The following is a 56694-nucleotide window of genomic DNA, read 5'->3' as shown; positions in this document are numbered from 1 at the left end:
GACGCCGCGCGCACGTCGGGCGCGCAGGTCTGCCTCCTCGACATCGAGATGCCCGGGCAGGACGGCATCGCGGCCGCGGCGGCCGTGCGCGACTCGCTCCCCGGCGTCCGGACGCTCGTCGTCACGACGTTCGGCCGTCCCGGCTACCTGCGCCGCGCCCTCGAGGCGGGGGCCTCCGGCTTCGTCGTCAAGGACACCCCGGCGCGCCAGCTCGCCGAGGCGGTCCGACGCGTCCACGCCGGGCTGCGCGTCGTCGACCCGTCGCTGGCCACCGAGTCGCTCGTCGACGGCGCGAACCCGCTGACCGAGCGCGAGCGCGAGGTGCTCACCGTGGCCCTGCGCGGGGGCACCGTCGCCGCCATCGCCGGCCTCGTCCACCTGTCGCCGGGCACCGTGCGCAACCACCTCTCCTCGGCCATCGGCAAGACCGGCACGTCGACGCGCGCCGAGGCCGCCCGCGTCGCCCAGGAGCGCGGCTGGCTCTAGCCGAGGCTGGACGCTCCCTCGGCGTCCCTTGGGCCCCGGCTGGGAGTACGGCAAAGGGCGGACGCGCACCCGGGAAACACTTCGCAAACTCCGCGGACGTCGGCTCCCGGAGGGGCGTCCAGGGCCCGACGCGTGGCTAGCGTGCCTGACGCGGCCGGGCTCGCCGACCGGGTCGCCTTCGGCACCACCCCTGTCGTCCAAGGAGATCCACCATGTCCCGACCCTCCCGCCTGGCCCTGGCCGGCGGCGCGGTGAGCGCCCTCGCGGTGTCCGCCCTCGCCCTCGGCAGCGTCTCGGCCGCCGGCGCCGCCACGGCGTCCGTGCCCGCCCCGGCCTCGCACGGCTCCAGCACGTCGACGCCGATCAAGCACGTCGTCGTCATCTTCGGCGAGAACATCTCGTTCGACCACTACTTCGCCACCTACCCGCACGCCGCCAACCGGTCCGGCGAGACGCTGCAGGGCACCACGACCCCGGCGCCCGCCTTCCACGCGGCCCCGAACACCCCGCGGCGCATCGCGACGCTGGCCCACGACGGCCTGCTCGCGCCTGGAAACCCGAACGCCGCCCAGCCGACGCGCCTCAGCCCGGGCCAGGCCGTGACCTGCGACCAGGACCACACGTACACCAACGAGCAGAAGGCCTTCGACGCCGGCGCGATGGACAGGTTCGTCGAGTACGTCAGCAAGGACACGTGCAAGCCGGGCCGCTACGCCACGCCCGGGCTGACGATGGACTACTACGACGGCAACACCGTCACCGCGATGTGGAACTACGCGCAGCACTACGCGATGAGCGACAACTCCTACAGCACGACGTTCGGCCCCAGCTCGCCCGGCGCCATCAACCTCGTGTCCGGCCAGACCCACGGCGTGCGCGAGTACACGGCCGCGAGCGACCCGGCCCACCCGACGCCGGTCGTGCCCACCGCGAGCGACTACACGGTCCGCGTCCCCGACGCCAACGGTGTCGGCACCATGACGAACGACCCCGACCCGGTCTACGACGACTGCTCCAACAGCAGCCACACGAGCACCAACACGCTGGCCGGCATGCAGGACTCGAACAAGAACGTCGGCGACCTGCTCAACGCCAAGGGCGTCTCGTGGGGCTGGTTCCAGGGCGGCTTCCGACCGACGACGGCGGCCGACCCCGCCACCGGCGCCCCGGCGGCCTGCCTGGCCACGCACACCAACGTCGCCGGCATCAGCTCGACCGACTACAACCCGCACCACGAGCCGTTCCAGTACTACGCCTCGACGGCCAACCCGCACCACCTCGCGCCGGCCTCGACCGCCGAGATCGGCCACGCGGGCTCGGCCAACCACCAGTACGACCTCACCGACTTTGACCGGGTCGTCGGCACCGACCGGATGCCGGCCGTCTCCTTCCTCAAGGCCGCGAACTACCAGGACGGCCACGCCGACTACTCCGACCCGGTCGACGAGCAGCGGTTCGTCGTCAAGGAGATCAACGCGATCCAGCAGTCGCCGAGCTGGAAGGACACCGCGATCGTCCTGGCCTACGACGACTCCGACGGCTGGTACGACCACCGCGCCGCCACGCTCACCAACGCCTCGAACAGCCCCGACGACGCGGCACTCTGCACCGCGGCCGCCGCGTCGGGCGTGCCCGTCGAGGGCGGCTACCAGGACCGCTGCGGCCCCGGCCCGCGCCAGCCGCTGCTCGTCGTCTCGCCCTACGCGCGGACGAACTTCGTCGACCACACGCAGACCGACCAGGCCTCGATCCTGAGGTTCATCGAGGACAACTGGGGCACCGGCCCGGTCGGCGACCACTCCGCCGACGCGCGCGCGGGCTCGCTCGAGCACCTCTTCCGGTTCGAGTCGGCCCGGGCGCCGAAGGTCCTGCTCGACGCCTCGGACGGCACGGTGGCGTCCGTCGAGCCGGCACGCGGCCCGTCGCACGACTGACCGTCCTGACCGCACCCGCCGACCGGGCCCGAGTTCGTGATGGATTCGTGTCCGGTCGGTGCGGCGCGCATCGCCCCACGCAGGGGTCCGGGACCGCTACAGTCCGCTCGCGCGAATCCGCGTCCACTGAAACACAGGGAGCCTCACATGGACTGGTACACCAAGGTGCTCAAGAACTACGTCGGGTTCTCCGGCCGGGCACGCCGCACGGAGTACTGGATGTTCACGCTCGTCAACGTCATCATCGGCGGCGTCCTCAACGTCCTGTACAACGTCACGCACTCGTCGATCTTCTACGTGCTCTACGTGCTCTACTTCCTCGCGGTCCTGCTGCCCAGCATCGCCGTCGGCATCCGCCGCCTGCACGACACGAACCGCACGGGCTGGTGGCTGCTCATCGGTCTCGTCCCGTTCGTCGGCGCGATCGTCCTCATCGTCTTCTTCGCGACCGAGGGCAACCGCGGCGCCAACCAGTACGGCGAGGACCCCAAGGCCCTCGAGGCCGGCGCCTCCCCGGCGACCGCCTGACGCGTCACCGCAGCACCGTCACGACGCCGTCCACCTCGGGTGGGCGGCGTCGCGGCGTCTGCACGGTCCTTCGGCCATCGAACGGCCGGCTCGGTCGACACCGGGTGTCGAGGTCGGTCCGTGCCGTTCGACGTCGTGGTGGAGGCTGGGACCGACCGATCCCGACCAGACCCGACCTGACCGACCCGACCTGAGGAGAACCCATGCGCTACCTGCTCATCCACCGCCTCGACGAGACCCGCCCCGAGGCGTGGAACCCGAGCCCCGAGTTCATCGACAGGATGGGCGCGTTCATGACCGAGTGCGCCGAGTCCGGCATCCTGCTCGCCGCCGAGGGCGTCCACCGCAGCGACGAGGGCGCCATGATCAGCAAGCGGTCCGGGGGCACCCCGTCGGTCACCGACGGACCGTTCACCGAGGCGCGCGAGGTCGTCGGCGGGTTCGCCGTCATCGACGTGGCCTCCCGGCAGGAGGCCGTCGAGCTCGGCACCCGCTTCGCCGACCTGTTCCCCGAGGTGTCCGTCGAGGTGAGGCGCGTCATGGAGTTCGAGGACCTGCCCGCCGACATCCAGGAGCAGCAGGGCTCGCACGTCATCGACGCGGCGCAGGGGCACCGCGACTGACGCGCGTCAGGCAGGCGCCGCGGGTGGCGCCGGCGGCGCGGCGGTGGGCGTCGAGGGTCCCGCCGCGCCGGCTGCCCGCCGCGACAGGAACACGGTGACGAGGTCGGCGACCCCGACGACGACGAGCAGGATGCCGGCGAGGCGGGTCAGCAGCACGAGCGAGGACCCGGGGAAGATCGCGACGGCGAGCCCGGCGAGCACTCCGATGACGCCGCAGACGACGAGGAAGACCTTGGCGCCCGTCGAGCGGTCCGACCCGAAGCCGTGGGCGATGGCCGCGATGCCCTCGGCCACCCAGCCGACGGCGATGAAGATCGCGATGACGAGCAGCGACGTGCCGGGCCGGAAGAGGCAGATGACGCCGGCCACGACGGAGAGGACGCCGAGGGCCATCGACAGCGGCCGGAGCCAGCCGGGCTCGCGCGGCAGGTCGCGGCTCAGGGCGAGCCGGACCGCGCCGGCGATGATGAGCTGCAGGCCGAAGGTGATGGCGACGACGAGCAAGGTCGCCGAGGGCCAGGCCAGCACGAGGATGCCGAGGACGACGGACAGGATGCCGACGGCGACGAGTGCCGTGCGCCAGCTGCCCTGGTCCGGCTCGGCCCAGCCTGCGGCGAGGGCGGCCTCGCGGCGCGTGCGCGGTGGCGTCGGCGCGTCGTCGGGGGCCGGCGTCATGGGATCGCCGGTGGGCGCGGCGTCCGGGTCCGGTGACGTGGCGTCGGGAACGGTGCTCGACATGCTTCCTCCTGAGGGCGAGGTGCGCTCCGAGTACGACAGCACCAGTGTCGTCCCGGGCCGCCGCCGTGCGTGCCGTTTTCGCCCATGACCCGCCGGCCCCCGCCTCGAGCCGTGGCGCCCCTCCGCCCGGCCCGATAGCGTCGGGCTCGTGAACATCATCTTCGTGGAGCCGTCGTTCCCGGCCAACCAGCGTCGCTTCGTGCAGGCGCTGGCCGCCGTCGGGGCGAACGTCTACGGCATCGGCGAGTCGGAGGAGGGGCACCTGGGCGACGACGTCCTCGGTGCCCTGCGCGGGTACTACCGCGTCGGCTCGGTCACCGACGTCGGGCAGATGGTCGACGCCGTGCGCTTCTTCCAGGACCGGGTCTGGATCGACGCGCTCGAGGCCGTCGTCGAGGCGCACACGATGCCCGCCGCGCAGGTGCGCGAGGCCTGCGGCATCCCGGGCACGAGCGTCCGCACGACGTGGCTGTGCCGCGACAAGCCGTCGATGAAGGACGCGCTCCGCGAGGCCGGCGTGCCCACTGCGGCCAGCGCAGCGGTCGACTCCGCCGCGGAGGCAAGGGAGTTCGCCGAACGGGTCGGCTACCCGCTCATCCTCAAGCCGCGCGCCGGTGCAGGCGCGCAGGGCACGACGCGCGTCGACGACGACCGCGAGCTCGAGGCCGCGCTCGGCGCGTTCGGGGCCGAGGGGTCCGCGTCGATCGCGATCGAGGAGTTCGTCGAGGGGCACGAGGGCTTCTACGACACCATCACCGTCGGCGGCGAGGTCGTGCACGACTGGGCCACCCACTACTACCCCAACGTCCTCGAGGCGATGCGGCACCGCTGGATCTCCCCGGAGTTCGTCACGACCAACCGCATCGACGAGCCGGGCAACACCTTCTACGCCGAGGTCCGCGAGCTCGGCCGGCGCGTCATCAAGGCCCTCGGCATCGAGACCTCCGCCACCCACATGGAGTGGTTCTACGGGCCGAAGGGCTTGCGCTTCAGCGAGATCGGCTGCCGCCCGCCCGGTGTCGGTGCCTGGGACCTCTACTCGGCGGCCAACGAGGTCGACGTCTACCGCGAGTGGGCGCACGTCATCACGCACGGCCGGCCCGAGCAGCCCATGCGGCGCACGTACTCGGCCGGCATCGTGGCGCTGCGCCCCGACCACGACGGCACCATCCAGGGCTACTCCGGCATCGACGAGATCCAGGCGCGCTACGGCGAGTGGGTCATCGACGGCCACTTCCCGCCGCAGGGCACCGGCACCCAGCCCGTCGAGGCCGGGTACATGGCCAACGCGTGGGTGCGGGTGCGCCACCCCGACTACGACACGACCCGCGCCGTGCTCGACGACGTCGGGCGCACCATCCGCGTCCACGCGGGCTGAGCGCTCGTGCCGGAGACCATCCTGCTCGGACCCCAGCGCTTCACCACGACGGTGCAGCCGGTCGTCCGGTCCCTCGACGTGCCCGGGCGCGTCGCCTTCACCAACGCCGGCTGGGAGGAGCGCGAGGCCGACGACGGCGAGCTGAACGGCCTGCTCGACGAGCGCGGGGTCAACCTGCGCCTGCACCACCGGATGATCGACGTGCTGACCAAGGACGACCGCGTCGCGGCCGCGGCCCTCGCCTTCCGCGACCGGCAGGACGAGCTGCGCACCTTCTACGGCATCCGGCTGCAGAGCGCCGTCGACGCCGTGCACGCGGTGGCCCACCGCACGTCGCTGCACGGCGTGGGGCCGGTCGCCGTCGACGCCGCGATCGAGGCGGTCCGCGAGGTCGACCGCTGGTACGAGGCCGAGCTGGCCGAGCTCTACGCGTCGACGTTCGCACGCAGCCCGCGCGAGGAGAGCGGGCTCATCGGCTGGCACCGCGGCGAGATCAACGCCGTGCTCGACGAGTGCGCGGCCCTCGTCGTCGCCGGCGGCAACGTGCGGACGCTGCTGCGCACCCTGCGCCTCTTCGACGTGGCGCCCCGGCCCGGGCAGCACGTCGTCGCCTGGTCGGCCGGCGCCATGGTCCTCACCGACCGCGTCGTGCTCTTCCACGACCACACCCCGCACGGCGTCACGGCCGCCGAGGTCCACGACGCCGGGCTCGGACGTGTCCCGGGCGTGCTCGTGCTGCCGCACGCCCGGCGTCGGTTGCGGCTCGAGGACCACGAGCGGATGACGGTCCTGGCCCGGCGCTTCCCCGAGCACCGGCTCGTGCTCCTCGACGACGGCGCCGTCGTGCGCCTGGGGTCCGAGGGCGACGGCGGCGGCTCGGCGGCGCTGCCGAAGGGCACCCGCTACCTCGACGCCACCGGCCGCGTCGCCGTCGAGGGGGCCGCATGAGCCCCCCGACCCGCCTCGCCATCAACGGCCTGCGCGACCGGCTGCCCCTCGACGGCCCGGCCATCGACCGGTTCATCGCGCGCTGGGGCTGCCCCATCGTCGAGGGCGAGCGCGCCACCTTCCTCTACCGCGGCGACGTCGACGAGGCGTGGATCCGCCACCGCGTCGTCGGGCTGCCGGACCCGTTGCCGCTCAAGCGGATCGGCGAGTCCGACCTCTGGGCCGTCACGACCGTGCTGCCCGAGGGTTCGCGCGTCGAGTACCAGGTGGAGATCCGCAAGGGCGAGCACCACGAGCGCTTCAACGACCCCCTCAACCCGCGGCTGGCGCACAGCCCGATGGGCTCGTCGTCGGTGTGCGCGGCCGTCGGCTACCGGGTTCCCGACTGGGTGGCGTTCGACCCCGAGGCTCGCCCGGGCACGCTCGTCGAGGAGGTCGTGCGCAGCCGGGCCCTGCGTCGCGACCAGCCTGTCCAGATCTACCTGCCGGCCCGGTTCAACCGGGCCCAGCGCTACCCGCTGCTCGTCGTCCACGACGGCAGCGACTACCTCCAGTACGCGGCGATGAAGACGGTCCTCGACAACCTCGTCCACCGCCTCGACGTCGACCCGCTCGTCGTGGCCTTCGTACCGCCGCGCGACCGGCTCAAGGAGTACCCGAACCACGCGCCGCACGCCCGGTTCGTCGCCCGCGAGCTCGTGCCGCTGCTCACCGAGCGCCTCCCGCTGCTCGACGCCCCCGAGGCCCGCTGCCTCATGGGCTCCTCGTTCGGCGGCATCGCCTCGCTGTCGACGGCGGTGCGCTACCCGGGGCTCTTCGGCTCGCTCGTGCTGCAGTCCGCCTCGCTCGTCTTCACCGACATCGGGTTCGACCACGGCGGCGGCCCGGCGTTCGACCCGGTCGTGAAGTTCGTCAACCGCTACCGCGCCAAGCCGACCGCGGTCGTCGACCGCATCCACATGTCGTGCGGCGTCTACGAGCCCCTCATCACACCCAACCGGTCGATGGTCCCGGTGTTCCGGCACGCCGGCATGCAGGTGCGCTACACCGAGGCCCGCGACGGCCACAACTGGGAGAACTGGCGCGACCGGCTCGGCGACGCGCTCGCGTGGGTCTTCCCGGGGCCGCAGAAGTACGTCTACGAGTGACCGACCCGAGTGACCGACCCGAGTGACCGACCCGAGCTGAGGAGCTGACCCGATGAAGGTGACCGACCGCTGGTACTCCGACCGGCTGGAGCAGGACATCACCGTGGCCCGCTGGGGCACGTGGGGCACGCCGGTCCTGCTCTTCCCGACGGCCGGCGGTGACGCCGAGGAGGTCGAGCGCCACAAGCTCGTAGCCCACCTCATGCCGCTCGTCGACGCCGGCCGCGCCAAGGTCTACTCGTGCGACAGCGTCGCCGGCAAGGCGATGGCCGAGCGCCAGGGCTCCACCGAGTACCGGATGGCCCTCTTCAACGCCTTCCACGACGCCGTCGCCTCAGAGGTCATCCCGGCGATCCACTCCGACAGCGGCGGCCCGATGCGCGTCGTCGTCGCGGGCGCGTCGATCGGGGCCTTCAACGCCCTCGCCCTCGTGTGCCGCTACCCGCACCTCGTCGACGCCGCGGTCTGCATGAGCGGCACGTACTCCATCGAGAAGTTCATCGGCGGGCGCTTCACCGAGGACCTCTACTACAGCTCGCCGCTGCACTTCCTGCCCGGCCTCGAGGGCCCCGCCCTCGACCTGCTGCGCCGCCGGATGATCGTGCTGGCCTCGGGCAGCGGGAGGTGGGAGGACGTCGGCGAGGCGTGGGCGGTCGCGGACGTCCTCGGCGCCAAGGGGATCCCGAACCGCGTCGACGACTGGGGCCCGGCCTACGACCACGACTGGCCGACGTGGTGGGCGATGCTGCCGACCTACCTCGACGACCTGCTGCCCTGACGCCGTGGCGCCCGAGACCACGACCCCGACCACGACGCCGACCCCGCCCGACACGTCCGGCCTGCCCTTCCTGCTTCTCACGTCGCGCGTCGCCGACGCGCTCGCCGCCCAGGAGCGCGAGGCCTTCGGCCGCCTCACCGGGCTGCCCGACCGACGCGTCGTGCACGTCCGCATGGAGCAGGGCCCCTTCACCCCGCTCGACGCGTCGGCGTACGCGGGCGTCGTCCTCGGTGGCAGCCCGTACACCGTCACCGACCCGGAGGCGCAGAAGTCGCCCGAGCAGCGACGCGTCGAGGCCGAGCTGACGGTGTTCCTGCGCGGTCTCGTCGACGACGGGGTGCCCTACCTCGGCCTCTGCTACGGCATCGGCGCCACGGGCCTGGCCCTCGGTGGTGTCGTCGACCGCACGTACGGCGAACCGGTCGGAACGACGACCGTCCGGGTCACCGACGCCGGCCGCGACGACCCGCTCTTCGCCGGCCTGCCCGAGGTGTTCACGGCCTTCGTCGGCCACAAGGAGGCGTGCAGCGAGCTGCCGACCGGTGCGGTCCTGCTCGCGACGAGCGACCCGTGCCCGGTGCAGGCCTACCGAGTCGGCGAGCGGGCGTGGGTCACCCAGTTCCACCCCGAGCTCGAGCTCGACACGCTCGTCGAGCGCATCCACGCCTACGCCCACCACGGCTACTTCCGGCCCGAGGAGAAGGACGACCTCATCGCGTCGGTCCAGGCCGCCGACGTCGAGGCCGCCCACGACGTGCTCCGCGCCTTCGTCCGCACCTTCGGCTGACCGCCGCCGTTGCATGAACCTGCACCCGGAAACGCGTGCCCTCGGTCACCCGGTGTCCTACGTTCGGTCCATGTCGGCGCCGACGTCCCAGCCCACCCGTGCCTCCCACGGCGGGCTCGTCGACGGCCTCGGCCGGGCGGCGCTCGTCGTCCTCGCCGTGGCGGTGGCCGTGGCCCTCGGGCTCCTCGGCACGCACCACGCCCCGCTCTCGGAGCTGCGCACGGCGATCGAGACCGGCCAGGTGCACGAGGTCCGCGTCGCCGGCACCCTGCCCCCGGGGGCGTCGGGCTACAGCACCGCCTACGTGCGCTGGTCCGAGGGCGGGTTCGAACGGCTCACCACCGTGCGGCAGGTCAGCAGCCCGGAGGTCGACACGGCGGATGCGTCGGCGGTGCCGGACCAGGTCGTCGGCAGCATCGAGGCCCACTTGCGCGAGGTCCAGGGCGGTGGCGTGCTCCGCATCACCCGCGACGGCTCGGCCCAGCCGACCGGCGGCTCGCTCCTCGGCATCGAGGTGCCGTCGTGGGTCGTGGGCGGGGCGATGCTCGTGTGGGTGCTCTCGCTCCTCCTGCTCGTCGCGGGACCGGAGCCCTCGCGGGCCACCCGGTGGGGCTGGTTCTGGCTCCTCGTCAGCACCCTCGCCCCGCTGACCATCGTGCTGTTCCTCCTGCTCGGCGAGCCGACGCATCGTGGGTTGGGCGGCGGCGGGCGCAGCCGGTTCGGCGGTGTCAGGGCCTTCGTCCTCATGCTGCTCGTCGGCGGCTTCGTCTGGTCCGCGCGGTAGCGGCCCGCCCGACGGGGGTGCTGGCTACCCTCGAGGGATGAGCCGGATCTTCACCACGAGCGTCGCGTCGGTGTACCCCCTCTACGTCGCCAAGGCCGAGCGCAAGGGGCGCACGCAGGACGAGGTCGACGAGGTCATCGAGTGGCTCACCGGCTTCGACGACGCCCGGCTGCGTGAGCACCTCGACGCCGGCACGACCTTCGAGGACTTCTTCGCCGACGCCCACCTCAACCCCAACGCGTCGCTCATCACCGGCAGCGTCTGCGGCGTCCGCGTGCAGGACGTCGAGGACCCGCTCATGCAGAAGATCCGCTACCTCGACAAGCTCGTCGACGAGCTGGCCAAGGGCAAGGCCATGGAGAAGGTCCTGCGCGCCTGAGGTGCCTGAAATGATCGACGGCGCTCAGTCGTCGAAGGTGTTCCAGCAGATCGGGCTGCGCAGGCGCTGGTCGTCCAGCACGAGCGCGCGGATCGCGTCGGGCAGCTGCTCGCGCTGCCAGTCGCGCTCGCGCAGCCGCGCCTCCTCCGCGTCGTGGGCCGGGACCGCCGCCGAGGCCGCCCGGATCGCGTAGGCGGCCGCACCCAGCTCGTGCGCGGCGACGTGCGCCACGGCCACCGCCTGTCCGGCCGCCAGCGCCGTGAAGCGGGCCGGGTCGGGCAGCCCCTTGCCGGCCGCGTTGGCCGGGAAGGCCGCGTTGTGCGCCACGGTCATCGGCACCTCGCCGCGGATCCAGCGGCGGGCGATCTCGAGGGCCTCGTGCACCCGGGCGTCGCCCGTGCCGGCGGCCTCGAACAGCGGGAGCACGTGCTCGGCGCACCTGAGTGCCCACTCGGCGAGCAGCCGGTGGTCGTCGTCGGTCAGGGTGCCGCCGCGACGGATCGTGACGAAGCGGGGGTCGCGCGGCATCGGCAGGATCGGCACCCGCCCATTCTCGCCCGGGAGTCGTCCGGATGGTGGACGGACGTCTCGCGAGACGGACTCACCGCGCGGATTCCGTTGCATCGCAGCCGAACCCGCATCCTCGCGCGGGCGACCGACCGGCCCCGGGGCAGCCCGCAGGAACCCGTGGCGCCGGCCGGGCCGGCGGCGCCGGGCTCACCCTCGAGCCGGGCTCCACGGATTGACACGTGATCGAATGTGCTCGATTGTAGTCCCGCCCACGCACAATCGAGCGAAACGACGTGGGTTGCCCGACGAAGTGCACCCCGTCCGAGGAGACGCCCATGCGCATCCCGCGCCGAACGTCCACGCTGGCCGCCACGGCCCTGCTCCCCCTGGCCGCGCTGGCCCTGACCGCCTGCGGCAGCACCGGCGGCTCCGGCTCGGCCGGCCCCGAGAACGGGCCGGTCACCCTCTCGTACGGCATCTGGGACAGGAACCAGGTGCCGGCGATGCAGAAGATCGCCGACGAGTTCCACGCCGCCAACCCGAACGTCACCGTGAAGCTGCAGGTGACGCCGTTCAAGCAGTACTTCACGACGCTGCAGACCGCGGCCGCCGGCGGCGGGGCCCCCGACGTCTTCTGGATGAACGGCCCGAACGTCAAGCTCTACGCCTCCAACCAGCAGCTGCTGCCCCTCGACCAGACGATCAGCACCGGCAAGCTCGACCTCGCCAAGTACCCCAAGGCGCTCGTCGACCTCTACTCCTACGGCGGCAAGACCTACGGCATCCCGAAGGACTTCGACACCGTCGGCGTCTGGTACAACAAGGCGCTCTTCGACGCCAAGAAGCTGCCCTACCCCAAGGACGACTGGACCTGGGCCGACTTCCAGTCCGCCGCCCGAGCCCTCACCGACAAGTCCAAGGGCGTCTGGGGCGCCGCGGCGCCCGTCGAGGACCAGTCCGGCTTCTACGACACCATCCCCTCGGCCGGCGGCCAGGTCATCGACGCCGCCGGCACCACGAGCGGGTTCGGCTCGCCCGAGGCGCTGCAGGGCATCGAGTTCTGGACCTCCCTCGTGAAGGACGGCGCCTCCCCGACCGTCCAGCAGATGACCGACACGAGCCCCGGCGACCTGTTCAAGGCCGGCAAGGTCGCGATGTACTGGAACGGCTCGTGGGCCGCGGTCGAGTACAACGACGTGCCCGAGCTCAAGCAGACCGTCAACGTCGCCCCCGTGCCGAAGGGCCCCAAGGGCCAGATCTCGGTCATCCACGGCCTCGGCAACGTCATCTACGCCAAGACCAAGCACCAGGACGCGGCGCAGAAGTTCGTCGCCTTCCTCGGCGGCGAGCGTGCCGCGCAGATCCAGGCCGAGGCCGGCGCCGTCATCCCCGCCTACGAGGGCACCCAGCAGGCGTGGGTCAAGGCGATGCCGCAGTTCAACCTCAAGGCCTACCTCGACGAGGTGCCGAACGCCGTGCCGTACCCGGCCTCGAAGAACACGAAGGTCTGGACGACGCTGCAGACCGACATCCTCACCAAGGTGTGGAACGGGCAGGTCGACGCCGCCACCGGCCTGAAGGACCTCGCCACGCAGATGGACGCGGCGCTCGCCAAGGAGCAGTGACCGTGGCCTCCGGTACGGCCACCGCCACGAGCGGGGCCACCGCCGTCCGGACCGAGCCGGGGAGCCGGGCCACGAGCCCGGCCCCCGGCCGCCCGGCCCCGAGCCGCCGGCGGGCGTCGGCGAAGCGGCGCAACGACCTCTTCTGGGCGGCCGTCTTCATCACCCCGACGCTGCTCGGCCTGCTCGTCTTCTACCTGTGGCCGGTCGTGCGCACCCTGCTCATCTCCTTCACCGAGACCGGCCCGTTCGGCGGTTCGCAGTGGGTCGGGCTCGACAACTACGCGCAGCTCTTCGGTGACGCGCGCCTGTGGGAGACCCTCCTCAACACGCTGAAGTTCACCGTCGTCGCCCTGCTCGGCATCCCGATCGCCCTCGTCGTCGCGGCGCTCCTGTCGACCGAGGGCCTGCGGGGCGTCAAGGTCTACCGCGTCCTCTACTTCCTGCCCGTCGTCACGATGCCGGCCGCCGTCGGCCTCATCTGGCGCACCCTCTACAACGGCGACGTCGGCGTCATCAACGCCATGCTGCACGTCGTCGGGATCCAGGGCACCAACTGGCTCTCGAACCCCGACACCGCGCTCTACGCCATCGCCGCCGTCGGCATCTGGCTCGGCCTCGGTACGCAGGTCGTCATCTTCCTCGCCGCCATCCAGGGCGTGCCGAAGGAGCTGTACGAGGCGGCCGCGCTCGACGGCGCCGGACGCGTCCGGCAGTTCTGGTCGATCACGCTGCCGACGATCAGCCCGAGCGTCTTCTTCATCTCGGTGCTGTCCGTCATCGGTGCCCTGCAGACCTTCGACCTCATCTTCGTCATGAGCGGGCCGACCAACCCCGCGTACCCGCAGACCGAGACGATCGTCGCGCAGTTCTACCAGCGCGGCTTCGTCGAGAACCAGCAGGGCTACGCCGCGGCGATCGCCCTCGTCATCCTCGTGATCATCGTCGCCGTGACCGCGTTGCAGTTCCGCCTCCAGAAGAAGTGGGTGCACTATGTCTGACGTCGCCACCCGTGTCCCCGCGCCCAAGGCGTCGGGAAAGCCTTTGCGGCGCAAGCACGTCGGCGTCCACGTCGTGCTGATCCTCGGCGCCGTCGTCATGGTCGGGCCGTTCTTCTGGGAGGTCATGACCTCGCTGAAGACCCTCGGCGAGACGATGACCGTGCCGCCGACGGTCTTCCCGAAGCACGCGCAGTGGTCGAACTACGGCAAGGTCTTCGACACGCTCCCGTTCGGGCAGATGTTCTGGAACAGCACCCTGCAGACCGTCGGACGCGTCCTCGGCCAGCTCGTGCTGTGCTCGATGGCCGGCTACGCCTTCGCGCGCTTCGAGTTCCGCGGTCGCGGCCTGCTCTTCGGGCTGTTCCTGTCGGTCCTCATGGTGCCGAGCCAGCTGTTCCTGCTGCCGCAGTACGAGATCATCTCCGGCCTCGGCTGGCTCAACTCGATCCAGGCGCTCGTCGTGCCCGGCCTCTTCAGCGCCTTCGGCACCTTCCTGCTGCGCCAGTTCTTCCTCACCCTCCCGCGCGAGCTCGAGGAGGCCGCCCGCCTCGACGGCGCCAACCACTGGCAGATCTTCACCCGCGTCATGCTGCCGCTGGCCCGCCCCGGGCTCGTGGCGCTCGCCGTCCTCGACGTGCTGTGGAGCTGGAACGACCTCATGTGGCCCCTCGTCGTCAACAACGACCCGACGAAGATGCCGCTGTCGGTCGGGCTCGCCTCCCTCATCGGCCAGTTCACCGTCGACACGACGACGCTCATGGCCGGTTCGGTCCTCGCGACGCTGCCCGTCCTCGTCCTCTTCATCGCCCTGCAGCGCCAGTTCATCCAGGGCATCGCGTTCAGCGGCTCCAAGGGCTGAGACCCTCGTACCAGACCCGTGAAAGGTGACCCCTCATGACCACGACGACGCCGGCCCCGACGCCCTCCCCGGGCGCCTCGACGCCCGACCCGACCGGCACGGCCGACCTGCGCCTCGCCATCATCGGCTTCGGCCTGCGCGCGAGCCTCGCGAAGTACGCGCACCGCCCCGGCGAGGGCAGCCGCGTCACCGTCGTGTGCGACGCCGCCGAGCGCGGGCGCCGCGACGCCGCCGAGCGCGTCGAGGGCGTCCGCCTCGTCGGGAGCGTCGACGAGCTGCTGAGCCCCGAGGTGCGGGCCGAGGTCGACGCCGTCCTCGTCCTGACGCCCGACCACCTCCACGCCGAACACGCGGTGCGCACCCTCGAGGCCGGGCTGCCGACGTTCGTCGAGAAGCCGCTCGCCACGACGGTCGAGGACGCCGACCGCATCCTCGCCGCCGCCGCGCGCACCCGCACCAGGCTCTACGTCGGGCACAACATGCGCCACATGCCGGTGGTCCGCGCCATGCGCGCCGTCATCGAGGCGGGCACGATCGGCGAGGTCAAGGCGGTCTGGTGCCGCCACTTCGTCTCGGCCGGCGGCGACTACTACTTCAAGGACTGGCACGCCGACCGCTCCAACACCACGGGCCTGCTCCTGCAGAAGGGCGCCCACGACATCGACGTCATCCACTGGCTCGCCGGCGCCTACACGCGTCGCGTCGCGGCCGTCGGCGACCTCGCCGTCTACGGCGACATCGCCGACCGTCGCGACAACTCCGACCGCCGGATGGCCGACTGGTACTCGCTCGAGAACTGGCCGCCCACCGAGCAGCGCGAACTGCACCCCGTCGTCGACATCGAGGACATCTCGATGGCCAACCTCGTGCTCGACGGCGGCGTCCTCGCCAGCTACCAGCAGTGCCACTTCACGCCGGACTACTGGCGCAACTACACCGTCATCGGCACGAAGGGCCGGCTCGAGAACTTCGGCGACGGCCCCGGCGCGGTCGTCAAGGTGTGGACGCGTCGCACCGACAGCTACCGCGAGGACGCCGACGAGGTGCTCGAGATCCCGCCGGCCGACACCACCGGCCACGGCGGCGCCGACCCGCTCCTCGTGGCCGAGTTCGTGCGGTTCGCCCGCGACGGCGGCCCGACGATGACCTCGCCGGTGGCGGCCCGCGAGGCCGTGGCGGCCGCGGTGTGCGCGACGTCGTCGCTGCGCTCGGGCGGTGGAGCGGTCGACGTGCCGCCGGTCGCGGACGACGTCGCCGCGTGGTTCGCCGCGGGCCAGTCCTGACGCGCCGGCGCCGGACCGTCGGCCGTATCAGGAGCGCTGCCGCGGGGCTCTGACCCGGGAGGCCCGTTCGAGGGGCGGGCCCGGCTCCCCAAGGAACGTGCCCCATGAGCGTCACCGACGTCTTCCCGCTCATCAAGGTCCCCGACGCGTGGCCCGTGTCGGTCGTCGCGACGCTCGCGATGGTGTGCCTCGCCGGCCTCGACCTCGCCGGGGCCGTCTTCGCCAAGGAGTGGGCGAGCCACGGCAGCGTGCGGGCCCTCGTCCTCGGCGTCGGTGCGTTCCTCGTGCTCTTCTGGGTGTACGCGTCGTCGCTGCGCTACGCCGAGCTGGCGCTCGTGACGATGGGCTGGGTCGTCATGCTCCAGGTCGGGCTCGTGCTCGTGGACCGGTGGCGGTACGGGGTCGAGCTGCCCGCGGGCAAGTGGGTGGCCATCGCCGTCGTGCTCGTCGCGCAGGCCTACCTCGTGCTCGCCCCGAGCGCGGAATCGGGAGGCGTCGCGGCGGGTGGGGCCGGATAGACTCGCCGGACGGCCCCGGGCGTCGTCAGGCAGGCGCGACCCCGGCAGGCACCGTCCACCGACCCGTCCGTGCCGGCACCTGCGCGCAGGTACCCGCACGCGTCGGCCCCTCGAGCAGCGAAGGAACCCCCGTGCGTCGACGTGTCGCCCGTCAGGTGGCGATCGCTGCCGTCGGGGCGGCGACGCTCCTCGCGTCCGCCTGCACCGACGCCTCGCCCGGCGGCGCCGGCGCGACGACCGGCGGCACGCCCGTCGCGCGGGCCACGACGCCCGCCCCGGCACCGACGCCGCGCGCCCCTCTCGTCGTCGACACCGTCTTCGACCACGCGACGCTCGACCCGACCCGCCAGTTCGACCGCAGCGGCCTGCTCGTGTCCAAGGCGGTCTACCAGACGCTCACCGACCTCGACGCCACCGACCCGACCAAGGTCGTGCCCGGCATCGCCGAGTACACGCTCTCGCCCGAGGGCAAGTGGCTGACGATGCGCCTGCGCAAGGGCCTCGTCTTCTCCGACGGCACCCCGGTCACGACCGACGACGTCGTCTTCACGCTCCAGCGGGCACAGGGCCTGGGCGGCACGGCGGCGGCCGTCCTCGGCACCGTCAACATCGTCAAGGTCGACGACCGCACCTTCACCCTCAGCTCGCCGCGCTCGAACTTCGCGCTGCCGGCGGTCCTCGCCAACCCGGCCTTCGGCATCCTCAACTCGGCGGCCGTCAAGGCCAACGGCGGCACCGTCGGCCCCGGCGACACCGCGGCCCGGTACCTGTCGACGCACTCGGCGGGCTCGGGGCCCTACGTGCTGACCGGCGCCACGACGAACCGGGTCACCCTGGCGGCCAACCCGGCCTGGACCGGTGCCTCGCCCGCGTTCGGCGAGGTCGTGCTGCGCGACGTCGCGCCCAAGGACCAGGTCGGCGACGTCCGCGCCGGCCGCGCCGACGTCGCCCTCGACCTCTCGCCCGCGCAGGCCGCCGCCCTGACCGCGAGCGCGATGGCGACCAGCACGCCGACGTCGGCCGGCACCGGTGGCCCCGCCGCGTCGTCGTCGGGCACGGCGACCCCGACCGGAACGGCAACCGCGTCCGGCGCCGCCTCTGCCGGCGGCCCGGGCTCGGTCGCCGTCACGGCGTCCGACTCCTCGACGCTCGCGTTCCTGTCGCTGTCGCGCAACCCGCGGGTCAACCGCTGGACCGCGAACACCGCCTTCGTCGAGGCGGTCCGCAAGGGCCTCGACGTCGAGGCCCTGGCCCGCGTCGCGGGCGATGCCCACCCGGCCGCGGGTCTCGTGCCCTCGGGCATCGTCGGCTCGCTCGAGGACGGCGCCGTCCCGACGGTCCCGCCCACGCCGACGCGTACCGGCACGCCGTCGTCGACCGGCACCCCCTCGCCGGCGACCAGCGCGCCGACGACCGGCTCCCCGGGCACCGGTACGCCGCTGCCCGGGTCCACCAGCGCCACCGGCACCTTCCCGCCGCCGACGGCCGTGCCCACCGCGCCACCGCGCGACCTCGCCGGCGCGCGCGCCGCCCTCAGGCGCTCCGGCTACCGGGGCGAGCCGGTCCGCCTCACCTACGCGGTCGACGTGCCGATCGCCGGCATCCAGCGCAGCACCATCGCGAACGCGGTGCGGGGCCAGCTGGCCTCGGTAGGCATCCGCGTCGTCCTCGACCCGCAGCCCTCGTCCACGGCGCTCGCGTCCTACCGCTCCGGGCGCAGCGCCTTCAGCCTGTGGAGCTGGAGCCCCGACTACCCGGACCCCGAGAACTACCTCGCCTTCGCGCCCGGCGAGCTCGTGGGCCAGCGCGCCGGCTGGCAGCGCGGCGAGGACGCCCTCGTCGACGAGCTCACCGAGGCCGCCCGCGCGTCGGTCGGCGACGACCGCTCCGGCGCGTACGCCGCGTGGCAGGTGGCGATGAACGAGCGGGGGCCGTTCGTGCCGCTCCTGCAGCCGATGAACCACATCGCCACCGGGCCGCGGGTGCACCAGGTCCCCGCCAACCCGGTGTGGACCGTCGACCTCGCTGCCGTGTCCTGACGCGTCGGCACCCGCGAGGCCGACGCGTCCCGTAGCGTCGGCGTCATGAGCACCGTCCCGCACGTGCGCGGGCTGCTCCTCGCGGCCGGAGCCGGCCGCCGGATGGGCGGCCCCAAGGCGCTCGTGCGCCGCTCGCCCGACGAGCCGACGTTCGTCGAGCGCGGCGTCGAGGTGCTGCACGCCGGCGGCTGCCGCGGGGTCACGGTCGTCGTCGGGGCCGCGGCCGAGGAGGTCGCCGCGATCGTCGACCGCCTCGGTCACGACGTCGACGTCGTGCACTGCCCGGACTGGCACGAGGGCATGGGCGCCTCGCTCCGCGCCGGGCTGGGCGCCCTGACCCGCACCGCCCACGAGGGCGACGCCGGCGTCGACGCCGTGCTCGTCAGCCTCGTCGACCTGCCCGACCTGACCCCCGAGGTGGTCGCCCGCGTCCTCGCCGGGGGCGCCGAGACCGAGGCTGGCTCCACGGTCGAGGCGGGCCCCCCGGCCGGGGCCGGGGACCCCGAGGAGCAGCGCCGGTCGGTCCTGCGCCGGGCCTGCTACCACGGCACGCCGGGCCACCCGGCCCTCATCGGCCGGGCGCACTGGGCCGGAGTCGTGGCGACGGCCACCGGCGACAACGGCGCCCGCGACCACTTCCGCACCCACCCGCACGAGCTCGTCGAGTGCGGCGACCTCGCCACGGGCCGCGACGTCGACACCCCCGCCGAGCTCGACGGCTCGCACTGAGGGCTCGCGCTTCCGTGGCGGGCCGTCATGCGTGATGCTCGGGGCATGGAGACCGCCTTCACCACCCCCGCCGACGTCACCTCGGCCCTCGCGCGCACCGGCTACCTCGCCGACGAGGCCCTCTCCACCATCACCTTCCTCGCCAGTCGGCTCTCGCGACCGGTCCTGCTCGAGGGCGAGCCGGGCACCGGCAAGACGGCGCTGGCCGAGGCGCTCGCCGAGGCCCTGGGCCTGCGCCTCATCCGGCTGCAGTGCTACGAGGGGATCGACGCGACGCAGGCCCTCTACGACTGGGACTTCCCGCGCCAGATCCTGCACCTGCGCGCCGTCGAGGCCGTGGCGCGCGAGGCCGGCGACCGTGACGCCCGCGCCCTCGAGGAGGAGCTCTTCGACGAGCGGTTCCTCCTCGCCCGGCCGGTGCTCGAGGCCCTCCGGGCCGCACCGTGCGTGCTGCTCGTCGACGAGATCGACCGCGCCGACGACGAGTTCGAGGCGTTCCTGCTCGAGGTGCTCTCCACGTGGCAGGTCACGATCCCCGAGCTCGGCACGGTCAGCGCCGCCACCCCGCCGCTCGTCGTGCTGACCTCGAACCGCACGCGCGAGCTGCACGACGCCCTCAAGCGTCGCTGCCTCTACCACTGGATCGACCACCCCGGCCTGGCCCGCGAGCTCGAGATCGTCCGCTCGCGGCTGCCCGAGGTGCCCGAGGCGCTGGCCGAACAGGTTGTCACGGCGGTCCAGCGGCTGCGCGCCTCCGGCGAGCTCATCAAGCCGCCGGGCGTCGCCGAGACCCTCGACTGGGCCCGAGCCCTCGAGGCCGTCGGTGCGACGCGCCTCGACACCGAGGTCGCCGCCGCCACCCTCGGGGCGGCCCTGAAGTACCGCGAGGACTCCGAGCGGGTCCGCGCCGCCCTGGACAAGCTGCTCACGGCATGACCCTCGCCCCCCACCCGCCGACGGAGGTCCCGACGGGCGCGCCGCCCGAGGCGTGGCTGCTCGGCTTCGCCCGCGCCCTGCGAGCGGCGGGGCTGTCGGTCACGGCCGACCGCGAGCGCACCTTCCTCGTCGCGGCGGCCACGGTCGGCATCGGGGAGCGCTCCGGCGTCTACTGGGCCGGCCGGGCCACGCTCACCTCGGTCCCGGCCGACTTCCCGGTCTACGACGAGGTGTTCGAGCGGTGGTTCGGCGGGGAGGAGGTGCGCCGCGGCTCGCGCGTCGACGTCGTCCGGCCGCCGGTGCGTCAGGCGCCGCTCGGCGGCGAGGCCGAAGGGCAGGACGCACCCGCCGGCGACACGATCCAGGCCCGCGCCAGCGACACCGAGGTGCTCCGGCACCGCGACCTCGCCGCTCTGAGCGCCGCCGAGCGTGCCGCCGCGGCCCGTCTCTTCGACGCCCTCGACCCGCGGTCGCCGCGCCGGCGGGCCCGTCGGCACGTGCGGTCCCGCTCGGGCGCGGTCGACGGCCCCGCCACCCTCCGTGAGCAGCTGCGCCGGATGGGTGAGCCGGGGCGGATCCGTCACCGGCGCAGGGGAGTCCGCGCCCGACGCGTCGTGCTGCTCGTCGACGTGTCGGGGTCGATGAGCCCGTACGCCGACAGCCTGCTGCGCCTCGCGCACGCCTACGTCCTGCACTGCGACCACGTCGAGGTGTTCACCATGGGCACCCGCCTGACCCACGTGACGCGGGCGCTGCGCGAGCGCGACCCCGACCGGGCGCTCGCCGCCGCGGGGCACGTCGTGCCCGACTGGTCCGGCGGCACGCGTCTCGGCGACTCCGTCGGCGCCTTCCTCGACCGGTGGGGCCGGCGCGGCATGGCGCGCGGCGCCGTCGTCGTCGTCTTCAGCGACGGCTGGGAGCGCGACGGGCCCGAGGTGCTCGGCGAGCAGATGCGTCGCCTCGCCGGCCTCGCCCACCGGGTCGTGTGGGCCAACCCGCACCGCGGCAAGGTCGGCTACGAGCCGGTGCAGCAGGGAATCGTGGCCGCGCTGCCGTACGTTGACGACTTCGTGGCGGGTCACTCGCTCGCCGCGTTCGAGGAGCTGATCGAGGTGGTGGCCCGTGCGTGAGGTGCTCTCGGACCTGATGCGGTGGTGGTCGGCCGGCGAGACCGTCGGGGTCGGCACCGTCGTCGGCACGTGGCGCTCGGCCCCGCGCCAGGCCGGCGCGTCGATGCTCGTGGGGCCGGGCGGCGAGGCCGTCGGCTCGGTGTCGGGCGGCTGCGTCGAGGGCGCGGTGTACGAGCTCGGCCAGGAGGTCGTCGCCACCGGCACACCCGTGCTGCAGCGCTACGGCGTCAGCGACGACGACGCGTTCGCCGTCGGCCTGACGTGCGGCGGCATCCTCGACGTCTTCGTCGAGAAGGTCTCCCGCGACACCTTCCCCGAGCTTGGCGAGGTCGCGGCCGACATCGAGGCCGGCCGGCCGGTCGCCGTGGCCACCGTCATCGACCACCCCGACCCGGCGTGGGTCGGTCGGCGCCTCGTCGTGCGCCCCGAGGAGGGTGACGACGCCGAGCCCGCCACCCCCGGACACGCCGCCGCCCACGCGTCGACGCTCGGCAGCGAGCGCGCCGACGACGCCGTCCGCGACGACGCGCGCGGCATGCTCGCCCAGGGCACGACGGGCACGTTGACCTACGGCCCCGACGGGGAGCGTCGGGGCGAGGGCCTGCGGGTCTTCGTCGCCTCGCACGCGCCGAAGCCGCGGATGCTCGTCTTCGGCGCGATCGACTTCGCCGCCGCGGTGGCCCGCGTCGGCGGGTTCCTCGGCTACCGCGTCACCGTGTGCGACGCGCGTCCCGTCTTCGCGACCGCCTCGCGCTTCCCGGGCGCCGACGAGGTCGTCGTCACGTGGCCGCACGACTACCTCGCCGCCGAGGTCGAGGCCGGACGCGTCGACTCCCGCACCGTCATCGCGGTGCTGACCCACGACCCGAAGTTCGACGTGCCGCTGCTCGAGGTGGCGCTGCGCCTGCCCGAGGTCGCCTACATCGGGGCGATGGGATCGCGGCGCACCCACGAGGACCGGCTGGCGCGGCTGCGCGAGGCCGGGCTCACCGAGGCCGAGCTGGCCCGGATGAGCTCACCGATCGGGCTCGACCTCGGCGCCCGCACGCCCGAGGAGACGGCCGTGTCGATCGCCGCCGAGATCATCGCGCTGCGGTGGGGCGGGGGTGGCGAGCGCCTCGGCGGGCTCGACGGCCCGATCCACCACCACCATCCCGCCCACGACACCGAGCCCGACGCGTTGGCGACGTCGGGCTGACCGGTCAGGTGCGCGGGCGCCACCGCTTCCACAACGCCGTGGCCTGCGCGCGCACCTTGCCGTCGAAGCGCAGCTGCACCTCGACGGTCATCTGCGGCTCGGACGCCTCGACGACCGTCGCGAACAGCTCGACGGTGTCGTGCAGCGGGGCCGGGCGCAGGTAGCGCACGTCGAGGCCGGCCGTGACGTAGGAGAGGTCGGCCCCGGGCAGGGGCGGCCAGCCGCCGCGCTCGGCCTCGAGCATGACGGCGGCGGCGCTGTGGCAGTCGAGGACGGTGCCGATGATGCCGCCGTTGAGGTAGCCGAGGCCGTTGTCGTGCTCGGGCCAGGGCGTGAACGTCGCGGTGACGCCGTCGGCGGCGGTGTCGCCGAGGGGGTGGCTGCGCAGCTTGAGGCCACGGTCGTTGGCCTGCCCGCAGCCGAAGCACGGCAGGTCGGGGTAGAGGCGCTCCTGGATGCTGAGGGCGCTGCTCAGGGGGGTGGACGGGCTGACGTCGCTGTCGGGCACGGCCGCCAACCTACCGGGCGACGCACGTCACGAATTTGGTCCAACCTCTTGATGAGTGGGCCAATTGTCGGGCAGGCTGGCGCGCATGAGTCAGCGTGGATTCACCCCCGTGGCGCGTCGCTCGGTGTCCGACGAGGTCTTCGCCGAGCTGCGTGACGCCGTCCTGACGGGTCGCTTCGCTCCCGGCGACTCGCTCCCGCCCGAGCGCGAGCTCGCCGCGTCGTTCGCCGTCAACCGGCACGCCGTGCGCGAGGCGCTCCAGCGCCTCCAGGCGGCCGGCTTCGTGCGCGTCGTCCACGGCGGGGGTACCCGCGTCCTCGACGTGCGCAGCAGCGCCGGCCTCGACCTGCTCGCCCACCTCGCCCGCTCGGCCGACGCCCTCGACCCCGCCGTGCTGCGCGACGGCCTCGAGATGCGTCGGTGCATCGGCGTCGACGCCGCCCGGCTCGCTGCCGAGCGGGCCACCCCCGAGGCGCGCGAGCGCGTCGTCGCTGCAGCCGGCGCCTACGACGACACGACCCACCCCGACGCCGACCGCGCCTTCTGGCTCGAGGTCGTCGAGGCGTCCGGCAACCTCGCGTTCCGCCTCGCGCTCAACTCTCTGCTCCACGCCATCGACGCCCGTCCCGAGGCGATGGAGGCGCTGCTCGCGGCCGACCGGGCCGACCTGCTCCCGCACGGGCCGCTGGCCGCGGCCGTCGCAACGGGCGAGGCCGAGGAGGCCGCCCGGCTCGCCGACGCCATCCTGTGCCAGGCCCTCGACGTGTGGGCCTCGCTCGAGGCCGGCGCGGGCCTCACCGGCACCGGCGCCAAGGGGGCGTGATGGTCGACCTCATCCTCGCCGCGGTCCCGTTCTTCGTGCTCTTCATCGTCGTCGAGGTGGCCTCGCTGTGGTTCGCGCCGGACGACGACGAGGTCGGCTACGAGGTGCGCGACACGTTCACGAGCCTGGCGATGGGCCTCGGCAGCGTCGGGGTCGGCGTGCTCTACAAGGCCATCCAGCTCGTCGTGTACGCCGCCCTCTACGAGCTGAGCCCGCTGCGCCTCGACACCGCGATCTGGTGGACGTGGATCGTCATCTTCCTGGCCGAGGACCTCGCCTACTACTGGTACCACCGCGCCCACCACGAGGTGCGGATCCTCTGGGCCAGCCACGTCGTGCACCACTCGAGCCAGCGCTACAACCTCTCGACCGCGCTGCGCCAGACGTGGACGCCGTTCGGCGGAGTGCCGTTCTGGGCGCCGCTCGCGCTGCTCGGCGTGCCGCCGTGGGCGATCTTCCTGCAGCAGTCGATCTCGCTGCTCTACCAGTTCTTCCTGCACACCGAGCGCGTCGGAACCCTCTGGCGTCCGGTCGAGCTGGTCATGAACACGCCCTCGCACCACCGGGTGCACCACGGCACGAACAACGCCTACCTCGACCGCAACTACGGCGGCATCCTCATCGTCTGGGACCGACTGTTCCGCTCGTTCGAGCCCGAGGGCGACCGCGTCGTCTACGGCCTGACGACCCAGCTGCGCACGTACAACCCGCTCGTCGTCGCGACGCACGAGTACGCGTCGATCTGGGGCGACGTGCGGGCCGCGAGGTCGTGGCGCGACCGCGTCGGGTACCTGATGCGCGGCCCGGGCTGGCGGCCCGGCGGCCGGGCCACCGCCTGAGCCGAACCGGCCGCGCCCTCAGCCTGCCGTTTGCAACAGCGGCCGCGCTTCGGGGCCTGAGCTACCGGTCTCCCGGCGGCTCGTGACGCGAAGCGCAGCCGCTGCCGCGAAGCGCCGCCTCGTCAGTGGGCGCTGGAGGTCTTCCAGAGGTTGATACCGCCCTCGACGGCGTGCTGGTCGATCGTGGCCAGCTCCTCGTCGCTGAAGGCGAGGTTGTCGAGGCAGCCGAGGCTGTTCTCCAGCTGCCGCACCGACGACGCGCCGATGAGCACCGAGGTGACGCGCTCGTCGCGCAGGATCCAGGCCAGGGCCATCTGGGCCAGCGACTGCCCGCGGTCCTTGGCCATCGCGTCGAGGGCGCGGATGTGCGTGAGGTTCTGGTCGGTGAGCAGGTCGGTCGACAGGGACTTGCCCTGCGACGCACGCGAGCCCTCGGGGACGCCGTTGAGGTACTTGTCGGTGAGCATGCCCTGCGCGAGCGGGCTGAACGCGATGCAGCCGACGCCCTCCTCGCCGAGCACGTCGAGCAGGTCCTCCTCGACCCAGCGGTTGAGCATCGAGTAGCTCGGCTGGTGGATGAGCAGCGGCGTGCCCATCGAGCGGAGGATCTCGATCGCCTCGCGGGTGCGCGGGCCGGAGTAGCTCGAGATGCCGGCGTAGAGGGCGCGGCCCGAGCGGACCGCGGTGTCGAGCGCGCCCATCGTCTCCTCGAGCGGGGTCGTCTCGTCGAAGCGGTGGCTGTAGAAGACGTCGACGTAGTCGAGGCCCATCCGCTGCAGCGACTGGTCGAGCGAGGCGAGGACGTACTTGCGGCTGCCGCCGCCTTGGCCGTACGGCCCGGGCCACATGTCGTAGCCGGCCTTGCTGCTGATGACCAGCTCGTCGCGGTAGCGCTTGAAGTCCTGGGCGAAGATCGTGCCGAAGTTGCGCTCGGCGCTGCCGTAGGGCGGGCCGTAGTTGTTGGCGAGGTCGAAGTGCGTGACGCCGAGGTCGAAGGCCCGACGCAGCGTCGCGCGCTGGTTGTCGAGGGGCACGTCGTCGCCGAAGTTGTGCCACAGGCCGAGGGAGACGGCCGGCAGGTCGAGGCCGGAGCGACCGGTCCGGCGGTAGGTCATCGAGTCGTAGCGCGAGCGGAGCGCCTGGTAGTCGTCGGCGTGGAACGTCATGCCCGACAGTCTGCCGGGAAGGGGCGCCGGCGACGAGGTCGGGTCGAGGACATGAGGCCCCGCCGGGCCACATCGACAGAAACTCTTGTGCGCGGGCCACTTCTGACAAAGACTCACCGTGGGGAAGTCAACTGCAGCGCGGCAGGAGGACACATCGAATGACCCGAATCACCGTGAACGTCGACGGGGTCAGCTACTCCGACGACGTCGAGCCCAGGACCTTGCTGGTCCAGTACCTGCGCGAGACGCTCGGCAAGACCGGGACCGTCATCGGGTGCGACACGAGCAACTGCGGTGCGTGCACCGTCCACCTCGACGGCACGAGCGTCAAGTCGTGCAACGTCCTCGCCGTGCAGGCGGACGGCCACGAGGTCACCACCATCGAGGGGCTGGCCACCGACGGCGAGCTCCACCCCGTCCAGAAGGCCTTCCACGAGTGCCACGCCCTCCAGTGCGGCTACTGCACGCCGGGCATGATCATGCAGGCCTGCGACGTGCTGCGGGAGAACCCCGACCCGAGCGAGGAGCAGATCCGCGAGGGCCTCGAGGGCAACCTCTGCCGCTGCACGGGCTACCACAACATCGTCAAGGCCGTGCAGCAGGCAGCCGCGGACCTCAGCTCGAAGGCGGTGTCGTCATGACCGTCACCGAGGACCGGCCCACCGAGGCCGGCGGCGAGATCGGCAGGGCCCGACGCCGCAAGGAGGACCAGCGCCTCATCACCGGCCGCACCCGCTGGACCGACAACATCCAGCTGCCCGGCATGCTCCACCTCGCCATGGTGCGCAGCCCGTTCGCGCACGCCCGGATCACGTCCATCGACACGGCAACGGCCAAGGCCGCCCCGGGCGTCGTCGCCGTCGTCACGGGCGCCGACGTCGAGGGCAAGCAGGGCCTCGTCGCCACCGCCTGGCCGCTCAACGCCGAGCAGAAGACGCCCGACCACCTGCCGATCGTCGTCGAGCACGTCGCGTGCGCCGGCGAGATCGTCGCCGTCGTCGTGGCCCGCAGCGCGGCGGCCGCCCGCGACGCCGCCGAGCTCGTCGACGTCGACTACGAGGAGCTGCCCGCGGTCCTCGACCTCAAGGAGGCCGCGACGGACGAGGTGCTCGCCCACCCCGACCTCGGCACCAACACGAGCGCCGTCTGGACGCTCGACTCGGCCGCGCAGGGATCGGGCACCGACGTCGAGGAGGCCATCGCCAAGGCCCGCGAGGGCGGCATCCTCATCGAGCGGGAGTACCGCCAGCAGCGGCTGCTGCCCGCCTTCATGGAGCCCCGCTCGACCGTGTGCGACCCGACCGGCGAGCAGCTGACCGTGTGGACCTCGACGCAGGTGCCGCACATCCTCAAGTTCCTCGTCGCCGCCACCACCGGCATGCCCGAGTCCAAGGTGCGGGTCATCGCGCCCGACGTCGGCGGCGGTTTCGGCGGCAAGCTGCAGACGACGCCGGAGGAGTTCGCGACCGTCGCCGTGGCGCGGCTCGTCGGCAAGCCCTGCAAGTACACCGAGACCCGCTCGGAGTCCCTCCTCTCGGGCCACCACGGCCGTGACCAGTGGCAGAAGCTGACGCTCGCCGCCGAGAAGGACGGCACGGTCACCGGCCTCAAGGTCGAGCTGCTCGCCGACCTCGGCGCGTACGTCGGTCTCGTCGGCGGCGGCGTGCCGGTGCTCGGCGCGTGGATGTTCAACTCGATCTACAAGTTCGACGCCTACCACTTCACCGTCCGCACGCTGCTGACGAACAAGACGTGGGTCGACGCGTACCGCGGGGCCGGGCGCCCCGAGGCGACGTACGCCATCGAGCGGCTCATGGACGAGCTCGCCGTCGAGGTCGGCGTCGACCCCCTGCAGATCCGCGAGAAGAACTGGATCACGCACGAGGAGTTCCCGTTCACGACCGTGGCGGGCATGACCTACGACTCCGGCAACTACGAGGCCGCGACGGCCAGGGCCAAGGAGCTCTTCGGCTACGACGAGCTGCGCGCCGAGCAGGCGCGACGCCGGGAGTCCGGCGACCCGGTGCAGCTGGGCATCGGCATCTCGACGTTCACCGAGATGTGCGGCCTCGCGCCCTCGCGGATCCTCGGCGCCCTCAACTACGCCGCGGGCGGCTGGGAGTCGGCGAGCATCCGGGTGCTGGCCACCGGCAAGGTGGAGGTCCTCACCGGCACCTCCCCGCACGGCCAGGGCCACGAGACGGCCTGGAGCCAGATCGTCGCCGACCGCCTGGGCGTGCCGTTCGAGGACGTCGAGGTGCTGCACGGCGACACGCAGATCGCCTCCAAGGGCATGGACACCTACGGCTCGCGCTCGCTCGTCGTCGGGGCCGAGGCCGTGGTCCGGGCCGCCGACAAGGTCATCGAGAAGGCGAAGCCGATCGCGGCGCACCTGCTCGAGGCGAGCGTCGACGACATCGAGTTCACCGGTGGTCGCTTCGGGGTCAAGGGCACCGACAAGGGCCTCGGCATGGCCGACGTCGCGATCGCGACGTGGACCGGCCACAACCTGCCCGACGGCGTCGAGCCGAGCATCGACGCCGACGCGACCTTCGACCCGGAGAACTTCTCCTTCCCGCACGGCACCCACCTGTGCGCGATGGAGGTCGACACCGAGACGGGCGCGACGACGATGCGCAAGTACGTGTGCGTCGACGACATCGGCACGATCATCAACCCGCTCATCGTCGAGGGGCAGGTGCACGGCGGCCTCGTCCAGGGCATCTCCCAGGCCCTGTGGGAGGGCGCGGAGTACGACGAGCAGGGCACGCTCGTCACGGGCTCGTTCGTCGACTACACGCTGCCCACGACGGCCGACACGATCAGCTTCGTCACCGACCACACGACCTCGCCCTCGACGTACACCAAGCTCGGCACCAAGGGCGTCGGCGAGGCCGGGGCCATCGCGTCCACGCCGGCCGTCGTCAACGCGGTGGTCGACGCGGTGCGCCACCTCGGCGTCGACGACATCGTCATGCCGTGCACGCCGGAGCGGGTCTGGAAGGCCATCCAGGCGGGCGCGGCCGTCACCACGGAGGGTGAGCGCGGCGCGCAGCCGCACTTCGACGAAGGCGCGCCGAACGCCGACCCGGCCGCCGGCCTCGCAGAAGGGAGCCGACAGTGATCCCCGCCGAGTTCGACTACGTGGCACCCGAGTCCGTCGCCGACGCCGTCGCCGCGCTCGCCGAGCACGGTGACGAGGCGAAGGTCCTCGCCGGCGGCCAGTCGCTCCTGCCGATCCTGCGGATGCGGCTCAACGCCCCCGGCGTCATCGTCGACCTCGGCCGCATCGCCGAGCTGCGCGGCGTTTCCGAGGACGGCGACCACGTCGTCATCGGCGCCATGACGCCGTACTCCGAGGTGCTCGCCTCCGAGCTGGTGTCGACGCACGCGGCCCTGCTGTCCAAGGCGATCGCCACGGTGGCCGACCCGCAGATCCGCCACCGCGGCACCGTCGGGGGAGCCCTCGTGCACGCCGACCCGGCGGGCGACGTCGGGGCGCCGGCGCTCGCGCTCGGGGCGCAGCTCGTCGTCGCCGGGGCGGGCGGGACCACCCGCACCGTCGCGGCCGACGACTTCTTCGAGGACCTCTTCACCACCGCGGTCGGCGACGGCGAGCTGCTGACGCAGATCCGCATCCCGAAGCACACCGGCTGGGGCGCGCACTACGAGAAGTTCGTGCGCGTCAGCCACCAGTGGTCGATCGTCGGGGTCGCGGCGGCGGTGCGCACCGACGGCGGCTCGATCGCCGAGGCCCGCGTCGGCCTGACGAACATGGGCTCGACACCCTTGCGCGCCAAGGCCGTCGAGGAGGCCCTCGTCGGCAGGCAGGCCACCGACGAGGCGGTCCGCGCGGCCGTCGCGTCCGTCGCCGAGGGCACCAACCCGCCCTCGGACCTCAACGGCGACGCCGACTACCGCCGGCACCTCGCCACGGTGCTGACGCGGCGGGCGGTCCTCGCCGCGGCAGGGGCGTGATCGCCGGATGCAGCTGACGCACTCCTTCACCGTGCCGACCTCGGTCGACGACGCGTGGGCCCTGTTCATGGACCTCGAGCGCGTCGGCGGCTGCTTTCCCGGCGCGACGGTCACCGAGGTGACCGACGACGGGTTCTCCGGCACGGTCAAGGTCAAGCTCGGTCCGATCGCGCTCGTCTACGCCGGGTCGGGCTCGTTCGTCGAGCGCGACGACGCCGCGCACCGCGCCGTCATCGAGGCCAAGGGCAAGGACAAGCGGGGCAACGGCACGGCCGGGGCCACGGTGTCGGTCGCGCTCGCACCCGACGGCGACGGCACCCGGGCCGACGTGTCCACCGACCTCGCCGTCACGGGCAAGCCGGCGCAGTTCGGCCGCGGTGTCATGCAGGACGTCTCGGACAAGCTGCTCCAGGCGTTCGTCGCGTGCATCGAGAAGCAGCTGGGCGAGGCCGGTCCGGGCGCAGCAGAACCCGCGCCCGAGCCCGCGGGCTCCGAGGCGGTCGACCTCGAGCCGGGTGGCGCTGCGGCGCCTCCCGCGACGGCAACGACGGCCACGACGCCCGGGGCTGCCGCGACGCCCGTGGCCGCGCCGGGTGCCCCGACCAAGGACGCGGCGGCCCCGGCCGCTGCACCGCGCCCGACGCGTCCGGCCGTCGCCCCGGCACCGCCCCAGCCCGAGGACGACGCCCTCGACCTCGGCACGGCGGTGCTGCCCGTGCTCGTGCAGCGCTACGCGCCCTACGCCGGGGCGGCCCTCGTCGGGCTCGTCCTCGGCTGGTTGCTCGGTCGTCGTCGCGGGGGCTGAGCCGCCGACACGACCGCCCGGCCCGACCTCGGGCCGGCGAGAGGGCCCATCCGCATCCGGTGGATGGGCCCTCTGCCGTCTCCCGCGAGCGACTCGGCTCCGGGGCCGGCCGTCGTCCGGCGCAGGCCCCTCAACGTGCGCAGCGGACGACCACGTCCATCCATCGTCGACCGTCGCCCGCGGCCCCGGGCCGTGGTTGCGAGAAGTCGTGGACGGCGCAACACCGGGAAGACGGGCGGGTGTGCCGGGCGTTGCCCCCGAGGACAGCCCCCAGCACCGAAGGAGAGCCACATGGCACGCGTCGTCGTCATCGGAGCGCACGGGAAGGTCGCCCTGCTCGCGGCGCCCCTGCTGCGCGAGGCCGGCCACGAGGTCACCGGCGTCATCCGCAACCCGGCCCACGCCGCCGACGTCGAGGCGTCGGGGGCGACCCCGCTCGTCGCCGACGTCGAGACACTCGACACCGACGGCCTGCGCGAGGTCCTCGACGGGCACGACGTCGTCGTGTGGTCGGCGGGAGCCGGCGGCGGCGACCCCGCCCGCACCTACGCGGTCGACCGCGACGCGGCGGTACGCACCGTCGACGCGTCCGGCGCGGCCGGCGTCCAGCACTTCGTCATGGTGTCCTACTTCGGCGCCGGCCCCGACCACGGTGTGCCCGAGGGTGACTCGTTCTTCGCCTACGCCGACGCCAAGACCGCGGCCGACGTCCACCTGGCCGCGTCGGGCCTCGACTGGACGATCCTGCGCCCGAGCCGCCTCACCGACGACCCGGCCACCGGACGCATCGAGGCGGGTCCCGACGCCCGCCCGGGTTCGGTCCCGCGCGCCGACGTCGGACGCGTCATCGCCGCGGTCGTCGACCACCCGGACACCACGGCCGGGCGGGTCATCGCCTTCAACGGCGGGGCGACGCCCGTCGACGAGGTCGTCGCCGCGGGGTGAGCGGGCGGCTCAGCGTCCGACGGGCCGTGCGACGAGCACGCTGATGTCCTCGTAGTTGCGCGTCGCGGCGTTCCAGCTGCCGCCGCACGTGGCGAGGAAGAGGCGTTCGGGACCGGTGCGGTCGTAGAGGTGCTCCGAGCTGATGATCCGCGGGTAGTCGCGGGCCGAGCTCACGGCGGCCCAGACCCGCTCGACGCGGTAGGAGCAGACCGACCCGTCGGGCTGGACCGTCTGCACGACCTGCCCGGCCCGCGCCCGCGTCGCGAAGTCCTCGCCGAACACCGCGGAGCCGTCGCGGTAGGTGTGGCCGTCGAGCAGCACCGTGCCCTCGCCGTCGCCGGGCCGCGGGCCGTCGGCGAACCACCCGACGCGGCTCGTGTCCTCGGGGTTGCCGAGGCGGCGACGACCCTGGGCGTCCGGAGGGTGCTCGGTGTCGAGCCCGATCCGCTCGACCGCGGCGTCGACGCCGAGGGCGGGGTAGACGACGCGTCGGGGCGGCCCGGGCGTGCAGGCCGCCCCGTGGACGCTCGGTACCGGCGGCCGGGGCCGGGCCTGCGCCTCCGTCGCGGAGGCGCCGGCCCGGGCCAGTGGCCGGTCGACGAGCACCCAGCCGCCGGCGCAGACGAGCGCGACCGCGAGCAGCGGCAGGGCTGCCCGCGTGCCGCGCCCGCCCGAACGCGGCGGGCGTGCGCGATGCCGTCCGGAGATCAGTCGACCTCGGCCGCGCGGCGGCGGCGACGGCGGAGCGCCTCGGCACCGGCGAGGGCCCCCGCGGCGGCGATCAGGCCCACGCCGACGAGGACGTCGGTGGTGCGCGACTGCTCCGCGACCTGGCCCATGCCACCGGTGTGCGGGGCGGCGTCGCCCAGAGCCGGGACGCCGTCGAGCGCGACGGTGGACTGCGGGTCGGAGACCGCGGTGCCGTCGAGGGCGACCGGCGCGTCCGGCGTGGCGGGGGTGGCCGGGGTGCCCGTCGAGGTCACGACGGTGCCCGCCGCGTCGACCGTGGGGGTGGGCTCCGCCGGGGTGGCCGTGGTGGCCGTGGCCGACGGGGTCACGGTGGCGGTCGCCGTGGCCTGCGTGCCGGTGGCCGACCGCCCGGGGATCGCGTCTGCGTCGGCCGGGCACTCCGTGGTGGGTGCCTCGTCCTCGAGCCCGACCACGACGGAACGGAACTGGCCGTCGGAGAAGGCGTCGCCGAGCTGCGGCTCGACGCCGCGGTCGTTCGTCAAGGCTGCCTCGTCGACGTGGATCGGGTTCTTGCCGCCCTTGAGGACCTCGTCCTCGCCGGGCTTGTGGATGTACTTGCAGACCCACACCTTGTGCGGGTCGCCGGGCGTCGCGGACGCGGAGGAGGCGGCGCCGATCGCGCAGGCAGCCGTGGCTGCGAATGTACCGGCGGCGAGGAGGGCCACGACGCGTGAGGGCGTGGCGACATGGAGGGTTCGGGTCATCAGAGAGTGCGCTCCCGTGGAGGGCGGGCGTGCCGGTTCGGTCACGCGCCGCGGATGGTGGAGGGACGTGTAACGCAGAGGAACTCGGTGACCGTGAGGGGCCGGTGAACCGCGGCTGGGCACGCGCCAGCGCCCCCGAGCCGTGGGAGAACGTACACGAGCGTGACGCGCTGTGGGGGTTTGGGACGGGGCGTGACCTACGCCACACGCCGCCGGATCCGGTTGTGGCCCAGTCCGACTCAGGACCGAGCGGCGTGCTCCGCGACGACGAGGTCCTGCCAGGCCATGCCGACGCTCTTGAACACGTTGGGCCGCAACGGATCTCGTTCGACGCATCCGAGGACGAGGTCGGAGAGGGTGTGCACGGTGTCCCATTCGAGATGGCCCTGCGCCGCGGCGAGGACGACGTCGCCGGCCTCGCGCCGCGCCGTCGCGAGGTCCTCGACGACGACGAGCGAGCGCCCGAGCAGCGACCCGGGCAGCTCGCGCCGGTGCGGCTCGTGCGACCCGATCGCGACGACGCAGGTGCCCGCGGAGACCCAGTCGTCCTCGAGCACCGGCGTCGGGGCACTGGTCGCCGTGACCACGAGCTGCGCCGAGCGGACCGCGTCGGCCACCGCCTCGACCTCGGCGACGCCTTGGGTGGGCTCGCCCGCCGCCCAGCCGCCGGTGTGCAGGCCCACGGTGCGCACGCCGGGAGCGATGCCGGCGATCCGAGCGGCCGTCCCTCGCGCGGCCTCGGGCCGGCGGCCGACGACGGTGATCGTCTGCGGCGCGCGGATGGCGAGGATCGCCTCGGCGTGGCCGACGGCCTGCGGGCCGCTACCGACGATGACGACCGAGCGCACGTCCTCGGGGGCGAGCGCGTCGGCCGCCACGGCCGAGACGGCCGGCGTGCGCAGCGCCGTGATCGCCGTGCCGTCGAGCAGCACCGACGGGCTCAGGGTGTCGGCGTCCATGAGCACGTAGACGGCCTGGATGCGCTCGAGCCCGCGGTCAGGGTTGCCCGGCGCCACCGACAGCACCTTGACGCCGGCGGCCCCGGGCGAGGTGGCCGGCATGACGAGCAGCTGCCCGTCGCCGGCCGCGGGTGAGAGCCGCGGCGGGTCGCTCGCGGGGTCGAAGCCGTCGGCGAGGCGCTGGCGCACGAGGCGGCGCGCGCGGTCGGCCGACACGGTGCGGCGGACGTGCTCGGCGTCGAGCCAGCGGGGCGGCGGCACAGGGGGCACGAGCCGACTGTATGCCGGGTGCGCGCGTCGGGCGCGCGGGGACGTAGGCTCGATCGGATCCGTCCACACCCCCGGGCGGTCGCCGTCAACGACGACACGAAGTCAGGACACCATGGCGCTCAGCGTTTTCGACCTCTTCTCGATCGGCATCGGGCCGTCGAGCTCGCACACCGTCGGGCCGATGCGGGCCGCGGAGATGTTCGCGCAGGGCCTGCGCGAGCAGGGTCGCCTCGCCGACGTCGCACGGGTGCACTCGCAGCTCTTCGGGTCGCTCGGCGCCACCGGCCACGGCCACGGCAGCGACAAGGCGGTGCTCCTCGGGCTCACCGGCGAGCGGCCCGAGCTGTGCGACCCGCGGGCCGTCGAGGGGCGACTGGCCGAGATCCGCTCGACGCGCCGGCTGTCGCTGCTCGGCGAGCACGAGATCGCGTTCGTCGAGGACGAGGACCTCGTCATGCACCGGCGCAAGACGCTGCCCGTGCACCCCAACGGCATGACCTTCACCGCGCTCGACGCGTCCGGCGCGACGGTCGACGAGCGCACGTACTACTCGGTCGGCGGCGGCTTCGTCGTGGGCGGCGACGCCGACGGCTCGACGAAGATCGTCGAGGACACCACCCCGGTCGCGCACCCCTTCCGCACCGGCGACGAGCTGCTCGCGCACTGTCGCGAGACCGGCAAGTCGATCGCCCGCATCATGCTCGAGAACGAGCTCTCCTGGCGCACCGAGCAGGAGGTGCGCGACGGGCTCCTCGACATCTGGAAGGTCATGAAGGAGTGCGTGCGCAACGGCATCGACACCGAGGGTGTGCTGCCCGGCGGCCTGCGCGTGCGACGCCGCGCGCCCGAGCTCGCGCGGCGCCTGCGCCTCGAGGGGGCGAGTGACGACCCGCTGCGCGGCATGGACTGGATCACCCTCTACGCGCTCGCCGTCAACGAGGAGAACGCCTCGGGCGGCCGCGTCGTCACCGCCCCGACCAACGGCGCGGCCGGCATCATCCCGGCCGTCCTGCACTACTACGCCAACTTCGTCCGGGGCGCCGACCGCGACGGCATCGTCCGCTTCCTGCTCACTGCGGGCGCCATCGGCGTCATCTACAAGGAGACGGCCTCGATCTCCGGGGCCGAGGTCGGCTGCCAGGGCGAGGTCGGGTCGGCGTGCTCGATGGCGGCGGGCGCCATGGCCGCCGTCATGGGCGGCACGCCCGAGCAGGTCGAGAACGCCGCCGAGATCGGCATGGAGCACAACCTCGGCCTGACCTGCGACCCCGTCGGTGGTCTCGTGCAGATCCCGTGCATCGAGCGCAACGCCATCGCGTCGGTCAAGGCGATCACCGCGGCCCGCACGGCGCTGCGCGGCGACGGCTCGCACGTCGTCAGCCTCGACAAGGTCATCAAGACGATGCGCGAGACCGGCCGCGACATGAAGGTCAAGTACAAGGAGACCGCGCGCGGCGGCCTCGCCGTCAACGTCATCGAGTGCTGAGGCCACTCCCGAGGCCGCCGTCGCTCGCCGTGGGCAGCTCCCACCCCTCGAGGGGCAGCTCGACCGAGCACTCGTAGTAGCGCATGGCCAGGGTGGCGTGGGCCACGTCGATGTCTCCCTCGCCGACGGCCAGGACGGTGTTGAGCCACCGGTGGTCCGGCGCCGCCGTCTGGAACATCAGCACGTGCAGCCCCCGTCCGTCGTCGAGCGACGACAGGCCGGTGAGCGTGAAGAGCACCTTGCCGTCGGCGACCTCGATGACGCCGCGCGCGTCGGGCAGCGCGTAGCCGTCGCGGATGCGCGGGAAGTTCGACCACCGGGCGGTGCCGGCGAGCCGTCCGGTGAGGGTTCCCGTCCCCTGGCCGTAGACCCGGCCGTCATGGTGCTCGGCCGGCGGTGCCTCCTCGAGCACGTCGTAGGTCCAGCTGGCGTCGCACAGGTGCTCGAGGTGCATGGCATCCTCCCGGGGTCTCCGACCTGTCGACGCTACTCCCGGCCCGGGCCGACGTCCCGGGTTCCGACTCGTCGGCCGGGGCGTTCAGTCGGCGAGGTCGGCGCGTTGGCAGACCATGAGCGGGTTGCCGTCCGGGTCCTCGAACTGGACGAAGAAGACGCTGCCGATGTCCTCGACGTCGGAGGTGATCGTGACCTCGTGGCGCCGCAGGTGCTCGATCGTCGCGGCCATGTCGTCGGTCCAGAGGAAGAACCGCGGCGGCCCGTCGGCCGTGAAGTCGGGGCGGTTGGCATCGAGCGTGATCCGCGGGCCGTCGTGCACCGGGATGTCGAGGATCGTGCCCTCGTGCGACGCGGCGTCGGGCTCGAAGCCGAGCACGTCGCCGTACCAGCGGGCCGACCGCGGCAGGTCGCGGACGGGGACGAAGATCTGGCCGACGTGGCGTCGGATGGGGGAGCTGGGCATCCGGCGACCCTAGCCGCGTGGCGGGGTGCCCTCCGAGACGGGGTACTCGTGCCCGGCGACGTAGCGCTCGCGCATCGCCGCGGTGATACCGCCGGCGGCCGCGACCTCGGCGAAGAACCGGCCCGACGCGCGGACCGTGCGCTCCTGGGTCGGGTAGTCGAGGGCGACGAGGCCGAACCGCGGGCCCTCGCCCTGCGCCCACTCCCAGTTGTCGACGAGGCTCCAGTGGTAGTACCGCTCGACGGGGACGCCGCGGGCGCGCAGCCGCGCCACGACCGCGAGGTGCTCGGCGAGGTAGCGGGCCCGGAAGGCGTCGCGGGCGTCGGCCGTACCGTTCTCGGTGACCCACACCGGCAGGCCGTACCGCTCCCAGGCCCACGTCGCGGTCTCGGCGAGGCCCTCCGGGTAGACCTCCCAGCCGAGGTCGTTGACCGGGACGCCGGGCGGGGTGCCGTCCTCGAACCGGGTCACCGTGGTGCGGGAGTAGTAGTTGAGGCCGAAGAAGTCGGCGTAGCGGCCACGCCGGACGCCGCGGGGGCGGCGCAGCGGCGGCGCGAACTCACCGGTGGTCATGGCCCGCACGATCGCGTCCTGGAACAGGTGCCGCATGGTGCGCGTGAGCGCGCGGTGCCACGGGTTGCGCGGGTCGCCCGGGCGGAAGGGACGGAGGTGGTGGGCGACGCCGACCTTCGTCGTGGGCCCGGGTCTCAGGTCGTGGACGAGGCGGTAGGCGCGGACGTGCGCCTCGGCGAGCCGCCCGTAGACCCGCACCGCCTCGCGGAGGCTCCGGTGCCCGGGCGGGAACTCGCCGAAGGCGTACGCGCCGGTCACGAAGACGTTCGGCTCGTTGATCGTCACGTACTCGTCGACGAGGTCGCCGAGGCGCTCGACGACGGCCCGGACGAGGCGCAGGTAGGCCTCGACGGCGCCCGGCGCGAGCCAGCCGCCCTGCTCCTCGAACCAGCGCGGGCTGTTGAAGTGGTGCAGGGTCAGCAGCGGCCGGATGCCGTGGTCGCGGAGCAGCTCCAGCTCGGCCCGGTAGTGCGCGAACGCGTCCTCGTCCCAGCGTCCCGGGGCTGGCTCGAGGCGCGCCCACTCGACGCCGAGCCGGTACACCTGCACCCCGAGCGAGGCCATGAGCGCGGTGTCCTCGCGCCAGCGGTTCCAGTGGTCGGCGGCCCGCACCGGGCTCGACCCGTCGGCGATCGTGCCGGGCCGGGCGGCCCAGTCGACCCAGTTGCTCGCGACCTCGCCGCCCTCGATCTGCGTGGCGGCCGTGGCGACGCCGAGGAGCAGCCCGGTGAGGTCGACCTCGAGGGCGTCTGCAGGATCGGCACCGGCCACGGACCGATCCTGCCGCAGACCCGGGTCCGGCGGGCGTGCGTGGTGCGGCAGACTTGCCGCGTGCCGAGCGACCCCACCGACCACGTCCCCGTGGACGCGCACCGCGCCGCGGTGGCGGACCTGCTCGGCGCCGCGCCCGTCGTGCGGGTCGCCCTCGACCACCGCGCCCGCGGCCGCCACCTCGCCGCCGACCTCGTGGCCCGCGACGACCTGCCCCGCTTCGACAACAGCGCGATGGACGGGTACGCCGTCCACCCGCACACCGACGCGCTTGCCGCGACCGACGCGTCCGGCACCTACCCCGTCGTCGGTGACGTCGCCGCCGGCGACGCGCCCGCGTTCGCGCTGCGCCCCGGCGAGGCCGCCCGGGTCATGACCGGCGCGCGCGTCCCGGAGGGCGCCCACGCCGTCGTCCCCGTCGAGCGCACCGACGCCGCCCGCACCGGCCCGGCCCCCGCGTCGGTCACGGTCGCCGGCCCCGTCGAGCCCGGCCAGCACGTCCGGCGCCGCGGCGAGGACCTGCGCGCCGGCGGCACCGTCGCGCACGCGGGCGACGCCCTGACGCCCGGGGTGCTGGCGCTCGCCCGCTCCGCCGGGTGCGTCGAGGCGCACGTGCACGGGCAGACCCGGGTCGCCGTCGTCGCCACCGGCGCCGAGCTGACCGACCCCGGCCTCGACCCCGGGCCCGGCGGCATCCACGAGTCGAACTCCGACATGGTGGCCGCGCTCGTCGAGGCGGCCGGCGCCGGGCTGGCCCGCGTCGACACGTGCCCCGACGACCCCGCGACGCTCCGTGCGCTGCTCGACGAGCTCGACGCGTCGCCGGCCGTCGACCTCGTCATCACGACCGGTGGCGTCAGCGCCGGCGCGCACGAGGTGGTGCGCCAGGTGTGCGAGCCCGTCGACGGGTTCCGCTTCGTCCACCTCGCGCTCCAGCCCGGTGGCCCGCAGGGGCTGGGCCGGTGGGGCTCGACGCCGGTCGTGTGCCTGCCGGGAACGCCGACCGGTGCCTTCGTCGCCTTCCACGTGCTCGTCCGGCCCGCGCTCGACGCCCGTCACGGGGCCCCGACGCGTCCGGTGCTCACCGCGACCTACCGCGGTCCGCGCCGGCGCACCCGCGTGGGCCGGCTCCAGCTGCTGACGAGCGTCCTGTCGCCCGACGGCACGGTGCGCGCCCCGGACGCGCGCCACCTCACGGCGCTCGCCGCGGCCAACTGCCTCGTCGAGGTGCCCGAGCCGGTCGACGAGATCGTCGACGGCGACGTCGTCACGGTGCACCCGCTGTGAGCGCGACGCTCGTGGCCAAGGACCTCGCCGGCGGCCACGCCCACCGCACGCTCTTCGAGCACCTCGACCTCACGGTCGCGCCCGGCGACGTCGTCGGCGTCGTCGGCCCCAACGGCGCCGGCAAGTCGACGCTGCTGCGCCTGCTCGCCGGCGTCGACACCCCGCTCGGCGGCACCGTCACGACCGCACCGACCGACGCGTTCGTCGGCTGGCTGCCCCAGGAGCACGAGCGGGTGCCCGGCGAGACCGTCGCCGGCCACGTCGCGCGTCGCACCGGCGCGGCCGCGGCGACCACCGAGATGGAGGAGGCCGCCTCGCTGCTCGGCACCGACGCGGCGGCCGACGACCGGTACGCCGTGGCCCTCGAGCACTGGCTGGCCAGCGGCGCCCCCGACCTCGAGGACCGGCTGCCCGCCGTGCTCGGCGAGCTCGGCCTCGACGTCGGTCCCGACGCGCTCATGACCTCCCTCTCCGGTGGCCAGGCCGCGCGCGTGGCCCTGGCGGCCCTGCTTCTCAGCCGGTTCGACGTCGTGCTGCTCGACGAGCCGACCAACGACCTCGACCTCGCCGGCCTCGACCGGCTCGAGGCCTTCGTCGCGGGCCAGCGCCGCGGCGTCGTCGTCGTGTCGCACGACCGGGAGTTCCTCGCCCGGTGCGTCACCCGCATCGTCGAGCTCGACCTGCACCAGAACGCCGTGCACGTCTACGACGGCGGCTACGAGTCCTACCTCGACGAGCGCGAGCGGGCTCGGCGGCACGCGCGCGAGGCGTACGAGGAGTACGCCGGCACCAAGGCCGACCTCGAGGGCCGGGCCCGCACGGTGCGCGAGTGGTCGTCCAAGGGCGTGCGCAACGCGATGAAGAAGAGCCCCGACAACGACAAGATCCGCCGCGCCGCCCAGCAGGACTCCGCCGAGAAGCAGGCCCGCAAGGTGCGCCAGATGGAGTCGCGCATCGCGCGGCTCGACGAGGTCGTCGAGCCGCGCAAGGAGTGGGTGCTCAAGTTCAGCATCGCCGCCGCTCCGCGGTCGAGCAGCGTCGTGTCGACGCTCGACGGCGCCGTCGTGCGGCGCGGCGACTGGTCGCTCGGGCCGGCGTCGCTGCAGGTCGAGGCCCGGCGCCGCATCGGGATCACCGGCCCGAACGGCGCCGGCAAGACGACGCTGCTCTCGCTGCTGCTGGGCCGGCTCGCGCCCGACGAGGGCCGCGCGTCGCTCGGCGCCAGCGTGGCGATCGGCGAGATCGACCAGGGCCGCACCGGCCTGCGCGAGGACCTCCCGCTCGGCGAGGCGTTCGCCGACGCGCTGCCCGACCTCGCGCCCGCCGACCTCCGGACGCTCCTGGCGAAGTTCGGCCTCAAGGCCGACCACGTCAGCAGCGCGGTCGGGCGCCTGTCACCGGGGGAGCGCACCCGGGCGGCGATGGCGCTGCTGCAGGCCCGCGGCGTGAACCTCCTCGTCCTCGACGAGCCGACCAACCACCTCGACCTGCCGGCGATCGAGCAGCTCGAGGAGGCGCTCGAGTCCTACGACGGCGCGTTGCTCCTCGTCAGCCACGACCGCCGCCTGCTCGAGAACGTCCGCCTCGACGAGCGCTGGCACGTCGAGCACGGCACCGTCACCCGCACCTGACGCGACCTGACGCGTCAAGCCGCCATGTGGCGCGTTGTCGGGGCGCTTCGGGCGTCGCGACCGCAACAGGACGCCACATGGTGCGTTGTCGCGGCGGTCGCATGTGGGTATCGGTCATGCGCCGATGGCGAAAAGTCCGTACTCGACCACATGCGGGTCTCGAACCTCGCCCCAGGCCTCACCGATCTCAGTAGCTGTGGTGAGGTATCGGGCGTAGTCAGCGGAGTTCCATCCGCTGGTGCGCCAACCGAGTGCGCGCGCCACTCGCGCGTCGAGGATCAATGGCTTGTTTCGCTCTGCCACCTCGTAGGCCGCGAAGTAGAGCCACTTCGTAAAGAAGGCAGCGCCGAAGTACTTCACTCTGCAGTCACCCCAGGTATTGAGGCGGCGGTAGGCCTCGACAACGTCTTCCTCGCGTGCGGTGCGCCAGCTCTCCAGCAGGGCCTTTCCCGCGTTCGGTTGGTGCAACGGCTTCACGCAGCGCGCAATCCTCTGCGCCTTGGATCCTGAGCCCCAACTCGCCACCCGGACGTACCGGTCTATTGCTTCCTCAACTGAATTGAGGGGTTCGCTCACCAGAAGGTCAGCCCTGCTGATCGTCCGTACCTGCGGCGCCTCGTCGAGAAAGGTGGGCAGCGTGAGGTCCTGTGGCCATCGTGACGTCCAATGACCCGGATAGAAGCGGATGCTCTGCGCGCGAACGGCTTCATCGCTGGGCGGACCTTCGGGGAACTTCAAACGGAGTTCATCGACGACTTCTTCAAGCGACCGGGTCATGCGCGCAGTATGGGGGGACAAGCATCACGGTAGGTGTGGCGCCGCGCTGCGGTGAGCCCAAACAGCGGTGTCAGCCTCTGGCGAGCACTCGGAATGAGAAGCGGAATGCGGCCGCGGATCGCCCCACACACGACGCCACGTGGCGCGTTGTCACGCTGACCGGCGCCTCGTGACCGCAACAGCGCGCCACGTAGCGCGGTGCCGTGGGTCGGCGGCGCGACGCGTCCTCCCGCCGACGCGTCAGGCGGGGGACTGGGTGGCGTCGGCGACCCAGGGGCCGAGCGGCGGGTCCCACTCGCGCACGACGCGCCGCAGCACGTAGCCGCCCTGCCAGTACGGGTCCTGGTCGAAGGCCGCCGTGACCGCCTCGAGCGAGTCGCCCGAGCAGACGATGAGAGCCGCGTTGGCCGGCTCCTGGTCGGTGGTCTCGCCCTCGCTCACCTCGTCGAGGCCGGCCTTGTACATGCCGGCGACGAGCAGGCCGGGCTGGGCGGTGAGCCACTCCCGGTGGGCCGGGCGCACGGTCAGCATCTCGGTGGGGTCGTCGGGGTAGGTGTAGTGGATCGCGAAGACGGGCACGGCTGCTCCTCAGGTCGGCTCGGGTCGGCTGGGGTCGGCTGGGCGACTCAGGTGGTGACGCGGTGCGCGCCGGTGTAGATGTTGAAACGCGTGCCGCGGACGAACCCGACGAGGGTCGCCCCGGCGTCCTCCGCGAGGTCGACGGCCAGCGACGAGGGCGCGGACACCGCTGCCAGGCAAGGGATCCCGGCCACGACGGACTTCTGGACCAGCTCGAACGAGGCCCGCCCGGACACCATGAGGACGCACCCCGCGGCCGGCAGCCGACCCTCGAGCATCGCCCACCCGACGACCTTGTCGACGGCGTTGTGCCGGCCGACGTCCTCGCGCACGACGAGTGGCTCGCCCTCGGCGGTGAACAGCCCGGCCGCGTGCAGCCCGCCGGTGCGGTCGAAGGAGCGCTGGCGCTCCCGGAGCGCGTCGGGCAGCGCGAGCAGGGTCGCGGCCGTGATGCCCATCGGGTCTGACGCGACGTCGAAGGCGGTACGGGTGCGCAGCTGCTCGATGCTCGCGGTGCCGCACACGCCGCACGAGGACGACGTGAGGAACGCCCGGGACGCCGACGCGTCGGGCGGGGTGACGCCGGCGGCGAGCGTCACCTCGATGACGTTGTAGGTGTTCTCGTCGAAGCCGCTCTCGGACGAGGTGACCGCGCCGGCGCAGTACCGGGCCAGGGCGACGTCCTCGGCGGAGGAGATGATCCCCTCGGACAGCAGGAACCCGTGCACGAGCTCGATGTCGTGCCCGGGGGTGCGCATCGTGACCGTCAGGGGGAGCTCGCCGATGCGGATCTCGAGGGGCTCCTCGACCGTCAGGGTGTCGGGCCGCAGGGTGGTCGTGCGGTCCGCGGGGGCGGCGACGTCGACCGTCGTGACCTTGCGCCGCACCGTGACCCTGCCCATGCTCCCCAGCCTAGGAGACGGCGTGCCCGGCGCGGCGGCTCAGGTCCGGGTCGGCTGGGCGAGGGGGTGCCACGGGCCTCGGCCGGCGTCAGTCTGGGAAATCCCTCAAGCCACCGCCAGTCGCGAATCTCACTGTCGCCACGCGTTACTCCGCGTTCGGGCGGAGTTTGGCAAAGACTTGGTAAGCCCCGTTGACCGGAAATCGGGGCGGCTGGGAGCGTCGCGCTCGTTCCGCCGCATCCCACCCTGCGAGATGCCCGGGACACCCCTCCGAGGCGGCTCTCGTGCCGCGTCCTGACAAGGAGTTCCCAGTGAATCGACTGAAGTCCGGCCTTGCGACCGGGGGCCTGCTGGCCCTCGCGCTGGCCATCTCGCCGGCAATCCCGGCGGGTGCAGCGGCAGGTGGCGGCCACGACAAGGCACCCGCCCCCGAGTCGCAGTCCCTCAAGGCGACCGAGCAGTCCCGGGCGGCGGCCACGGCCAGCGCCCTCGGCCTCAAGGACGAGGCGCTCACCGTCAAGTCGGTCATCGCCGACCCGAACGGTGCGACGCACGTCCGCTACGAGCGCACGATCAACGGCCTGCGCGTCGTCGGCGGCGACTTCGTCAGCCACAAGGACGCTTCTGGCGACGTCACGAGCGTCACCTGGAACATCCGCAAGGACGCCACCCCGGCCTCGTTCTCCCCGAAGATCGCCAAGAGCACGGCCCAGGCCGCCGGCCTCGCCGCCGCCAAGGCGACCAAGGACGAGAAGGCCGCCGGCGGCGAGCTCGTCGTCTTCCAGTCGGCGACCGGCCCGAAGCTGGCCTACGAGGTCATCACCGAGGGCATCAAGGCCGACCAGACGCCGACCCGCCTGCACACGATCGTCGACGCGAACACCGGCAAGACGCTGACCAGCTGGGACGACATCAAGGAGGGCACGGGCAACGGCATCTTCGTCGGCTCCGTCACCCTCGCGACGTCGGGCAGCGCCGGCGCGTACACGATGCAGGACACGCACGGCAACTACACGACCGACCTCAACCAGGCCACGACCGGCAACGGCACGACGTTCACCGACGCCGACGACGTCTGGGGCACCGGCTCGCAGAGCAACCGCCAGTCGGCCGCCGTCGACGCCCACTACGGCGCCGGCAAGACGTACGACTACTACAACACGCAGCTCGGCCGCGCCGGCATCTGGAACAACGGCACCGGCGCCCGCAGCCGCGTCCACTACGGCCAGAACTACGTCAACGCCTTCTGGGACGGCACGCAGATGACGTACGGCGACGGCGCCGGCAACGCGGCCCCCCTCGTCGAGCTCGACGTGGCCGGCCACGAGATGAGCCACGGCGTCACCGAGAACACGGCGGGCCTCAACTACACCGGCGACGCCGGTGGCCTCAACGAGGCGACGTCCGACATCTTCGGCACGGGCGTCGAGTGGTACGCCAACAACCCCAGCGACACGCCGGACTACCTCATCGGCGAAGAGATCAACATCAACGGCAACGGCACGCCGCTGCGCTACATGGACAAGCCGTCCAAGGACGGTGCCTCGAAGGACTGCTGGAGCAGCTCGCTCGGCGGCCTCGACCCGCACTACTCCTCGGGCCCGCTCAACCACTGGTACTACCTGGCCTCCGAGGGCTCGGGCGCCAAGACGATCAACGGCGTCAGCTACAACAGCCCGACGTGTGACGCCTCGACGGTCACCGGCATCACGCACCAGAAGGTCGAGAAGATCTGGTACCGCACGCTGTCGACGTACCTCACCTCGAGCAGCAACTACGCGGCGGCCCGCACCGGCGTCATCAAGGCGGCCAAGGACCTCTACGGCGCCGGCTCGGCCGAGTGCACCGCGGTCGACAAGGCCATGGGTGCCATCTCGGCCCCGGCCAGCACCGAGACCTGCGGCACCGGCGGCGGTGGCGGCGGTGGCGCGGCCCTGACCAACGGCGGCTTCGAGTCCGGCCAGACCGGCTGGACCGGCACCGCGGGTCCGATCACGAACAACACGGGCCGCCCGGCCCGCACCGGTTCGTGGAAGATGTGGCTCGGCGGCAACGGCACGGCCGGCTCGGAGAACGAGTCGCAGACCTTCGCCGTCCCGGCGACGGCCACCTCGCCGACGCTGACGTACTACATCCGCATCGACACGTCCGAGACCACGACGACGTCGGCCTACGACACCGCCACGGTCCAGATCAACGGCGTGACGAAGCAGAGCTACTCCAACCTGTCGACGCCGAAGGCGTCCTACGTCGCCAAGACGATCGACCTCACGGCGTACAAGGGCACCAACGTCACGCTGAAGTTCGCCGACACCGAGGACTCCTCGCTGCAGACGAGCTTCGTCATCGACGACGTGTCGACGAACTTCTGACGGTTCGTCACCCAGCTCGTCACCCACCCCTCCACGTTCGACGCGAGGCCGGTGTGTCGCCCAGGCGGCACACCGGCTTCGCCGTGTCCGGGACCGGGACGCGTGGGCTCAGGAGGCCGGGGCGTCGACGCAGCGCGTCGTCGCGGGGGCGGTCAGCGTCACGTCGGCCACGAGCGTCGCGACGAGTCCGGCCACCTCGCCGACCGAGGGGTCGGTGAGGTCGACTGCACGCGAACGGTCGTCGGTGACCGAGATGATGATCGGGTCGGTGGACGGCAGGCTCGTGGGGTCGCCCGCGGACCCGTCGGTGGACGGCGCGCCGAGGCTCCACGGCCCGAGACGCAGGGTGCTCAGGGCCCCGACGATCTGGCGCAGCTGGGCGCCGCCGAGGGTGCAGACGCGTCCGTGGACCGACCGGGTGTCGACGAGCAGCTTGCCGTCGGAGCGCAGCACGATGCGGTCGTCGAAGCCGGCGACGCCGCCGGTGCGGCGCAGCGTCAGGGGGAACTGTGGGCCGTACTCGGGCCCGACGGTGTCCGGGCCCGTGGTCGGGGTGCCGGCCCCCGCCCCGCCGAGCGCGCCGCCCGAGGCGGCGAGGTGCGGTGGCGTCGTGAAGTCGCCGTCGGTCGAGGGGACGTCGACGCCGCACCCCGTGAGCAGGAGTGCCGCGACTGCCAGTCCCACGCACCGGCCTGCGCGCCCCATGACATCCATGGTGGCCCCGGGGCGGGTCCCGTGTACGCCGGACGCGTCGACTCGAGGCAACGCTTCGGTGAACTTTTTCAAGTGGCGGGTGCCGTGGGTCGGGGGAATGCTCGGCAACAGAGGTGTGTGCCGGGCTCGGGGCCGGCGGCACCCACCGGAAGGCACCAGACCCCACGAGTCACGCACCGTCACGTACGAGACACGAAACACGAGACACACGAGAGGTACATCGAGTGAAGCCGAGCTCACCACCACGTCCGGCGCCGCGGACGCCCCGTCGCGCGCGCAGGTTCCGCCAGGGGGCCGCGGCCCTCGGCGCCGCCACCGTCGTCGTCGCAGGGCTGGCCCTGCAGGGCCCGAGCGCCCAGGCCGACACCTCCCCAAGCACGTCGGGCACGGCAGCGTCCGCCGTCGGCACCGACTCCGGCAGCCGCGCGCGGGCCTTCGCGGCGGCCGCCCAGGAGTACGGCGTGCCGCTCACGGTCCTCGAGGCCGTGTCGTACGCCCAGACCCGCTGGGACTTCCGCCCCGGCCACAGCACGTCCGGCGGCTACGGCCCCATGCACCTCGTCGACGCGTCCCTGGGCTCGCCCCGGGAGGGGCGCGGGCTCGGCGAGGCCCCCGACGCGTCCGACAGCCCCGACGCGACGCCCGTGGCCGACACGCTCGGCCGCGCGGCCGAGCTGACCGGTCTGTCCGAGGACGCCCTGCGCACCGACGAGCTCGCCAACATCCGCGGTGGGGCGGCCCTGCTCGCCGACTCCCAGCGTCGCCTCGGTCTGCCGACGGGCGCGTCCGGCGAGGCGGGCGACTGGTACGCCACGGTGGCCGACGCGTCGGGCGCCGGCGAGCAGGAGACTGCTGCCGCGTTCGCTGACGACGCGTACTCCGCTGTCGCACAGGGCGCCTCGCGCACGACGAACGACGGCAAGGTCGTCTCGCTGGCCGCCACGTCGGTGTCGCCGCAGCGCGACCAGGTGGGTCGGCTCAAGCTGCCGAAGGCGAACGCGAACGGCCCGGTCGACTGCCCGCCCGGGCTCGACTGCGAGTGGCTGCCGGCGCCGTACGCCAAGACCGGCCCGAGCGCCGGCAGCTACGGCAACCACGACCTCGCGAACCGCCCGACCTCGCCGGCGATCACGAACATCGTCATCCACAACACCGAGGCGTCCTGGAACACGACGCTCAAGCTCGTCAGCGACCCCACCTACCTCGCGTGGAACTACTCGCTGCGCTCGAGCGACGGGCACATCGCCCAGCACCTCGAGCCCAAGGACGTCGGTTGGCACGCGGGCAACTGGTACGTCAACAGCCACTCGATCGGCCTCGAGCACGAGGGCTTCGCGGCCACCGGCGCCGAGTGGTTCAGCGAGCCGATGTACCGCTCGTCGGCCCGCCTCGTGCGCTACCTCGCGACGAAGTACGACATCCCGCTCGACATGCAGCACATCGTCGGGCACGACCAGGTCCCCGGCGTCACGCCGGCGAACGTGGCCGGCATGCACTGGGACCCGGGCCCCTACTGGGACTGGGAGCACTACTTCCAGCTGCTCGGTGCGCCGCTGCAGAGCCACGGCGTCGACGGCGCCCAGGACCTCGTGCGGATCCTGCCGGGCTTCGAGCACAACGTGCAGGCCGTCACGTCGTGCACGACCGCCGGCCAGCCGTGCGCGCCGCAGGGCACGAACTTCGTCTACCTGCACACGGCTCCGTCCGAGAGCGCGCCGCTCGTCAACGACATCGGCCGCAAGCCGAACGGGGCCCCGTCGACGACGGCGGTCTCCGACATCGGCGCCCGGGCCCAGACCGGCCTGACCTTCGCCGTGGCCGAGCGCCAGGGTGACTGGACCGCGATCTGGTTCAACGGTGTCAAGGGCTGGTTCCACAACCCGGTGGCCGACCCGACCGCCATCCCCGTCGGCGGCCAGTACGTCGTGCCGAAGGCCGGCCGCACGTCGGTGCCGGTGTACGGGCGTGCCTACCCGGAGGCGTCGGCCTACCCGGCCGGCATCCCCGTGCAGGCGCTCGCCCCGCTGCAGTACCAGTTCACCCCCGGGCAGCGGTACGCCGTCGGTGACCTCACCGTGCCGACGAACTACTACCGGGCGACGACGTTCGCGGCCGACACCCCGAACGACCACGTCGACGTCGTCGGCAAGGACGTCTACTACCAGATCTCGCTCGGCCACCGGTTCGCGTTCGTCCGCGCCGCCGACGTCGACGTCGTGACGGCGAAGTAGCACCTCGTCCGGACGCCGAAGGGCCACCTCCCCCACGGGAGGTGGCCCTTCGGCTCGTGCTGGAGCCGTCAGCGGAGGTTGGTCCTCTTGAGGAAGTCGACGATGAACGGGGCCGACCCGGTGACGCCGTTGTCGCCGAGCTCGTTGTAGGCGGCGATGGCGATGTCGCCGCGGCCGGCGACCATCCACGTGTGCGTGTCGGGCGGGTTCTTCGTGCCGAACTCGGCCGTGCCGGTCTTGGCGTACTCGACCCCGAGCGGCTTGAGCACCGTGCCCGAGCCCTCCTGCACGACGGCCCGCATCTCCTGGCGCAGCACCTGCGCCTCCTCCGGCTTGAGCGGCGTGGCGGGTGCCGGCAGCGCGGGGCTGCCCTTGACGAGCACCGGGCGCACCGTCTGCCCCTTGACGACGGACGCGACGACGAGCGCCATGGTCAGCGGGGAGGCCTCGACGCGTCCCTGCCCGATGAACGACGCGGCGTGCTCGACGGTGTTGTCGGTGCCCGGCACCGAGCCGAGGAAGCCGGTGAAGGGAAGGTCGAGCTTCTCGCCCATGCCGAGCGACTGCGCTGCGCTGATGAGGTCGTCCTGGCTGACCTTGTCGTGCTGGCTGATGAAGGCCGTGTTGCACGAGAAGGCGAGGGCGGTCTGCATCGGGATGTCGCCGAGGTGGTTCTTCGGGTAGGTCGTGTAGTTGCCGAACCGGCGGCCGTCGACGGTGAGCGAGTCGGTGCACGGCAGCTTCGTGTCTGCCGTGGCGCCCTTGCGGACGAGGGCGAGCGAGCTGATGATCTTGAACGTCGAGCCCGGCGGGTTCTTGCCGGCGAGGGCGAGGGTGGCGCCGTTCGCTCCCGGGCCGACCGCGGCGGCGAGCACCTCGCCGGTCGAGACGCGCACGGCCACGAGGGCGGTCGGGCGCTGGGTCTGCTTCGCGAGCGCGGCCTCGGCGGCCGTCTGGAGCTTCTGGTCGATGGTCAGGGTGAGCGGCGTGCCGTCCTTGGACTGCTCGGCGAAGACCTCGCGCTTGTCGATGACGCTGCCGTCGGCGCCGCGGCGGACGGCCTGCACGGCGAGGCCCGGCGTGCCGCGGAGCTGGTCGTCGTAGCGGTACTCGAGGCCGTTCTTGCCGATGGTGTCGCCGGCCTCGAGGACGCCGCCGGAGTCCTTGACGTCCTCGGCCGACACCTCGCCGACCGAGCCGAGGATCGGGGCGGCGAAGCTGCGGCTCGGGCCCAGGACGGTCAGGGCCGGCACGGTGGTGGCACCGGTGACCTTGTCGATGGCCGCGCTGTTCCTCGTCAGCTGCGGGTCGTCGGCGCGGAACGTGATGGCCTCGACGAACGCTTTCGCGCCGGCCTGCGACACCTTCTTGGCGTACCGGTCGGGGTCGACGCCGACGAGGGCGGCGAGCCGGCGGGCCGACGCCGTGGCCGCCGAACCGGGCGCCTTCGTCTTGTCGATGCCGACGACGGCCACCTCGCGCTCGGTCATCAGCTTGGCGCCGTTGCGGTCGAGGATGTCGGCGCGCCGCGGCCACGTGCGCGCGAGCGTGAGGCTCTCGTCGGAGCGCAGGTCGGGGGCGACGACGCGCGGGCTCCACGTGACCTGCCAGGCGTCGTCGACGAGGCTGAGGTCGACCTGTGTCGTGTACGACCACTTCACGGGCGAGGTGGCCGAGGAGGCGGGGGCCGTCGCCGAGGACGTGGCCGACGGCGTGCCGGACGACGCACCCGAGGACACGTCCCACGTCGAGGCGAGGGTCGCGGTGGCCTTGCTCGAGCCCTCGGCGTGGCTGACCTTCTGCAGCGACACGGTGGGGCGCCTGCCGTCCATCCCCTTGAAGGCCGTGGCGAGGAAGGCGTTGACCTTCTGCGCCGACGTGCCCTTGAGGGCGACGCCGGTGACGTCGGCCTTGGCGAGACCGGCGGCGAGCGCGCGGGCGGTGTCGTCGGGGGCGGGCGGCTGCTCGAACATCGAGCAGCCGGCGCCGAGGCCGCCCACGACCGTCGCGGCGAGGGCGGCGGCCAGGGCTCTTCTCATCGGGGTCCTGCGGAGCATGGGCCCCACCGTACGTGGAGACGGCCGGAACGGCCGTGTCGGCAAGCGTCGGTCAGCGTCGGTGAGCGTCGGTCAGCGTCGGTCAGCGCGTCGTGCTGTCGGCGGGCACCGGGTCGGCGGCGGGCGCGGCCGGGGCTGACGTGCCGGACGGGCCGCCGGCGGCGACGGGAGCCGCGGCACCGGCGTCGGTGGAGCGGCCGCGTCGGGCCAGGGGCGCTCCCCCGAGGCCGACGCCGACGGCCACCGCGAGCCACCACCAGCTCTGGTGGGACGGGGCGAGCGCCGAGACGAAGACGCCACGCGCCTCGCCGGCGAGCGCGTGCAGCGCGCCCGGCAGGCCGGCCCCGGTGCGCAGGGTGCCCGCGAGGTGCTCGAAGGCCGTGAATGCCGCCTGGACGCCGACGACCACGGCCGTGACGGCGAGCCACGCCCCGAGGCGTCGGGCCGGCGCCACCCCGACGCGCGCGAAGCCGATGCCCACGACGAGGCCGACAGTCGCCGCGGAGGTCCACTGCACGACCGAGCCGGCGTCGTCCGGGCCGAGCGCCACGACGACGAGACGCGTCGTCCACGCCCCGGCAGCCACGGCGACCGGGGCGCCGGCCAGGGCGGCCACGACGGGCCGGCCGTGCGCCAGGCACCAGCCGAGCACGAGGCCGAGCAGGCCGCCGGCGACCGCGAGGGTGACGACCCCGACGAGCACGCGGTCGTCCCGGTCGAAGTCGCTGCCGAGCTGTCGCGTGGCACCGGCCGACTGGGCGACGGTGTAGGCGATGGCCGTGAGTGTGCCCACGGCAGAGGCGAACCCGGCGAGGAGGCGACGGCGGGCGTCGTGGCGCACCCATCGCACGCTGAGCCCGGCCGCGGCACCGCCGACGAGCGTCAGTGCGAGCAGGAGCGGCAGGAAGACCGCGCGGAAGGGCAGCAGCGTGACGTAGCCGCGGCTCGCCTCACCGGTCAGGGCGTCGGCGACCCAGTACCGGGGCGAGGAGGCGCCGAGGCCGTCGACGATCCACGGCAGCGCGCCCACCACCCACCAGGCCGCCGCCGCGAGGGGCAGGACGGGCCAGACAAGGGTGCGGGCGAACCGGAGTCGTGCCTCTGGGCTGAAGCGGCGGTCGGCGGTGTCCACCGGGAGATCCGATCACGGAGTCCGCGGCGGCGCCAATCGGTCGTCGAGGGTCGCAGCGGCGCCGCGCAGGCCTCAGCCGCGCTCCGGCCGCCACAGCTGGACCGAGGCCACCGGCTCGAATCCCGCTGACAGGAAAGCCCGCAGGGCGCGGGCGTTGCCGGGCGCGCACGTCGCGACGACGACCTCGTCCTGGGCCACGAGCGTCAGGCTGTCGCGCACGACGTCGGTGCCCGAGCGCGCCTGCTCGGGGTCGGTCTCGACGCCGACCTCGTGAAGTCCGCCGAGCCCGCGGGAGAGCGTCACGAGGGTCTTGTCGCGGGCCTCGGGGTAGCCGAAGGTGCGCACGCTGCTGCGCACGGCCGTGGCGTGCTCGGCCCGCGGGTGGTTGCGCAGGTCGCTGCGGGGCACGAGCGCGGGTTCACCACCGCGGCCGCGGGCGACGAGCACGACGTCGAGGGAGTCGATCCAGCCGCCGGAGGCGAGGGCCGACACGACGCGCGGGTTGCTCGCGCCGCCGAAGCCGTCGGCGCCGAGGGCGTCGACGTCGTCGTCGTGGACGTCCTCGCCGATGGCGAGCACGGCGTGGCCGGTGAAGGCGATGACGCCCTCGATGCCGTCGCGCCACGGCTCGACGCGGCGCCAGGCGCCGTCGACGTCGGGGAACTCGCCCGTGGCGGCGCTGGACAGGGCGGTGGCGATCGGGTGCACGAGCCCCATGAAACCCCCGGACGCCGCCGGGCGCGCGCCGTCGTCCACGACGTGACCACCCGGAGCCGTGGCGAGCGCGTCGAGAGCACGACCGCGCCGGGTAGGGTCGGGTCATGTCCCGACCGCACGCGGCCGCCATCATCGAGGACGCCGTCCACGAGCAGGTCGAGCGCGTCGAGAGCACGACCGCGCCGGGTAGGGTCGGGTCATGTCCCGACCGCACGCGGCCGCCATCATCGAGGACGCCGTCCACGAGCAGGTCGAGCGCGTGCTGCGCAGCCGCGGCTGGGGCAACCGCGTCATCACCCACGTCGGCTACGGGTCGTCGTCGTTCGTGCGCGTCTACGCTCGAATCCTGCTGGGGCGCAAGGGCCGCGAGCAGACCGAGGGCCCCGAGGCGCGTCAGGACGCCACCGGCGCGCTCAGCCCGGCGCACTACGACCGCGGGTGGCGCGCCTTCATCACCTCGCCGGCCACGGGCGTCCCGGTCAAGGTCACGGCCGGCGACCGCGAGGTGTACGGCCGGTCCGATCGCGGAGGCCACGTCGACATCGTGGCCCGCGACCACGGCCTCGCGCCCGGCTGGCAGCAGGTGCTCGTCGAGGTCCAGGGCACCGAACCGGTGGCCGCCGACGTCTTCATCGTCGCCGACGGCGTGACCCACGGCATCGTCAGCGACATCGACGACACCGTCATCACGACGATGCTGCCGCGCCCGATGATCGCGGCCTTCAACACGTTCGTGCGCCGGGGCAAGGCCCGTCACGCGGTGTCGGGCATGGCGCCGATGTACCGCCGCATCCTGTCGGCGCACCCGGGGGCGCCGATCGTCTACGTGTCGACGGGCGCCTGGAACACCTCCGCGACCCTCAACCGGTTCCTCGTCGACAACGGGTTCCCGCTCGGGCCGCTCATGCTCACCGACTGGGGCCCCACCAACACCGGCTGGTTCCGCAGCGGCCAGGACCACAAGCGCACCTGCCTGCACCGGCTCGCCCGCGACTTCCCCGACATCACGTGGCTGCTCTTCGGCGACGACGGGCAGCACGACCCCGCGCTCTACACCGAGTTCGCCGAGGCGCGTCCGGACCGCGTCGACGCCATCTGCATCCGGCAGCTGACGCCGGCCGAGCAGGTGCTGTCCAACCCGATCAAGCTCGACCCGCCGCTGCGGCCGTGGGCGGCCCGCACGGTGCAGACGTTCTCGGCGCCCGACGGGCACGGCCTGCTGCGGCTGCTCGAGGAGCACGGACGCGTCGGCGAGCCGGTGGCCGCCGACGAGCAGCCGTCGCGTCCCGGGCCGCGTCGTCCCCACCGGGTGACAGACTGACGCCATGCCCGAGCTGCCCGAGGTGCAGGCGCTCGTCGACTTCCTCGCCGAGCGCACGGACGGCCTTGCCGTCACGAAGGTCGAGCTCGCCTCGTTCAGCGTGCTCAAGACCTTCGACCCGCCGCCGCAGGCGCTCGAGGGAGCGCCCGTCGACGGCGTGCACCGGCACGGCAAGTTCCTCGACCTCGACGTCGACGGCACCCACCTCGTCTTCCACCTGGCCCGCGCCGGCTGGCTGCGCTGGTCCGACCACCTGCCCGAGACCGTCCTGCGGCCCGGCAAGTCGCCGATCGCGCTGCGGGTGCGCCTGTCCGACGGCTCGGGCTTCGACCTGACCGAGGCCGGCACGAAGAAGTCGCTCGCGGCCTACATCGTCCGCGACCCCGCCGAGGTGCCCGGCATCGCCCGCCTCGGCCCCGACCCCCTGGCCGACGACTTCACCCGCGAGCGGTTCGGGCAGATCCTCGAGGGGCGGCGCACCCAGATCAAGGGCCTGCTGCGCGACCAGGAGGTCATCGCCGGGGTGGGCAACGCCTACTCCGACGAGGTGCTGCACGTCGCCAAGATCAGCCCGTTCGCCATCGCCGGGTCGCTCGCGCCCGACGTCGTCGACCGCCTCTACGCCGCGCTGCGCGACACGCTGTCCTCGGCGGTCGCCACGGCGTCGGGCAAGCCGGCCAAGGAGCTCAAGGACGCCAAGCGGGCCGGCATGCGCGTGCACGCGCGCACCGGCGAGGCCTGCCCCGAGTGCGGCGACGTCGTGCGCGAGGTGTCCTTCGCCGACACCTCGCTGCAGTACTGCGCCACGTGCCAGACCGGTGGCAAGCCGCTCGCCGACCGCAGGATGTCCAAGCTGCTCAAGTGAGGCGCCGGCGTGCCCGGTCGTTCCGGGCCGGGTTCGTCCGGAGTGCAACGTTTCGGCCGACGTGGTTGTCTCCACCGTCATGAAGCCGATCCTTCGCGCCCCCTCCACCGCCCTCGTGCCCGTCGCGGCCGCCGCCATCGCCACCCTCGCCCTCGCCGCGTGCGGCAGCGCCGCCTCACCGGGCGCCGGATCCTCCGGCGGGTCCACGGTCGTCGGCGGGACGATGCCGGCGCCGGCCGGCAGCGGGTCCGGCGGGTCCGGCGGGTCCGGCGGGTCGAGCCAGGCCACCGGCGCGTCGGGCGGCGTGCGTCTCGTCGCGACCGCGGCTCCCGGCTCGCCGGCCAAGGCCGGCATCAAGGCCGAGCCGGGCGTCGTCGTCGAGTACACGCTGTCGAACACCGGCTCGACGCCGCTCGCCGCCTACGACGTCGTCCCCGCGTCGCTCGGCTCGGCGAGCCTGCCGGCCGACGTCGACCGCGAGCACGCCTGGGTCTACGCCGACGGCGGGTCGGTGCGCGTCAGCAAGCAGGGCTTCGCGACGGCACCGAACGTTCGCTTCGCCGCGGCCCCGACGATCGGTGCGCGCACCCTCCCCGCGGGCGGCACCCTGACCGGCCGGGCCTTCGTGCCGACGCCGCTCGCGCTGGCGGTCCCCGGCGCCGACTTCACGGCCCCGAACGACCCGCTGCCCGCCGCGGCCGGCTCGTTCTCCTTCTGTGTGCAGGTCGGGCCGGCCGGCAGCCCGATGCGCCCCTCCGCCGCGGTGCAGGGCGTCCTCGAGACGCCGGTGGCCGCGCCGGCGGCGGACACCCTCGTGTGCACCGGTTCGCTGCAGCTGCCGACGTCCTGACCGGGGCGGCCCGGGCCCAACGGCTCAGGCGTCGGGGCCCGTCGCTGCGGCGAGGGCGGCCCGGCTGCTCGTGAGGTGTGCGGCGAGGACGCGCGTGGCGGCCTCGGCGTTGCGGGCCCGGACCGCCTCGAGCACCTCGCGGTGCTCGGCGGCCATCGCCCGGGGGTCGGTGTGCTGGTTGAGCAGCCACGCCATCCGCGAGGCGATCGGCTCGAGCACCGAGGTCAGCACCTCGCTGCGGGCGGCCCCGGTGAGCCGTTCGTGGAAGGCGGCGTTGACGCGCACGGCGTCGGAGGGGCGTCCGGCCGCGACGTGGGTCTCGGCCTCGACGACGAGGGCCTCGAGCGCGTCGAGGTCGGCGGCGTCGGCCACCTCGACGAGCCGGGCCGCGAGGACCGTCTCGAGGGCGCCGCGCACGGCGAAGAGCATGGCGACGTCGTCGTCGGCGAGGCGGCGCACCGTCATGCCGCGGCCGCCGCCGTCGTCGAGCAGCCCCTCGCGCTCGAGCACCCGCAGGGCCTCCCGGACCGGCACGCGGGACACCTCGAGCTGCTCGGCGAGGCGGCGCTCGACGAGCCGGGTGCCGGGCGGCAGCTCTCCGGAGACGATCTGCGCCCGGAGCGCCTGCGTCACGGCGTCGCGCAACGACCTGCCGGGTTCCTCGCCGGTAACCATTGACCCCTCCCACCTGCTTGGTATACCAAGTTGGTATACCAACTTCGTTCACCGGCGAGCGTAACCCAGGAGGAGCCCCCATGTGCCTGCACGACCACGACGCCGTGTCGCCCGCCCCGCCGTCCGCGCTGACCCGTCGCAACGTCCTCGCGGGGGCGGCCGTCCTCGCCGGGGTGACGGCCACCGGGATCGCCGCAGCCGCCCCGGCGGCGGCCGACGGGGCACCCTCGGCCGCCGCGCCCACCGGTCGGCGCCACCCCGTGGCCCCGACCCCGGTCGTCATCGACGGTGGCACCCTCGTCGACCCGCTCACCGGGCACGTCGTCGAGGACGCGGTCGTCGTGCTGCGGGACGGTGCCGTCCTCGCGGCCGGCACCCGCGACGCCACCCGCCGGGCCGTGCGGGCCGTCGGCTCGTCCGCCCGGATCGTCGAGGCGTCGGGCCGCTGGGTGCTGCCGGGCCTCGTCGATGTGCACGTCCACGCCAACGCGCTCGCCGACGTCCGCGCCCTCGTCCGGGCCGGCGCCACGTCGGTGCGCAGCGGGTCGTCGTCGTTCTACCAGGACGTCGCGATGCGCGACCTGCCCGCGTGGGCCCCCGGCCTGGCGCCCCGGATGCGCGCCGCCGGCCTCTTCGTCTCGCCCGACCTCGGCGACTCGGTGCTCGCAGACCCCGACCTCGCGCCGCTCGCCGCGGTCAAGGGCGGGGTGCGCAGCCTGGAGGACCTCGCCTACCTCACCCGCGTCAACGTG

55 protein-coding genes (2 of these 55 only partly in view) are annotated in these 56694 nt (G+C 73.4%); 37 read left to right on the top strand and 18 right to left on the bottom strand.

The window, feature by feature from the left end; all coding sequences use genetic code 11:
* The 4 genes from BIV28_RS05900 to BIV28_RS05885 form a co-directional block, all read left to right on the top strand.
* Positions 1–486: the 3' portion of a response regulator transcription factor gene (locus BIV28_RS05900; RefSeq protein ID WP_076260137.1), read on the top strand. 129 nt of this gene lie to the left of the window's left edge; the window shows 486 of its 615 coding nt (coding positions 130–615); the start codon falls outside the window, past its left edge; the stop codon is at positions 484–486.
* Between the two features lie 212 nt (positions 487–698).
* A complete protein-coding gene (locus tag BIV28_RS05895) occupies positions 699–2420 on the top strand; it encodes a phospholipase C (protein WP_076260135.1) in 1722 nt (573 codons plus the stop codon).
* A gap of 147 nt (positions 2421–2567) precedes the next feature.
* Complete coding sequence (locus BIV28_RS05890; RefSeq protein ID WP_076260133.1) at positions 2568–2948, top strand: DUF805 domain-containing protein; 381 nt, start codon at positions 2568–2570, stop codon at positions 2946–2948.
* Between the two features lie 203 nt (positions 2949–3151).
* On the top strand, positions 3152–3571 hold the full coding sequence (locus BIV28_RS05885; protein ID WP_076260132.1) for a YciI family protein: 420 nt from the start codon (positions 3152–3154) through the stop codon (positions 3569–3571).
* Positions 3572–3577: 6 nt separating this feature from the next.
* Here BIV28_RS05885 and BIV28_RS05880 read toward each other — a convergent pair whose 3' ends face one another.
* A complete protein-coding gene (locus BIV28_RS05880) occupies positions 3578–4309 on the bottom strand; it encodes an HdeD family acid-resistance protein (RefSeq protein WP_076260131.1) in 732 nt (243 codons plus the stop codon).
* Between the two features lie 148 nt (positions 4310–4457).
* Here BIV28_RS05880 and BIV28_RS05875 point away from each other — a divergent pair, with 148 nt between their 5' ends.
* The 7 genes from BIV28_RS05875 (at position 4458) to BIV28_RS05845 (ending at position 10511) form a co-directional block, all read left to right on the top strand.
* Positions 4458–5687 carry an ATP-grasp domain-containing protein gene (locus tag BIV28_RS05875; RefSeq protein WP_076260129.1) on the top strand — a complete coding sequence of 410 codons (1230 nt, stop codon included), beginning with the start codon at positions 4458–4460 and terminating at the stop codon, positions 5685–5687.
* A gap of 6 nt (positions 5688–5693) precedes the next feature.
* On the top strand, positions 5694–6635 hold the full coding sequence (locus tag BIV28_RS05870; protein ID WP_076260127.1) for a Type 1 glutamine amidotransferase-like domain-containing protein: 942 nt from the start codon (positions 5694–5696) through the stop codon (positions 6633–6635).
* Positions 6632–7783, top strand: a complete 1152-nt coding sequence (locus BIV28_RS05865) for an alpha/beta hydrolase (RefSeq protein WP_076260126.1) — start codon at positions 6632–6634, stop codon at positions 7781–7783. Before BIV28_RS05870 ends, BIV28_RS05865 begins: the two co-directional genes overlap by 4 nt.
* A 52-nt stretch (positions 7784–7835) precedes the next feature.
* Entirely contained in the window at positions 7836–8561 is a 726-nt protein-coding gene (locus BIV28_RS05860; protein ID WP_076260124.1) for an esterase family protein, read from the top strand.
* A 4-nt stretch (positions 8562–8565) separates the two neighbouring features.
* Entirely contained in the window at positions 8566–9348 is a 783-nt protein-coding gene (locus BIV28_RS05855) for a glutamine amidotransferase (protein WP_242652786.1), read from the top strand.
* A 70-nt stretch (positions 9349–9418) separates the two neighbouring features.
* A complete protein-coding gene (locus BIV28_RS05850) occupies positions 9419–10132 on the top strand; it encodes a hypothetical protein (RefSeq protein WP_076260123.1) in 714 nt (237 codons plus the stop codon).
* 37 nt (positions 10133–10169) lie between these two features.
* Positions 10170–10511: a DUF2200 domain-containing protein gene (locus tag BIV28_RS05845; protein ID WP_076260121.1), complete on the top strand. Its 342-nt coding sequence runs from the start codon at positions 10170–10172 to the stop codon at positions 10509–10511.
* A gap of 24 nt (positions 10512–10535) precedes the next feature.
* Here BIV28_RS05845 and BIV28_RS05840 read toward each other — a convergent pair whose 3' ends face one another.
* Complete coding sequence (locus BIV28_RS05840) at positions 10536–11054, bottom strand: putative immunity protein (protein WP_207555802.1); 519 nt, start codon at positions 11052–11054, stop codon at positions 10536–10538.
* Positions 11055–11356: 302 nt separating this feature from the next.
* Between BIV28_RS05840 and BIV28_RS05835 the strand changes: the two genes are divergently transcribed.
* The 10 genes from BIV28_RS05835 to BIV28_RS05790 all read left to right on the top strand — a co-directional run bounded on the left by BIV28_RS05835 (position 11357) and on the right by BIV28_RS05790 (position 22336).
* The gene (locus BIV28_RS05835; RefSeq protein WP_076260120.1) at positions 11357–12646 is read left to right on the top strand and encodes an ABC transporter substrate-binding protein; all 1290 of its coding nucleotides are present in this window, start codon (positions 11357–11359) and stop codon (positions 12644–12646) included.
* A 2-nt stretch (positions 12647–12648) separates the two neighbouring features.
* Positions 12649–13644 carry a carbohydrate ABC transporter permease gene (locus BIV28_RS05830; protein ID WP_083707081.1) on the top strand — a complete coding sequence of 332 codons (996 nt, stop codon included), beginning with the start codon at positions 12649–12651 and terminating at the stop codon, positions 13642–13644.
* Positions 13637–14503: a carbohydrate ABC transporter permease gene (locus BIV28_RS05825; RefSeq protein WP_076260118.1), complete on the top strand. Its 867-nt coding sequence runs from the start codon at positions 13637–13639 to the stop codon at positions 14501–14503. Before BIV28_RS05830 ends, BIV28_RS05825 begins: the two co-directional genes overlap by 8 nt.
* 35 nt (positions 14504–14538) lie before the next feature.
* Positions 14539–15786, top strand: coding sequence for a Gfo/Idh/MocA family protein (locus BIV28_RS05820; protein WP_083707076.1), 1248 nt, complete (start codon positions 14539–14541; stop codon positions 15784–15786).
* 104 nt (positions 15787–15890) lie between these two features.
* Positions 15891–16304, top strand: coding sequence for a hypothetical protein (locus BIV28_RS19915; RefSeq protein WP_076260117.1), 414 nt, complete (start codon positions 15891–15893; stop codon positions 16302–16304).
* Positions 16305–16435: 131 nt separating this feature from the next.
* Entirely contained in the window at positions 16436–18343 is a 1908-nt protein-coding gene (locus BIV28_RS05810) for an ABC transporter substrate-binding protein (RefSeq protein ID WP_207555801.1), read from the top strand.
* A 45-nt stretch (positions 18344–18388) separates the two neighbouring features.
* Positions 18389–19072, top strand: a complete 684-nt coding sequence (locus tag BIV28_RS05805; protein ID WP_076260113.1) for a nucleotidyltransferase family protein — start codon at positions 18389–18391, stop codon at positions 19070–19072.
* A gap of 45 nt (positions 19073–19117) precedes the next feature.
* A complete protein-coding gene (locus BIV28_RS05800; protein WP_076260112.1) occupies positions 19118–20008 on the top strand; it encodes an AAA family ATPase in 891 nt (296 codons plus the stop codon).
* Positions 20005–21138, top strand: coding sequence for a vWA domain-containing protein (locus tag BIV28_RS05795; protein WP_076260110.1), 1134 nt, complete (start codon positions 20005–20007; stop codon positions 21136–21138). The genes BIV28_RS05800 and BIV28_RS05795 overlap by 4 nt, the downstream gene beginning before the upstream one ends.
* Positions 21131–22336, top strand: a complete 1206-nt coding sequence (locus tag BIV28_RS05790; protein WP_076260109.1) for an XdhC family protein — start codon at positions 21131–21133, stop codon at positions 22334–22336. The genes BIV28_RS05795 and BIV28_RS05790 overlap by 8 nt, the downstream gene beginning before the upstream one ends.
* A gap of 4 nt (positions 22337–22340) precedes the next feature.
* Here the strand turns inward: BIV28_RS05790 and BIV28_RS05785 are convergent, their stop codons facing one another.
* Positions 22341–22844 (bottom strand): PaaI family thioesterase, encoded by a 504-nt coding sequence (locus tag BIV28_RS05785; protein ID WP_083707074.1) that lies wholly within the window; start codon positions 22842–22844, stop codon positions 22341–22343.
* A gap of 85 nt (positions 22845–22929) precedes the next feature.
* Between BIV28_RS05785 and BIV28_RS05780 the strand changes: the two genes are divergently transcribed.
* The gene (locus BIV28_RS05780; protein ID WP_076260107.1) at positions 22930–23667 is read left to right on the top strand and encodes a FadR/GntR family transcriptional regulator; all 738 of its coding nucleotides are present in this window, start codon (positions 22930–22932) and stop codon (positions 23665–23667) included.
* On the top strand, positions 23667–24506 hold the full coding sequence (locus BIV28_RS05775; RefSeq protein WP_076260106.1) for a sterol desaturase family protein: 840 nt from the start codon (positions 23667–23669) through the stop codon (positions 24504–24506). Before BIV28_RS05780 ends, BIV28_RS05775 begins: the two co-directional genes overlap by 1 nt.
* A gap of 122 nt (positions 24507–24628) precedes the next feature.
* On the opposite strand, the gene mgrA is transcribed toward BIV28_RS05775, so the two are convergent.
* Positions 24629–25672 carry an L-glyceraldehyde 3-phosphate reductase gene (gene mgrA, locus BIV28_RS05770; protein ID WP_076260104.1) on the bottom strand — a complete coding sequence of 348 codons (1044 nt, stop codon included), beginning with the start codon at positions 25670–25672 and terminating at the stop codon, positions 24629–24631.
* 158 nt (positions 25673–25830) lie between these two features.
* Between mgrA and BIV28_RS05765 the strand changes: the two genes are divergently transcribed.
* The 5 genes from BIV28_RS05765 (at position 25831) to BIV28_RS05745 (ending at position 31400) form a co-directional block, all read left to right on the top strand.
* Positions 25831–26313 carry a (2Fe-2S)-binding protein gene (locus BIV28_RS05765; protein ID WP_076260103.1) on the top strand — a complete coding sequence of 161 codons (483 nt, stop codon included), beginning with the start codon at positions 25831–25833 and terminating at the stop codon, positions 26311–26313.
* On the top strand, positions 26310–28796 hold the full coding sequence (locus BIV28_RS05760; protein ID WP_076260101.1) for a xanthine dehydrogenase family protein molybdopterin-binding subunit: 2487 nt from the start codon (positions 26310–26312) through the stop codon (positions 28794–28796). The genes BIV28_RS05765 and BIV28_RS05760 overlap by 4 nt, the downstream gene beginning before the upstream one ends.
* Entirely contained in the window at positions 28793–29650 is an 858-nt protein-coding gene (locus BIV28_RS05755) for an FAD binding domain-containing protein (RefSeq protein ID WP_076260100.1), read from the top strand. Before BIV28_RS05760 ends, BIV28_RS05755 begins: the two co-directional genes overlap by 4 nt.
* A 7-nt stretch (positions 29651–29657) precedes the next feature.
* Positions 29658–30455 carry an SRPBCC family protein gene (locus BIV28_RS05750; protein ID WP_076260098.1) on the top strand — a complete coding sequence of 266 codons (798 nt, stop codon included), beginning with the start codon at positions 29658–29660 and terminating at the stop codon, positions 30453–30455.
* A gap of 291 nt (positions 30456–30746) precedes the next feature.
* Positions 30747–31400 carry an SDR family oxidoreductase gene (locus tag BIV28_RS05745; RefSeq protein ID WP_076260097.1) on the top strand — a complete coding sequence of 218 codons (654 nt, stop codon included), beginning with the start codon at positions 30747–30749 and terminating at the stop codon, positions 31398–31400.
* Positions 31401–31409: 9 nt separating this feature from the next.
* On the opposite strand, the gene BIV28_RS19910 is transcribed toward BIV28_RS05745, so the two are convergent.
* The 3 genes from BIV28_RS19910 to BIV28_RS05730 form a co-directional block, all read right to left on the bottom strand.
* Positions 31410–32006: a class F sortase gene (locus tag BIV28_RS19910; protein ID WP_076260095.1), complete on the bottom strand. Its 597-nt coding sequence runs from the start codon at positions 32004–32006 to the stop codon at positions 31410–31412.
* Positions 32007–32107: 101 nt separating this feature from the next.
* On the bottom strand, positions 32108–32854 hold the full coding sequence (locus BIV28_RS05735; protein WP_207555800.1) for a hypothetical protein: 747 nt from the start codon (positions 32852–32854) through the stop codon (positions 32108–32110).
* A 239-nt stretch (positions 32855–33093) separates the two neighbouring features.
* Positions 33094–34083, bottom strand: a complete 990-nt coding sequence (locus BIV28_RS05730; protein WP_076260092.1) for an ornithine cyclodeaminase family protein — start codon at positions 34081–34083, stop codon at positions 33094–33096.
* A 112-nt stretch (positions 34084–34195) separates the two neighbouring features.
* On the opposite strand from BIV28_RS05730, the gene BIV28_RS05725 reads away from it, so the two are divergent.
* A complete protein-coding gene (locus BIV28_RS05725; RefSeq protein WP_076260091.1) occupies positions 34196–35569 on the top strand; it encodes an L-serine ammonia-lyase in 1374 nt (457 codons plus the stop codon).
* On the opposite strand, the gene BIV28_RS05720 is transcribed toward BIV28_RS05725, so the two are convergent.
* The 3 genes from BIV28_RS05720 to BIV28_RS05710 form a co-directional block, all read right to left on the bottom strand.
* A complete protein-coding gene (locus tag BIV28_RS05720) occupies positions 35556–36023 on the bottom strand; it encodes a DUF3237 domain-containing protein (RefSeq protein WP_076260089.1) in 468 nt (155 codons plus the stop codon). The genes BIV28_RS05725 and BIV28_RS05720 overlap by 14 nt on opposite strands.
* An 84-nt stretch (positions 36024–36107) precedes the next feature.
* On the bottom strand, positions 36108–36488 hold the full coding sequence (locus BIV28_RS05715; protein WP_076260088.1) for a VOC family protein: 381 nt from the start codon (positions 36486–36488) through the stop codon (positions 36108–36110).
* Between the two features lie 9 nt (positions 36489–36497).
* Entirely contained in the window at positions 36498–37832 is a 1335-nt protein-coding gene (locus BIV28_RS05710) for a glycoside hydrolase family 1 protein (protein WP_076260169.1), read from the bottom strand.
* 60 nt (positions 37833–37892) lie between these two features.
* Here BIV28_RS05710 and BIV28_RS05705 point away from each other — a divergent pair, with 60 nt between their 5' ends.
* Positions 37893–39119: a molybdopterin molybdotransferase MoeA gene (locus BIV28_RS05705; RefSeq protein WP_083707073.1), complete on the top strand. Its 1227-nt coding sequence runs from the start codon at positions 37893–37895 to the stop codon at positions 39117–39119.
* The gene (locus tag BIV28_RS05700; protein ID WP_076260085.1) at positions 39116–40750 is read left to right on the top strand and encodes an ABC-F family ATP-binding cassette domain-containing protein; all 1635 of its coding nucleotides are present in this window, start codon (positions 39116–39118) and stop codon (positions 40748–40750) included. The genes BIV28_RS05705 and BIV28_RS05700 overlap by 4 nt, the downstream gene beginning before the upstream one ends.
* 114 nt (positions 40751–40864) lie before the next feature.
* Here the strand turns inward: BIV28_RS05700 and BIV28_RS19905 are convergent, their stop codons facing one another.
* The 3 genes from BIV28_RS19905 to fdhD all read right to left on the bottom strand — a co-directional run bounded on the left by BIV28_RS19905 (position 40865) and on the right by fdhD (position 43008).
* Entirely contained in the window at positions 40865–41527 is a 663-nt protein-coding gene (locus BIV28_RS19905) for an 8-oxoguanine DNA glycosylase OGG fold protein (protein ID WP_207555799.1), read from the bottom strand.
* 240 nt (positions 41528–41767) lie between these two features.
* A complete protein-coding gene (locus tag BIV28_RS05690; RefSeq protein WP_076260082.1) occupies positions 41768–42106 on the bottom strand; it encodes a YciI family protein in 339 nt (112 codons plus the stop codon).
* A 47-nt stretch (positions 42107–42153) separates the two neighbouring features.
* A complete protein-coding gene (gene fdhD, locus BIV28_RS05685; RefSeq protein ID WP_076260080.1) occupies positions 42154–43008 on the bottom strand; it encodes a formate dehydrogenase accessory sulfurtransferase FdhD in 855 nt (284 codons plus the stop codon).
* Positions 43009–43319: 311 nt separating this feature from the next.
* Here fdhD and BIV28_RS05680 point away from each other — a divergent pair, with 311 nt between their 5' ends.
* Positions 43320–45380, top strand: a complete 2061-nt coding sequence (locus BIV28_RS05680) for a M4 family metallopeptidase (protein WP_076260079.1) — start codon at positions 43320–43322, stop codon at positions 45378–45380.
* Between the two features lie 108 nt (positions 45381–45488).
* Here BIV28_RS05680 and BIV28_RS05675 read toward each other — a convergent pair whose 3' ends face one another.
* Entirely contained in the window at positions 45489–46064 is a 576-nt protein-coding gene (locus tag BIV28_RS05675) for a hypothetical protein (protein WP_076260077.1), read from the bottom strand.
* A gap of 254 nt (positions 46065–46318) precedes the next feature.
* Between BIV28_RS05675 and BIV28_RS05670 the strand changes: the two genes are divergently transcribed.
* Complete coding sequence (locus tag BIV28_RS05670; RefSeq protein ID WP_076260075.1) at positions 46319–48325, top strand: N-acetylmuramoyl-L-alanine amidase; 2007 nt, start codon at positions 46319–46321, stop codon at positions 48323–48325.
* A gap of 68 nt (positions 48326–48393) precedes the next feature.
* Here BIV28_RS05670 and BIV28_RS05665 read toward each other — a convergent pair whose 3' ends face one another.
* The 3 genes from BIV28_RS05665 to BIV28_RS05655 all read right to left on the bottom strand — a co-directional run bounded on the left by BIV28_RS05665 (position 48394) and on the right by BIV28_RS05655 (position 52270).
* Positions 48394–50382: a penicillin-binding transpeptidase domain-containing protein gene (locus tag BIV28_RS05665; RefSeq protein WP_076260074.1), complete on the bottom strand. Its 1989-nt coding sequence runs from the start codon at positions 50380–50382 to the stop codon at positions 48394–48396.
* A gap of 82 nt (positions 50383–50464) precedes the next feature.
* Positions 50465–51514: a hypothetical protein gene (locus BIV28_RS05660; RefSeq protein ID WP_076260072.1), complete on the bottom strand. Its 1050-nt coding sequence runs from the start codon at positions 51512–51514 to the stop codon at positions 50465–50467.
* Positions 51515–51586: 72 nt separating this feature from the next.
* Positions 51587–52270, bottom strand: coding sequence for an N-acetyltransferase (locus BIV28_RS05655; RefSeq protein WP_207555798.1), 684 nt, complete (start codon positions 52268–52270; stop codon positions 51587–51589).
* A gap of 160 nt (positions 52271–52430) precedes the next feature.
* Here BIV28_RS05655 and BIV28_RS05650 point away from each other — a divergent pair, with 160 nt between their 5' ends.
* The 3 genes from BIV28_RS05650 to BIV28_RS05640 all read left to right on the top strand — a co-directional run bounded on the left by BIV28_RS05650 (position 52431) and on the right by BIV28_RS05640 (position 55267).
* Positions 52431–53552, top strand: coding sequence for an App1 family protein (locus BIV28_RS05650; protein ID WP_076260071.1), 1122 nt, complete (start codon positions 52431–52433; stop codon positions 53550–53552).
* Between the two features lie 4 nt (positions 53553–53556).
* Positions 53557–54417 carry an Fpg/Nei family DNA glycosylase gene (locus BIV28_RS05645; RefSeq protein ID WP_076260069.1) on the top strand — a complete coding sequence of 287 codons (861 nt, stop codon included), beginning with the start codon at positions 53557–53559 and terminating at the stop codon, positions 54415–54417.
* Positions 54418–54478: 61 nt separating this feature from the next.
* On the top strand, positions 54479–55267 hold the full coding sequence (locus BIV28_RS05640) for a hypothetical protein (RefSeq protein WP_207555797.1): 789 nt from the start codon (positions 54479–54481) through the stop codon (positions 55265–55267).
* 24 nt (positions 55268–55291) lie between these two features.
* Here the strand turns inward: BIV28_RS05640 and BIV28_RS05635 are convergent, their stop codons facing one another.
* A complete protein-coding gene (locus BIV28_RS05635) occupies positions 55292–55942 on the bottom strand; it encodes a GntR family transcriptional regulator (RefSeq protein ID WP_076260066.1) in 651 nt (216 codons plus the stop codon).
* Between the two features lie 80 nt (positions 55943–56022).
* Between BIV28_RS05635 and BIV28_RS05630 the strand changes: the two genes are divergently transcribed.
* Positions 56023–56694, top strand: partial view of an amidohydrolase family protein gene (locus BIV28_RS05630; protein WP_076260064.1) — the 5' portion only. The gene runs 657 nt beyond the window's last position; only the first 672 of its 1329 coding nucleotides appear in the window; its start codon is at positions 56023–56025; the stop codon falls past the right edge of the window.

The sequence above is a fragment of the Intrasporangium flavum genome, assembly GCF_001956915.1.
GTDB lineage: Bacteria > Actinomycetota > Actinomycetes > Actinomycetales > Dermatophilaceae > Monashia > Monashia flava.
Note: the sequence above shows the minus strand (reverse complement) of the source record. Positions and strands in the feature narration are given on the sequence as shown.

Coding starts and splice junctions, on each gene's coding strand:
- BIV28_RS05895 (WP_076260135.1), top strand. CDS start 699: ATGTCCCGACCCTCCCGCCTGGCCCTGGCCGGCGGCGCGGTGAGCGCC.
- BIV28_RS05890 (WP_076260133.1), top strand. CDS start 2,568: ATGGACTGGTACACCAAGGTGCTCAAGAACTACGTCGGGTTCTCCGGC.
- BIV28_RS05885 (WP_076260132.1), top strand. CDS start 3,152: ATGCGCTACCTGCTCATCCACCGCCTCGACGAGACCCGCCCCGAGGCG.
- BIV28_RS05880 (WP_076260131.1), bottom strand. CDS start 4,309: ATGTCGAGCACCGTTCCCGACGCCACGTCACCGGACCCGGACGCCGCG.
- BIV28_RS05865 (WP_076260126.1), top strand. CDS start 6,632: ATGAGCCCCCCGACCCGCCTCGCCATCAACGGCCTGCGCGACCGGCTG.
- BIV28_RS05860 (WP_076260124.1), top strand. CDS start 7,836: ATGAAGGTGACCGACCGCTGGTACTCCGACCGGCTGGAGCAGGACATC.
- BIV28_RS05850 (WP_076260123.1), top strand. CDS start 9,419: ATGTCGGCGCCGACGTCCCAGCCCACCCGTGCCTCCCACGGCGGGCTC.
- BIV28_RS05845 (WP_076260121.1), top strand. CDS start 10,170: ATGAGCCGGATCTTCACCACGAGCGTCGCGTCGGTGTACCCCCTCTAC.
- BIV28_RS05835 (WP_076260120.1), top strand. CDS start 11,357: ATGCGCATCCCGCGCCGAACGTCCACGCTGGCCGCCACGGCCCTGCTC.
- BIV28_RS05825 (WP_076260118.1), top strand. CDS start 13,637: ATGTCTGACGTCGCCACCCGTGTCCCCGCGCCCAAGGCGTCGGGAAAG.
- BIV28_RS05820 (WP_083707076.1), top strand. CDS start 14,539: ATGACCACGACGACGCCGGCCCCGACGCCCTCCCCGGGCGCCTCGACG.
- BIV28_RS19915 (WP_076260117.1), top strand. CDS start 15,891: ATGAGCGTCACCGACGTCTTCCCGCTCATCAAGGTCCCCGACGCGTGG.
- BIV28_RS05805 (WP_076260113.1), top strand. CDS start 18,389: ATGAGCACCGTCCCGCACGTGCGCGGGCTGCTCCTCGCGGCCGGAGCC.
- BIV28_RS05800 (WP_076260112.1), top strand. CDS start 19,118: ATGGAGACCGCCTTCACCACCCCCGCCGACGTCACCTCGGCCCTCGCG.
- BIV28_RS05795 (WP_076260110.1), top strand. CDS start 20,005: ATGACCCTCGCCCCCCACCCGCCGACGGAGGTCCCGACGGGCGCGCCG.
- BIV28_RS05780 (WP_076260107.1), top strand. CDS start 22,930: ATGAGTCAGCGTGGATTCACCCCCGTGGCGCGTCGCTCGGTGTCCGAC.
- BIV28_RS05775 (WP_076260106.1), top strand. CDS start 23,667: ATGGTCGACCTCATCCTCGCCGCGGTCCCGTTCTTCGTGCTCTTCATC.
- mgrA (WP_076260104.1), bottom strand. CDS start 25,672: ATGACGTTCCACGCCGACGACTACCAGGCGCTCCGCTCGCGCTACGAC.
- BIV28_RS05765 (WP_076260103.1), top strand. CDS start 25,831: ATGACCCGAATCACCGTGAACGTCGACGGGGTCAGCTACTCCGACGAC.
- BIV28_RS05760 (WP_076260101.1), top strand. CDS start 26,310: ATGACCGTCACCGAGGACCGGCCCACCGAGGCCGGCGGCGAGATCGGC.
- BIV28_RS05750 (WP_076260098.1), top strand. CDS start 29,658: ATGCAGCTGACGCACTCCTTCACCGTGCCGACCTCGGTCGACGACGCG.
- BIV28_RS05745 (WP_076260097.1), top strand. CDS start 30,747: ATGGCACGCGTCGTCGTCATCGGAGCGCACGGGAAGGTCGCCCTGCTC.
- BIV28_RS05735 (WP_207555800.1), bottom strand. CDS start 32,854: ATGACCCGAACCCTCCATGTCGCCACGCCCTCACGCGTCGTGGCCCTC.
- BIV28_RS05725 (WP_076260091.1), top strand. CDS start 34,196: ATGGCGCTCAGCGTTTTCGACCTCTTCTCGATCGGCATCGGGCCGTCG.
- BIV28_RS05720 (WP_076260089.1), bottom strand. CDS start 36,023: ATGCACCTCGAGCACCTGTGCGACGCCAGCTGGACCTACGACGTGCTC.
- BIV28_RS05715 (WP_076260088.1), bottom strand. CDS start 36,488: ATGCCCAGCTCCCCCATCCGACGCCACGTCGGCCAGATCTTCGTCCCC.
- BIV28_RS19905 (WP_207555799.1), bottom strand. CDS start 41,527: ATGACCCGGTCGCTTGAAGAAGTCGTCGATGAACTCCGTTTGAAGTTC.
- fdhD (WP_076260080.1), bottom strand. CDS start 43,008: ATGGGCAGGGTCACGGTGCGGCGCAAGGTCACGACGGTCGACGTCGCC.
- BIV28_RS05665 (WP_076260074.1), bottom strand. CDS start 50,382: ATGCTCCGCAGGACCCCGATGAGAAGAGCCCTGGCCGCCGCCCTCGCC.
- BIV28_RS05650 (WP_076260071.1), top strand. CDS start 52,431: ATGTCCCGACCGCACGCGGCCGCCATCATCGAGGACGCCGTCCACGAG.
- BIV28_RS05645 (WP_076260069.1), top strand. CDS start 53,557: ATGCCCGAGCTGCCCGAGGTGCAGGCGCTCGTCGACTTCCTCGCCGAG.
- BIV28_RS05635 (WP_076260066.1), bottom strand. CDS start 55,942: ATGGTTACCGGCGAGGAACCCGGCAGGTCGTTGCGCGACGCCGTGACG.